We start from the raw sequence: 53,768 nt of genomic DNA, 5'->3' as shown, positions 1-53,768 counted from the left end.
GTGAAGCGCAACATGCAGAGCTGGCCCGGCGTGATGACGCCGACCGAGGGCTTCGCCGCGATCGCCGCCGGCGCGACCGGGCTGAAGCTGTTCCCGGCGAGCCTGATCGGCCCGGACGGGCTGAAGGCGATGCGCGCGGTCTACCCGGCCGAGGTGCCGATCTACGCCGTCGGCGGCGCCGGCGCCTCGAACTTCGACCAGTGGCTCAAGGCCGGTGCCGACGGCTTCGGCCTCGGCACCGCGCTCTACACGCCGGGCCTTCCGGTCGAGGACGTCGCCGCCCGCGCCCACGAGATCGTCGCCGCCTATGACGGGGCCACGGCATGACCGAGTTCTCCGCCTTCGAGGTCTATGACGACACGATCTGCACCCTCGGCGAAGGCGCGCTGTGGCACCCCGAGCGCGGGGAGCTTCTGTGGTTCGACATCCTCGGCCGCCGGCTGCACGCGCCCGAGGGGCGGCAATGGGTCTTCGAGGACATGCCGTCCTGCTGCGGCTGGATCGACCGCGACACCCTCCTCGTCGCCACCAACACCGCGCTGGTGAAGTTCTCGCTCGAGACCGGCAAGGGCGAGAAGGTCGTCGATTTCGACGCCGACAACCCGGTGACGCGGTCGAATGACGGCCGCGCCGATCCGCATGGCGGCTTCTACGTCTCGACCATGGGCATCGACGCCGAGGTGAACGCCGGCGGTCTGTGGCGCTACTACCGGGGCGAGCTGCGGCAGGTCCGCTCGGGCATGACCATCCCCAACGCGATCTGCTTCCCGCCCGAGGGCGGCTGGCTGCACTACACCGACACGCCCACGGGCATGATCATGCGCCAGCGCATGGACGACGACGGCTGGCCGGTGGGCGAGGCCGAGGTCTTCGTCGACCTCAAGCGCCACGGCCACAACCCCGACGGCGCGGTGATCGACAGCGAAGGCACGCTGTGGAGCGCGCAATGGGGCTCGAACAGGCTCGCGGGCTACGACCGCGAGGGCCGCGAGATCGGCCACCACCCCTGCCCCGGCGCGCCGCAGGTCACCTGCCCGGCCTTCGGCGGCGACGACATGAAGACGCTCTACCTCACCTCGGCCATCGCCGGCCTGTCGGAGGCCGAGATCGCCGACGCGCCGGATTCGGGCCGCACCTTCGTGACCCGGGCCATGGCGCCGGGGCAGAAGGAACACCGGGTGATCCTGTGACGCCATTCGGCACGACGGCCGAGGGCCGCGCCGTGCACCGCCTGACGCTGGCGGCGGGCGACCTGTCGGTCGACCTGCTGACCCGCGGCTCGATCCTGCGCGCGGTGCGGCTGGAAGGCGTCGCGCGCAACCTGACGCTCGGCTCGGACGAGCTTGCCGATTACGACGGCGCGATGCGCTATTTCGGCGCGATCGTCGGGCCGGTCGCCAACCGGCTGGCCGGGGCGCGGGCCACGATCGACGGCGCGGAATACCGCTTTCCGGCCAATGACGGGAAGGCGCTGCTGCATTCGGGAAAGCACGGCACACAGTTCCGGCTCTGGGAGGTGACGGAGCGGTCGGGAGACGCCGCCACGCTCGTCCTCGACCTACCCGAGGGCGCGGACGGCTTTCCCGGCAACCGCCGGATCACCGCGCGCTGGCGCGTCACCGCCCCGGCGACGCTGCGGCTGGAGCTCGAGGCCGTGACCGACGAGCCGACGCTGATGAACCCGGTCAACCACAGCTACTGGAACCTCGCCGGCACGCCGGACCTGTCGGGCCACCGGCTCAGGGTCCGGGCCGGGCACTGGCTGCCGACCGACGATGAGACCCTGCCCACCGGCGAGATCGCGCCCACCACAGGCGGCGCCATGGATTTCCGCGCGCCGCGCGACCTCGTGCCGGGCGAGCCGCCGCTCGACCACAATTTCTGCCTGTCGCGCGACGACGAGGCACTGCGCGAGGTGGCCGAGCTGTCAGGCGGCGGCGTGAGGATGCGGATGGCCACCACCGCGGCGGGCCTGCAGGTCTATGACGGGCGCGACAGCGACGCGGCCGGGCTCGCGCCCTATGCGGGCCTCGCGCTCGAGGCGCAGCGCTGGCCCGACGCGGCGCGCCACCCTGCCTTTCCCTCGATCCTGCTCGGGCCGGGCGAGACCTTTCGCCAGACCACCGAGTGGCGCTTCGCCGCCGACTGACCGCCGCCCCGGCAGGCCGACCGCGCGGGCCCGGGCCGGCCCGGACGCGGCCGATTGACAAACCCGATAGTTTTGGTCAACTTCAAGGCCGACCGCATGCCAGCCCCTGCGGGGCCAGCCGCGCCACGGCGATTTCGAGGTTTTCGCATGACGATGATGACGCCCCACCCGCTGCCCCGCCCCGCCCGCGCCGAGGAGGCGGAGCTTCCGGTCCATGACGCCCGCAGCCTGACCGAGGGCGGGCGGGCCCATATCCTGCTCGACGGGCAGAGCTACCTGCTGCGGATCACCCGGGCCGGCAAGCTGATCCTGACCAAGTGAGGCCGGATCCGGCGCCGCGCCTGCCTCCCCGGCCGCGCCGCGACCGGGCGGCGCGGGGCCTGCCAAGCCCTGCCGGGGTGCAACCTAGCCTTCGGACAAGTGCCGTCGCGGAGGTCTAGGCAGAAAGCCGTTATCTGTTAGACAGTCGGTCATCCTATCCACGGCCGGAGCCGACCGATGACCACAGCCGAGCTGACTGACCAGCCGAACGCCCTGTCGAACCACCCCCGCAACCCGGGCATCCCGCTCGATCCGGCGATGTTCGAAGGCCGTGCGGTGAACCGGTCCGCCGCAGAGCGGCGGGCAGCGACGCTGACCACGCGGCGCTCGGTCAAGAAGACCCACCAGGCCGCCTGGCTCGTGAACGCGATCCGCTGCATCGACCTCACGACGCTGGCGGGCGACGACACCGAAGGCCGGGTGCAGCGGCTCTGCGCCAAGGCGCGCCAGCCGCTGGCGCCGCGCATCCTCGACGGGCTCGGCATCGCCGAGATGGGCCTGACCACCGGCGCGGTCTGCGTCTACCCGACCATGGTGCCGCATGCCGTCAAGGCGCTGCGCGGCACGAACATTCCCGTCGCCTCGGTCGCCACCGGCTTTCCGGCCGGGCTGATGCCGCTGAACCTGCGGCTCGAGGAGATCCGCTGGACCGTCGACCAGGGCGCCGACGAGATCGACATCGTCATCACTCGCGAGCATGTGCTGAAGCGCGACTGGGCCGCGCTCTACGACGAGGTCGCGGCGATGCGCGAGGCCTGCGGGCAGGCGCATCTCAAGGCGATCCTCGCCACCGGCGACATCGCGACGCTGCGCAACGTCTATGCCGCCTCGATGGTGGCGATGCAGGCGGGCGCCGACTTCATCAAGACCTCGACCGGCAAGGAGGGCGTCAACGCCACCCTGCCCGTCTCGCTGACCATGGTGCGGGCGCTGCGCGACTACGGCGACGCCACCGGCCACCGGGTCGGCTTCAAGCCCGCCGGCGGCATGAAATCCGCCAAGGACGCGCTGGCCTGGCAGTACCTGATGAAGGAAGAGCTCGGGAACGACTGGCTCCAGCCCGACCTGTTCCGCCTTGGTGCGTCGTCGATGCTGGGCGACATCGAGCGCCAGCTCGAACACCACGTCACCGGGCGCTACGCCGCCGCCCACCGTCATTCGCTGGCCTGAGGGAGAGCGCGTCATGAACACGATCACGGACATTCTCGCCACCATGGATTACGGCAAGGCCCCCGAGGACAGCGCCATCGTGCGCGACTGGCTGAAGAAGAACGAGGCCGGGTTCGGCCACTTCATCAACGGCCGGTTCACCGCGCCGGGCGAGACCTTCGAGGTGCTGTCGCCCGCCTCGAACGAGGTGCTGGGCCGGGTCACGCAAGGCTCCGCCGACGACGTCGACGCGGCCGTGAAGGCCGCGCGCAAGGCGCAGCCCGGCTGGGCGGCGCTGTCGGGCCACGAGCGGGCCAAGTATCTCTACGCCATCGCCCGCCACGTGCAGCAGCATTCGCGCTTCCTCGCCGTGCTCGAGAGCCTCGACAACGGCAAGCCGATCCGCGAGAGCCGCGATGCCGACGTGCCGCTGGTGGCGCGCCACTTCTACCACCATGCCGGCTGGGCCGAGCTGCTCGAGGACGAGCTGCCGGGCACCGCGCCGCATGGCGTCTGCGGCCAGATCATCCCGTGGAACTTCCCGCTGCTGATGCTGGCGTGGAAGGTCGCCCCGGCGCTCGCCGCCGGCAACACCGTGGTGCTGAAGCCCGCCGAGTACACGCCCCTCACCGCGCTGGCCTTCGCCGAAATCGCGGCCGAGGTCGGGCTGCCGAAGGGCGTGCTCAACATCGTCACCGGCGACGGCCGCACCGGCGCGTCCATCGTGGCGCATGAGGGCCTCGACAAGATCGCATTCACCGGCTCGACCGAGGTGGGCCGCCGCATCCGCCGCGAGACCGCCGGCACGGGCAAGTCGCTGACGCTGGAGCTGGGCGGCAAGTCGCCCTTCGTGGTCTTCGCCGACGCCGATCTCGACGCCGCGATCGAGGGCGTGGTCGACGCGATCTGGTTCAACGCGGGCCAGGTCTGCTGCGCCGGCGCGCGCGTGCTGGTGGCCGAGAGCGTCGCCAAACGCTTCGAGGAGCTTCTGGAGAAGCGGATGCGCCAGCTGCGCGTCGGCGACCCGCTCGACAAGAACACCGACATGGGCGCGATCGTCCACCCGGTGCAGCTCGACCGTATCCGCGGCCTCGTCGCGCAGGGCGTCAAGGAAGGCGCGGAACTGGTACAGGGCGACGCGCCCGAGGGCTGCTTCTTCCCGCCGACCATCGCGATGAAGGTCGAGCCCGCCTCGACGCTGGCGACCGAGGAGATCTTCGGGCCCGTCGCGACCGTCACCACCTTCCGCACCCCAGAGGACGCGGTGGCGCTGGCCAACAACACCCGCTACGGCCTCGCCGCCTCGATCTGGTCGGAGAACGTCAACCTCTGCCTCGACATCGCGGCGCAGTTGAAGGCGGGCGTGGTCTGGATCAACTGCACCAACGTCTTCGACGCGGGCGCGGGCTTCGGAGGCTACCGCGAGAGCGGCTTCGGCCGCGAGGGCGGGCGCGAGGGCATGATGGCCTACCTGACCCACCCCAAGCCCAAGGCGAAGCGCCCCGAGGCGGCACCCGAGGCCCCCGTGGGCCAGCCCGGCGCGGCGGCCAACGGCACCGGCATCGACCGCACCGCCAAGTTCTACATCGGCGGCAAGCAGGCCCGGCCCGATTCGGGCTACGCCTACCCCGTGCAGGGTGGCTCCGGCCCGGTGGGCCTCGCGGGCTTGGGCAACCGCAAGGACATCCGCAACGCGGTCGAGGCGGCGCACAAGGCCAAGGGCTGGGGCAAGGCCACGGGCCACAACCGCGCGCAGGTGCTCTACTACGTGGCCGAGAACCTCTCGGCCCGCGCGACTGAGTTCGAGGCGCGGCTGGTGTCGTTCGGTGCCTCCAAGTCCGCGGCCAGGACCGAGGTCGAGACCGCGATCCGCCGCACCTTCTGGTACGCGGCGCAGGCCGACAAGTTCGACGGCGCGGTGCACCAGACCAAGAGCGCGCATGTCACGCTCGCCATGCACGAGCCGCTGGGCGTGATGGGCATCGCCTGCCCGACCGCGCAGCCGCTGCTGGGCTTCGTCAGCCTCGTGCTGCCGGCGATCGCCATGGGCAACGCGGTGGTCGCGCTGCCGTCGCAGACGCATCCGCTGGCCGCGACCGACCTCTACCAGGTGTTCGACACCTCCGACCTGCCGGGCGGCGTCGTCAACATCGTGGCGGGCGAGCGCGACGCGCTCGCCAAGACGCTGGCCGAGCATGACGACGTGGCGGGCATCTGGTACTTCGGCACCGAAGAGGGCGGCCGGATGATCGAGGAGGCCTCGGCCGGCAACCTCAAGCAGTCCTGGGTCGAGGACGGTGCCGCGCGCGACTGGACCGGCCGCGATGGCCAGGGCCGCGGCTTCCTGCACCGCGCCACGCAGATCAAGAACATCTGGGTGCCCTACGGCGAGTGATCCTTCGGGGGCTCCGGCTTCGCATCCTCACCACGCCCGGCCTCCGGCCGGGCGTCTTCGTCTTCGCCCATGCGCCCGAGCAGCCGCCCGCCCACCAGCTTCGCGCCCTGCCACAGCCCGCGCCCCGAGCGGCTGATCTGGGTGTCGCCCGAGCGGGCGTGCCTCGCCGCCGCGATGCGCAGCCGGTTGCGCTGCGCCAGAAGTCCCTCGCTCACCGCGCCCGACAGCGCGCTGCGCACCGCGTCGAGGTTCCAGTCCGGCTCGAGCGCGCTGACCGGGCGCGGCCGGATGCCGTCCATGTCGTTCGCGATCGCGTCCATCGCGTCGCGGATGCGGTCGCTGACCTCCTGCGGCAGCTCGTGCTCGGGATAGGGCCAGTCCGGGCCGAAGCGGTCCACCGCCGTCGCCACGAGGATCATCGGCGGCCGCCGCCGGTCGTGATGCTCGGCGAACCATGTGCAGAAGGCCTCGTGCAGCTGCGCATCCGCCGCCCGGCCGGGCCGGTTGGCGCGGATCGTCCAGAGCAGGATGTCGCTCTGCGCCATCTCCTCGAGCAGCGCCTTCTGCCGCGACGGGCTGCCGTCTAGGCCTTGCGTGTCGAGCAGCACGCAATCGGTGCCGTCGATCGCCGCCTCGTAGGCGATGGTGCCGTCGGTGGTGGCGCGCATGTCGGTCTCGGTCCGGTCCTCGCCCAGAAGCGCGTTGATCAGGGTGGACTTGCCGGCGCTCACCTGTCCCAGCACCAGCACGCGCAGCGGCGCGTCGGGCTGCGCCAGCCGCGCCTTGTCGGCGCGGGTCTCGTCGAGCTGGAACTGCAGGAGCTCCGCGTCCGAGAAGCGCAGCCGCCCGGAGTAGAGCTCGACCGCGGCATGGGCCACCTCCTCCAGCAGCACCGCCTGCAGCACGCCCATCATCTGGTTGCCGAGATAGGAGGAGTTGCCGCCCGCCATCAGCCACTCGACCTCGCGCAGCACGCCCTTGGCCGGGTTCAGCGCGAAGCGCAGCACCCGGTGCCCGGCATAGGCCGCCTCCATCGCAAGCTGGGCCCGGCCGCGATGCTTCCAGACCCAGTGGATCGTGGCGAGCGAGATCCGGTCCGAGAAGGGCACGTGGCGGCGCAGGTGATCGCGGTAGCGCGACGCGGCGCGCTCGGTCAGCAGAAGCGCCTCGGGCAGCGTGAAGTCGAGCGCCTTGCGGTCGGCCTGCCCCATGCCCTTGGCGATGTCGTCGATCACCGAGAGCGCGAGGTCGGGCAGCTCGGCCCAGGCGATCGGCTCGGCGGTCTCGCGTTCGATCCGGCGGCGGGCGGCGTTGTAGGCCTTGCGCTCGGTCTCCGACCAGACCGGGTCGGCCTCGACCTTCATCTCGCCCATCAGCGCCGACTTGGCGTCGCCCGGCACCGGGCGGCGGCGGCGCGCGAACCAGCGCAGCCCGTAGGCGAGGCCGGCGATCGCCACCGAGACGCCGAGATAGGGCAGGAGCCAGTCATGCTCGGTGAGCCAGAGGAAGCCCAGGAGGAAGGGCGCGACGAAGGGCAGCGCCAGGGAGGCGGCGATGATCAGCCGGTCCCAGCGCAAAAGCGCCCGGCGCAGCCGGTGCAGCGGCCGCGGCCTCATCCCCGCTTCGCCCCGCGCAGCGCCTCGCGGTAGAGCGCGCGCAGCTCGGCCTCCGACGCCGGGTCGCCCGTCGCCTCGCGCCAGAGCCAGTAATGCGCGGCCCGGCCCAGCGCGTAGGTCGCCGCGAAGCTGGCGCTGCCGGCGATCGCCGCGCCCAGCGTCTGCCCCGCCACCGGCACCAGCTTGGCCGCCTGCCGCGCGACGTAGCCCGCGCCGAAGCGCAGCGCGGCGCCTAGGCCCAGCGCGGCGGCGAACTCGGCCATGCGCGCCCGGTCCCACTCCACGCCGCGCCGCTGCGCGAGGCCCCGCAGCATCGCCGCCTGCAGCCCCGGCACACCCACCGCGCCGATCACCGGCGCGGCGTCGGCGGCGGCGGCCGCGCCCGCGTAGCGCAGCACGAGGGGGCGCGCGGCGCGGAACGCCTCGGCCTCGCCCGGCCCCTCGCGCAGCAGCAGCGCCACGTCGGGCATCGCCTCGCCCAGAAGGTCGAGCAGCGCGTCGGTCCCGCTCTCGCGGCCCGGCGCGAGCGACAGCTCGACCCAGGGCAGCGGCCCGCGCGCCGCCGCCTCCAGCGCCGACTGGGTGGCGGCGCGGGCGCGGAACCGCGCCTGCGGGTCGGGCACCTCGGCGGCGGCGGTGTGCAGCAGGATGACCTTCAGCCCCGGCCTGCGCCGGCGCAGATCGCGGATCGCGGCAACGAGGTCGGCCTGCGCCGGGTCGTCGAGCCGCGCCATGGCGAGCACCGCGTGGCTGCGCGCCTCGCAGGCGGCGAGATCCTCGGCCGCCTCGTAGCCCGCCTCGCCCAGCCCGCGGGTGTCGAGGAATCGCAGCAGCGGCGCCTCGCGTGGGAAGTCGAAGGCGCGGGCCGAGCGGGTGCAGGGCGCGAAGCCCGAGCCGATCTCGATCTCGTCGAGCCCGGTCAGCGCCCGCACCAGCGAGGACTTGCCGGCCCCGGTCTTGCCCAGCAGCCACAGCACCGGCAGGCGCGGTGTCGCGGCCTCGGCGTCGTCTGGGGCTGCAGTGTCGTCAGGCTCGGTCACGTCCGGTCCGGTCAGGCTGTCTCGCGCCAGCAGATCACGCGTTTCTCGTCTCGCACAACGCCCGGCGCGCATGACGGTTCGTCAACCGGGCTTTCGTGACATTTCCCGCTTGACGCCCGCCCGCGGCTGGACTACCTCCGGCCTCGCTTCAGGCGGAGTAGCTCAGTTGGTTAGAGCAGCGGAATCATAATCCGCGTGTCGGGGGTTCAAGTCCCTCCTCCGCTACCAAGCCCCCCGAACAGCCTAGAGCAAAACAGCCGCCCTGCGCGAGCGGGCGACGGATCTCGTGCGATTTTGCCGGTCCGGTGCCGCCCTGTTCCCTGACGGATCGTTCTGCAGATACGCCCACGTCGATGGAGCGGGGAGGCGGTCTCCTCGTCCCTGCGCCGCCCCGGCTCGCGGCTCCCCGCCCCTCCGAGAAAGGGCGGGGTCCGGGCCTTACTGCGCGACGCCGTAGATCCCTGCGATGTCGTCGAGCATCAGGTTGGCCGCGATCACGCCGCCGGCGGTGTTCCACACCGCGTCGTCCACGGCGTGCACGTCGCCCGCCTTCACCGCCTCAAGCGACCGCCACAGCGGGTCGGTCAGCACCTCCTGCGCAAGCTCCTCGCCCTCGCCGTCGCCCGGCTCGTAGGTGAAGTGGAAGATGCGGTCGCCGTCCATCTGCGGAATGCTCTCCTTGCCGACCCGCAGCGCGAAGTCCTCGACCGCCTGATTCTCGGGCCGCGCGAAGCCGAGCTGCTCGAGCAGAACGCCCGAGAAGCTGTCGAGCTGGTAGATCCGGATCTGGCCGGCGAGGAAACGGATCACCGAGACCTCCTCCTCGGTCGCGTCGCCCAGATCTTCGGAGAGGTCGGTCACGCGCTGGTCGAACGCGGCCATCACCGCGTCGCCCTCCTCGCCGAGGCCCAGCGCGTCGGAGTAGAGGTCGAAGTTCACTTTCCAGTCGCCGCGCAGCTCCTGGCTCATCACGGTGGGCGCGATGGCGGAGAGCTGGTCGTAGATCTTCTCCTGGCGCTGCTGGTTGCCGATGATCAGGTCCGGCTCCAGCGCCGCGATCAGCTCGAGATTGACGCCGCTCTCGGTGCCGACCACCTCGACGCCCTGCATGCGGTCGGCGATGTGGTCGTACCACGGATCGCCGGTCCAGGACTGCACCGCGCCCACCGGCGCGACACCCAGCGCCAGCAGCGCCTCGGTGCCCTCGTTGGTGAGGATCACCACGCGCTCCGGCGCGTCGGGCACCTCGGTGGTGCCCATGGCATGGGTGATCTCGCGGGCCTGCGCCGCGCCCGCGAGGGCCAGGCCGGCAAGCGCGGTGGTGAGGGTAAGGCGAAGCATCGCTGTTCTCCTGAAATGGGGTCCGGGGCTGTGCTCGCAAATCCGACTGTTTCTATCAAGATGGTATTTGACTATTTTTGACAGGTTTGCGAATGAGCGCCGGATGACCCGCCCTGCCCTTCTCCTCCTAGCCCTCTTGCCGCTGCTCGCCCTGGCGTCGCTGCAGCTTGGCCTGACCATCTATGGCCCCGGCGAGGTCTGGGCCGCGCTGCGCGGCGCGGAGGGGCAGGACGCGCTGATCATCCGCACGCTACGACTGCCGCGCACCGTGCTGGCCCTGCTGGTCGGCGCCGCGCTCGGCCTGTGCGGGCTCCTGATGCAGAGCGCCACGCGCAACCCGATCGCCGAGCCGGGGCTTCTGGGCGTCAACGCCGGCGCGGCGCTCGCCGTGGTGCTGGGGGTGAGCCTGCTGGGCCTCGACGGCATCGCCGCGATGACGCTGATGGCGGCGGCGGGGGCCGTGGCGGCGACGGTCCTGGTCTTCGGCCTCGCGCTGGCGGGCGGGCCGAACCTGCCGCCGGCGCATCTGCTGCTGGCCGGGGTGACGCTCTCGGCGCTGCTGTGGTCGGGCACGCAGGTGGTGATCCTGCTCGACGAGGCGGCGATGGAGGAGCTTCTGTTCTGGCTCTCGGGCGCCTTCGCCGACCGGCCGCTCGCGGCGCTGCCATGGGCGCTGCCGCCGATGGCGGCGATCGCCGTCCTCGCCCTGCTGGCGACCCGCCGGCTCGACGTGCTGCGCACGGATGACGGCACCGCCGAGGCGCTCGGCGTGCCGGTCCGGGCCTCGCGGCTCGCGGCCCTCGTCGCGGCGGCGCTGCTGGCGGGCTGCGCCGTGGCGCTGGCCGGGCCGATCGCCTTTCTCGGCCTCGTCGCGCCGCACCTCGCGCAGCTGGCCGGCGCGCGCGACCACCGCGCGCTGGTGCCGCTCACGATGCTTTGCGGCGCGGTGCTGGCGCTGGTGGCCGACATCGCCGCCCGCCACCTGATCGCGCCGAGCGAGGCGCCGATCTCCGCCGTCACCGCGCTCGCGGGCGCACCAGTGCTGCTGGCGCTGCTGCGCCGCCGCCGTCTGGGGACGGCATGAGCCGGGCGGCGCCGATGGCGCTGCTGGTCGCCGCCCTCATTGCGCTGGCGATCGCGGCGGTGGGCCTGGGCAGCACGCCGATCCCGCCCGAGCGGGTGATCGCGGCGCTGTTGGGCTGGGGCGAACGGACCGACCAGATCGTGGTGTGGAACCTGCGGCTGCCGCGCGTCGCGCTCGCCGCCTGCGCCGGCGCGGCGCTGGCGCTGTCGGGTGCGCTGCTGCAGCGCACCACGCGCAACCCGCTCGCCTCGCCCTCGATCCTCGGCATCACCGACGGCGCGGCGCTGGGCGTTCTGGTGTTCCTCTTCGCCTTCAGCGACGAGGCCAATTTGCTGCAGGTGCCGGTGGTCTGGCAGCCGCTCTTCGCCGCCGGCGGCGCGGCGCTCTTCGCGCTGGCGGTGACTCTGCTGGCCGGGCGCGACCGGGGCGACCCGATGCGGCTCATCCTCTACGGCGTGACGCTGGCGGCGCTGGCGCATGCGGCGGTGGTGCTGATGATGATCGTCGGCCCGGTCTACCGCTCGGGGCAAGCGCTGGTTTGGCTCGCCGGCGCGGTGCACCAGGCGGAGTGGCGCGACGCGGCCATCGTCGCCGCCGCGCTCATGGCCGCGCTGCCGCTGCTGGTCCGCCTCGCCGGCCCGCTCGACCAGCTGCGGCTCGACGGTGCCAGCGCCTTCGCCACCGGCCTGCCGGTCGAGGCGGTGCGCGCGACCGCGCTCGTGCTGTCGGTCGCGCTGGCGGCGGCGGCGGTCAGCGTGGCGGGCGGGATCGGCTTCGTGGGCCTCGTCGCCCCGCACGCGGCGCGGCTCCTCTTCGGCAGCGCGGCGGCGCGCGAACTGCCGGCCGCCGCCCTCCTCGGCGCCGGCATGGTGCTTGGCGCCGACCTGCTGGTGCGCGCAGCCTTCCAGCCGATCGAGGTGCCCGCCGGCGCCGTCACCGCGCTGATCGGCGCGCCCTATTTCCTGTTCCTGCTGACCCGGATGGGACGTCTCAATGCCTGACACCGCCCTGTCGCTTCGCGATGCCGCCATCGGCTACGACCGCAAGCTGGTCTTCGAGGACCTGTCGCTGTCGGTCCCGGAGGGCCGTGTCACCGCCTTCTGCGGCCCCAATGGCTGCGGCAAGTCCACTGCGCTCAAGGCGATGCGGCGGCTCCTGCCGCTGCAGGCCGGCGCGGTCGAGCTGCGCGGCCGGCCGATCGCCGGCTGGAGCCCGCGCGACCTTGCGCGCGAGCTGGCGATGCTGTCGCAAAGCCCCGAGGCGCCGGTCGAGATCACGGTCGAGGAGCTGGCCTTCATGGGGCGCTACGCGCATCGCCGGGCGCTGTCGGGCCGCAAGCGCAGCGACCGGGCCGCCGTCACCGCCGCGCTCACCGCCGTCGACATGGCCGACCTCGCGCATCGCCCGATCGGCGCGCTGTCGGGCGGGCAGCTGCAGCGCGCCTGGCTCGCCATGGTGATCGCGCAGGAGGCGCCGGTGATCCTGCTCGACGAGCCGACCAACCATCTCGACGTGGCGCATGCGCTCGAGACGCTGGCGCTGGTCCGGCATCTGAGCCACGAGATGGGCAAGACCGTGGTGGTGGTGCTGCACGACCTGAACCTCGCGGCGCGCTTCGCCGACGCCATCACCTTCTTCCGCGCCGGCCGCATCGCCGCCGAGGGGCCGGTCGCCGAGGTGTTCCGCCCCGAGATCATCGGCGAGGTGTTCGGCATCGCCTGCGAGGTCCGCCCCGACGGCCCGGATGGCCGGCCCTTCGTGCTGCCGCTGCACCGCGCCACCGCCGGGGCGCACTGATCCCGCCCCGACCGGCCTGATAGGCAAAGGCTGCGCGCGGCCCGGAGGCTATTCGCGCGCCTTTTCCAGCAGGGCGACCATCTCGCGGAACTTGGCGCGCTGCTCGTCGGGGTCGCCCGACAGGATCGCGCCTTCCATGCAGGTGTTGGCGTGATCCTCGATCAGCAGGCGTTCCACCGCCTTCAGCGCCGAGCGCACCGCCGCCGTCTGCATCAGCACGTCGACGCAATAGCGGTCCTGCTCGACCATCCGGGCGATTCCGCGGATCTGGCCCTCGAGCCGGGCAAGCCGCTTCTGGACCGCGTCTTTGTTCTTCTTCTCTGGCATGGCCTCCGCCTCCGACCGGCCGAACATAACCGGCACCGGCGGCCGCGGCCAGAGCGCAGCGGGGCCGCGACGGGCGGCGATCCGCCGCGCCCGGCCGCTGGCGTCCGGGCCGCGCAGGAGCTCAGCCTCCGGTCCCGGCTTCCGGCCTCAGCCCGGCTTGCCCTTCGCCACCGGCTCGACCGCGCGGCGATAGAGGTGCCAGGTGGCGTGGCCGAGGATCGGCAGCGCGAAGATCAGCCCGACGAACAGCGTCACCACGCCGATCCCGAGCCCGACCACCACCGCAAGGCCCCACAGCGCCACCGGGCCGGGGTTCTTGCGCGCCAGAGCGATCGAGGCGCGCACCGCGCGGCGCACGCCGACATGACGGTCTAGCAGCAGCGGGAAGGAGATGATGGTGCAGACCAGCACCAGCGCGGCGAAGACGAAGCCGACCGCCGTGCCGATGATCGCCATGGCCCAGCCGGCCCCGGTGCCGAGAACCTCGCCCAGGAACGACAGGAGCGACAGCGGCGGCTCGGGCCCGAGCGTCGCGGCATAGATCGTCCAGGCCGCCATCATCCAGACCGTGAACACCGCCAGAAGCCCGAGGCCCAAGAGGAACAGCGCCATCGCCGATGGCGATTCGAGCACCTTGAAGGCCGCGCCCCAGCCCGGATGCCCGCCGGCCTCGCGCCGCCGGCTCATCTCGTAGAGGCCCAGCGCCGCGAGCGGGCCGATCAGGGCGAAGCCGCCGATCAGCGGCACCAGGAGCGGCAGCAGGTTCTGGTCGAAGGCGAAGCGCATCAGCAGCAGGCCGGCCAGCGGATAGACCACGCACAGGAAGATGACATCCGACCGGAACGCCTTGAAATCCTCGTAGCCGGCGCGCAGCGCGGCCTTGAGATCGGCGGTGTCGATCTTGCGCAGCACGATCGGCGCGGTGTCGCGCCCGGTCACCTCATGCGCGCCCTCGGAGATGTAGTGTCCCCCCGCCCCGAGCCGCTGCGCGGTCCAGCTGAGCGGGTTGCCGATCGTCCGGTCCGGTTTCTGTACTGAATCAGCCATGCAGGTGCCCTCCCCTGGTTGGGGGCGGCTCGACCGCGCCGCGGCGCGCCGCCCGGCTGGGCCGAGCATAGCACGCAACCGCGCCGCGGGGCGACGGAGTGCGGCCGTTCACCCTTTCGTGTGCCAAGGCCCGGATGCGGCGTCACACCCATGTGAGAGGTCGTGACGCGGCGCGGCCCCGCTTCGGCCGTAGGCTGTTGTCATCCGACATGGAGGAGACGAGTGATGCGCAACCAAGTGATGACGGGCCTCGTGGCGCTGGGCTGCCTGGCCGGCCCCGTGCTGGCCCAGGACATGCCGATGTTCGGCGGCGAGGAGGACCAGGCCTATGCCGGCCAGATCTGGACGGCGATGGAGGAGATGCATCTCGCCGGAGAGGGGATGATCATGTCCTTCCCCTATCCGGGCACGGATCCGCACGGGATGATGCTCGAGACCTTCTACACCATGGCGACGATCGACGGGCACAGCGGCGCGCTGGTGGTCAAGCGCAACTACGGCCCCGAGGGCGTCTCGGTGGACGAGGTGCTGGGCGCCCCGGCCGAGCATCTCGGCGCGCTGACCATCATGTTCCAGCGCGAGGCCGGCTATGACGACGAGACCGGCAACTGGTTCTACGCCAAGTACCTGCCCGACGGCGCGCTCGACCAGAACCCCGACGGGGTCGCCCTGGCCGGGCTGGTCGGCAAGAACGCCGACGCCGGCTGCATCGCCTGTCACCAGAACGCGGGCGGCGACGACTACCTGTTCACCACCGATGCCGAGATGGGCATGGGCATGGCCATGGAGTGACGGCGCCGCGGGCCGGGGCGGCGGGCGGCCTCAGCCGCGCGCCCGGCTCCAATCCGCGAAGAAGCCGTCCCCGGCGCGGCCAAGCAGCCGCCGCGCCATGTCGCGGCCCATCTCGGCCCCGTCGGCCAGAGGTGCGCTCGCCGCGTCGGCGTGATGCTCCGAGCCGTCGGGGCGCAGGATCTCGCCGCGCAGCCGCAGCGTGCCGCCCTCGATCTCGGCCAGGCCGGCGATCGGCGTCTCGCAGGAGCCGTCGAGCGCGGCGAGAAAGGCCCGCTCGGCGGCGAGGCGCTGCGCGGTGGGGCCGTGATGGATCGGCTCGAGCAGCGCCGCGGCGCGGCTGTCGGCGGCGCGACGCTCGATCCCGATCGCGCCCTGCGCCAGCGCCGGCAGCATCTCGTCGACCGCGATCGGCCGGGCCGGCACGTCGTCCATCCGCAGCCGGTTCAGACCGGCCATGGCGAGGAAGGTCGCCTCGGCCACGCCGTCCCCGAGCTTGCCGAGACGGGTCTGCACGTTGCCGCGGAACTCCACCACCTTCAGGTCGGGCCGCCGCGTCAGGATCTGCGCCCGGCGCCTGAGACTCGAGGTGCCGACCGTCGCGCCCTGCGGCAGGTCGGCAATCGCGCCGTGCTTCAGGCTGACGAAGGCGTCGCGCGGGTCCTCGCGCTCGAGATAGCCGTCGAGCACAAGCCCGCCGGGCTGTTCGACCGGCATGTCCTTCATCGAGTGCACCGCGATGTCGATGCTCTCGTCCAGGAGCTGCTCCTCGATCTCCTTGGTGAACAGCCCCTTGCCGCCGATCTCGCTCAGCGGCCGGTCGATCACCCGGTCGCCGGTGGTGCGGATGACGACGATCTGGAAGGCCTCGAAGGGCAGGTCCCAGGCGCGGGCCAGCCGGTCGCGGGTCTCGTTGGCCTGCGCCAGGGCCAGCGGCGAGCCGCGGGTGCCGATGCGCAGGGGACGGTCGGGGGTGGGAAGATCGCGGGTCATGTCCGATCTCTACGCCGGCCCGGCCGGGGCGGCAACCGCGACGCCGGGCCGCGCCGCCCGCGCTTGACATCCGCCCCGCGCGGCGGGACGAGGATGCATGACCGATGCCCCCACCCCCCCGTCGAAGCTTCTGCTGCGCGCCCTTGCCGGCGAGACCCTGCCGGTGCCGCCGGTCTGGATGATGCGCCAGGCCGGGCGCTACCTGCCCGAATACCGCGCCACCCGCGCGCAGGCGGGCGACTTCCTGTCGCTGTGCTACAACCCGGAGCTCGCGGCCGAGGTGACGCTGCAGCCGATCCGCCGCTTCGGCTTCGACGCCGCGATCCTGTTCGCCGACATTCTGCTGGTGCCGCAGGCGCTGGGGCTCGACCTGTGGTTCGTCACCGGCGAGGGGCCGCGGCTGTCGCCGATCATGGAGAAGGGCGGCGTCGCGGCGCTGAAGCCGGCCGAGGCGATCCACGAGCATCTCGCCCCGGTCTACGAGACGGTCAGGATCCTGTCGCGCGAGCTGCCGCGCGAGACGGCGCTGATCGGCTTCGCCGGCGCGCCCTGGACCGTGGCCACCTACATGATCGCCGGGCGCGGCACGCCCGACCAGGGCCCGGCACACGCGCTCAAGGCCGAGAACCGGGCCGAGTTCGACGCGCTGATCGACCGCATCACCGAGGCGACGATCGAGTATCTCTCGGCGCAGGTCGCGGCCGGGGCCGAGACGGTGAAGATCTTCGACAGCTGGGCCGGCTCGCTCGAGGGCGACGATCTCGACCGCTACTCGATCGCGCCGATGGCGCGGATCACCGCGGCGCTGAAGGCGCGCCATCCCGGCCTGCCGGTGATCGCCTTCCCGCGCGGCGCGGGCGAACGCTTCGCCGACGCGGCGCGCGCGATCGGCGCTGACTGCATCGCCATCGACGACGCGGTCAGCCCCGAATGGGCGGCCCGACACGTGCAGCCGCTGGCCTGCGTGCAGGGCAACCTCGCCAGCCGCCACATGGTGACCGGCGGCGCCGAGATGGTGGCCGAGATCCGCCGCATCCGCGAGGCGCTGTCGCAGGGCCCGCATGTCTTCAACCTCGGTCACGGCATCACGCCCGACGCCGACCCCGACAACGTGGCGCTGATGATCGAGACGCTGCGCGAGCGCCGCTAACCCATCCCGGAGGGGCGCTGCACCGAGCCCCAGCGGCGGCGGTCGTGCAGCCAGCTCTGCACCGCCCAGCCCGACCAGGCGAAGACGTAGAACAGGCCCGCCGCCAGCACCACCAGCCCCGGCAGCGGGCCGATCGCGGCGCGGTCGACGAACTGCTCGAAGTTCTGGACCGGGTTGGGGTGGACGATCAGCTTGCCGATATAGGCGACGGTCTGGATCAACAGGATCCACAGGTAGTTGCGCCGGATCCGGCGGCCCACCGCGACCCAGAACGACACGTGGTAGCGCGGCACCCAGTAATCCTCGGCCAGCGTCTTCTGCCAGCCCTCGCCCAGCCGCAGGTCGCCATCCTGCAGCATCGGCGCGTAGAAATGCGTCTCGAGCCAGCGGCAGCGGGCGCGCCAGACGTTGAAGTAGCGGTAGCGCCGCGCCTCCAGCATCAGGAAGAACAGGATCAGGATGCCCACCAGCACCAGTGGCAGCGGCGAGGCCTCGCGCGAGGCGAAGGCGATCGACAGCGCGATGCCCAGCGTCACCACCGACCAGTTGGTGGTGGTGTCGAGACGGGTGCGCCAGATCGTCGAGCGGTAGTTCTCGCCGCGCCACAGATGCGCCAGCGCGCCGATCTCGGCCGAGTTCAGCTCGCGCTGGGCCTTGGGTTCAGGCTCCGTCTGGTACATCTCAAGCCTCCCGCGTCTCCCCGTCCCAAGCATGGCACGGCCGGCGAGACGCGGTCAAAGCCGTTGAAACGTCAGGCCCATTTCGCCAGCGGCGGCAGGCTCATCAGCACCGCGTCGGGATCGTGGCCGGTGGCCAGCCCGAACTTGGTGCCGCGGTCGTAGACGAGGTTGTATTCCGCGTAGAGCCCGCGATGCAGAAGCTGCGCCTCGCGGTCGGCTTCGCCCCAGGGCGTGGCGCGGCGCTTCTCGGCCAGCGGCAGCCAGGCCGGCAGGAAGGCCCGGCCGATATCCTGCGTCAGCGCGAAATCCGCCGCCCAGTCGCCGGTGCACAGATCGTCCATGAAGATGCCGCCGACGCCGCGCGCCCGGTTGCGGTGCGGGATGAAGAAATACTCGTCGGCCCAGTCCTTGAGCCGCGGGTAGTGTCCTTCGCCATGCGGGTCGAGATGCGCCTTGAGAACGGCATGGAACTGCGCGGTGTCCTCGGCGTATTCGATGCAGGGATTGAGGTCGGCGCCGCCGCCGAACCACCAGGCGTTCGGGGTCCAGAACATCCGGGTGTTCATGTGCACGGCCGGCACATGCGGGTTCTGCATATGCGCGACGAGGCTGATGCCCGAGGCCCAGAAGCGCGGGTCCGCCTCGATGCCCGGCACGCCGCGCGCCGCCATCGCCGCCTGCGCCTTGGCGCCGAGCGTGCCGTAGACGGTCGAGACGTTGACGCCGACCTTCTCGAACACCCGGCCGCCGCGCATCACGCTCATCAGGCCACCGCCGGCATCCTCGCCCTCGTCGCCGGTGCGCGTGGTCGGCGTGACCTCGAAGCGGCCGGCGGCCCGGTCGGAGAGCGGGCCGTCCGACTGCGCGTCCTCGAGCCCCTCGAACGCGGCGACGATCTCGTCGCGCAGCGTGCGGAACCACGCCGCCGCCTGCTGTTTCTCGTCCTGCATCGCCGTCGCGGTCATGCGTGCCCCCATGCTATTGCATATCAACCCGTTCTAGCATTGCGTGCACGGGTCCGCCATGCGACCGGCGGGCTCGATTCAGCCGGAGTTACCCCGAATGCGCCCGTTTCTGTTGCTCGCCCTGCCCCTCGCCCTTGCCGCCTGCGCCACCCCGCGCGAGGCCTGCGTCTCCTCGGCGCTGCGCGAAGGCCGGGTGCTGAACGCGCTGATCGCCGAGACGCGCGGCAATCTCGCGCGCGGCTACGGGCTCGAGCAGCGCGAGGTGCTGCGCACCGAGCGCGAGTTCTGCGAATACCGCCGGGAGGACGGCACCACCGGCCGGCGCTTCTGCGACGTGGTGAACACCGAGACGGTGACCGAGCCGGTCACGCTCGACCTCGCGCAGGAGCAGGTGAAGCTCAACCAGCTGCTCGACCGCCGCGACCGCCAGCAGCAGGCCGAGCGCGCCGCCGTCGCGCAGTGCCAGGCGCGCTATCCCGAGTGACCGGGCCGGAGTGACCGGGCCCCGGGTGACCGGGGCGCGCCGCCTCAGTGGGCGGCGACGTGGCTGGGGTCGATCAGGCTGCGGCCGCCATCGACGGTGATCACCTGGCCCGTGACGAAGGCCGAGGCGTCGGAGGCGAGATACTGCACCGCGTCCGACACCTCGCTGGCCGAGGCGATGCGACCGAGCGGCGTGCAGTGCAGGATCGCCTCGCGCATCTCGTCGTGATCCGAGAGCGACTGCTTGAGCGAGGCGCTCATCACCGAGCCGAAGGCCACGGCGTTGACCCGGATGCGCTTGGGCGCCAGCGCCACCGCCATCGAGCGGGTCATCTGGTCGAGCGCGGCGCAGCTGACCGAGTAGGCCAAGAGCTCGGGATGGGTCAGCCGCGCGGCGATCGAGCTGAGATTGATGATCGAGCCGATCGAGCCCTCGGCCTCGGGATCGGCCTGCTTGATCATCCGCTTGGCCGCGGCCTGGCTGAGCCGCAACGCCGACATCAGGTTCTGGTCGAGCAGCCGCGACACCGAATCATCCTCGATGTCGAACGGGTCCGAGGGCGCCACCTGACGCGCCGCGTTGACCACGATGTCGATCCGGTCGAAGGCGTCGATGGTGAAGGACAGAAGGTTGGTGATGGTCAGCCGCTCGCGCAGGTCGCCTGCGAAGTGGCGCACCGGCCCGTCGGCCTCGCGCAGCACCGAGGTCTCGCGCTCGAGCGCGGCCTCGTCGCGATCGACGAAGACCACGTTGGCCCCGGCCTCGACCATGGCGCGGGCGATGGCGAGGCCGACGCCATGCGCCGCCCCGGTCACGATCGCGGTCTTGCCGGCGATGGAAAAGCTCATGGGGTGCTCCTGTGGGGGAACCTGTCAGCGGGATTTCTGCGGCCGGACCGCGTGGAACAGCTTGAACGCGGAATCGCCGCCGATCTCCTCGACGGTCCGGAAAGCCTCGCGCAAAGCCGCCTCGTAGGGCAAGTGCCGGTTGGCCACCAGCCACAGCTGCCCGGCGGGCTGCAGCATCCGCGCCGCGGAGGCGATGAAGGCGCGGCCCAGCGCCGGGTCAGCGGCGCGGCCGGTGTGGAAGGGCGGGTTGCACAGGATGCCGTCGTAAAGCGCCGCCGGCTTGAACCGGGTGACGTCTTCCCAATGAAAGGCGGCGCGCGCGTCGGTGACGTTGGCCCGCGCGCAGTCGAGCGCCAGCTTCTCGGCCTCGATCAGGTCGATGCTCTTGACGCCCTCGCGCGCCAGCGCGTGGCGCGCGAGATAGCCCCAGCCGGCGCCGAGATCGGCCAACCGCCCCGGCAGCTTCGCGGGCAGCGCCTGCACCAGCAGCTGCGAGCCGCGATCCGGGCCGTCGGCCGAGAAGGCGCCCCATTGCGTGACGAAGCCCTCGCCGATCTCGGCCGGGGCGGGCGCGGCCCAGTCCGCCAGGTCGACTTCGGCCGCGTCGAACCAGAACAGCCGGCCATGCGCGCGCGTCACCGAGGCCAGGTCGCCGAGGCGGCGGCGCAGGTCGCGAAACAGACCGTCCACGCCATCGGTCTTCTGCCCGTCGACGATCACCAGCGGCGCGAGGCGCGCGGCCTGCGCCACCAGCGCGCGCGCCAGCGGCTTGGAGCGCGGCACGAAGACGATCGCGGCGGCCGCGGGGGCCACGCTCTCGTCGCTCTCCACCTGCCAGCCGGCGGCGGTCAGGCGGTCGATGTCGGGACGAAAGCCGTGCAGGATCCGCGTCCGGTCCCGGGGCAGCGCCGAGAGGTCGGTCTCGCCGGAGGGGCGCAGCGCCAGGATCTCGCCCTCGGGCAGCGCGAGCGCGCCGCTGTCGATGGCGGTGGTCAGACGAGCTTCGGCCATGGGGTCCTCACGATGGCGACGGCAAGACGAGGGCCGCCCCTATTCCCTTTCCATGGTGCATTGCAACGGGTGCTGGTGGCGCTGCGCGAAATCCATCACCTGCGCCACCTTGGTCTCGGCCACCTCGTAGGAAAACACCCCCACCACGGCGAGGCCCTTCTTGTGCACGGTCAGCATCAGCTCGAAGGCCTGGGCGTGGTTCAGGTTGAAGAACCGCTCGAGCACGTGCACGACGAACTCCATCGGCGTGTAGTCGTCGTTGAGGATCAGCACCTTGTAGAGCGGCGGGCGCTTGGTCTTCGGGCGGGTCTCGGTCTTGACCCCGGTGAGGTCGTCCGGGCCGGCATCGTCGCCCGCCATGCCGGTCTCGTCCCGCCGCGTCGTCATCCGCAATTCCGCCATGTCTCCCACGGGTCCCCGCGTTTCGTTGCCATCCGCGCTCTGGCCTCGTTATATAAGCGCCCTGTCCCCGCTGAAAAGACCGATCGAGGAGACCTTCATGCCGCAGCTCCGGACCGTCGCCTTCGATGCCGACGACACGTTGTGGCACAATGAGCGGTTCTTCCGCTCCACCCAGGACCGTTTCGTCGAGCTGCTGGCCGATCACGCGGGCCCCGAGCGGCTGCGCGAGCGGCTGCTCGACGCCGAGCGGCGCAACCTCGGGCGCTACGGATTCGGCATCAAGGCCTTCACCCTGTCGATGATCGAGACCGCGATCGAGGTCAGCGAGGAACGCGTGCCGGCCAGCGCGATCGGCGAGATCGTGGCGATGGGCCGCGAGATGCTGGCGCATCCGATCGAGCTTCTGCCCGGCGTCGAGAAGGCGGTCTCGGCGCTGACCGGCGAGGCGCGGCTGGTGCTGATCACCAAGGGCGACCTTCTCGACCAGGAGCGCAAGCTGGCGCAGTCGGGGCTGGGCGATCATTTCGACGCGGTCGAGATCGTCAGCGACAAGACCGCCCCGGTCTATTCGGCGATCTTCGCGCGCCACGGATTCGCGCCCGAGCGCACCCTGATGATCGGCAATTCGCTGAAGTCCGACGTGATCCCGGTGATCGAGGCCGGTGGCTGGGGCGTGCATCTTCCGCACGAAACCACCTGGGCGCTGGAGGAGGCAGAGGCGCCGCGCGGGCACCCGCGGTTCCGCCGGCTCTCGGCCATGGCCGATCTGCCCGCGCTGGTTGAAGAGCTGATCCCGGCCTGAGCGCCTTGGCGCTTGCGATGCGGCCTTTTCGCCACAAGCCGCGCGGCGGGGCGGATCGGCCATCCCCTTGAGCAGGCTTCGCCTTGCCCTGTCTGTGCGAGTCGAGGCGCGCCTTGCCGCGCCGCGCCTCAGCTTCGTTTCCAAACCGGTTGGAAATTCGGCTATTTTCGTGACGTGACGTCCATGCTACCGTGATGCGAACAATAAAGTTGCCGGCAACGCATCGGTGACTCGAGGCAGAAAAAGGGCAATGCAGTGAGCAGTCGTCTGTCGCAGACGGCCCGATGCGGGCTGTTTCTGATCACCACTCTCATCGCGTCCATCACCCTCGCGACCGGCGCCCACTCAGCGCCATACGCCGCGATGGTCGTGGACGCAAAGACCGGGGCCGTCATCCACGAGGAGAACGCCGACACCCGGCTTCACCCCGCATCTCTGACCAAGATGATGACGCTCTACATCGCCTTCCAGGCGATCCAGCGCGGCGAGATCGGGCTGGACACCGAGGTGACCATCCCGCGCGAGGCGGCGGCCGAGCCGCCCTCCAAGCTAGGGCTGCGCACCGGCCAGAAGATCCGCTTCCGCTACCTGCTGCGCGCCGCGGCCGTGAAATCGGCCAACGACGCCGCCACCGCGATCGGCGTCGCGCTGTCGGGCAGCCAGGAAGGCTTCGCCAAGCGCATGAACGCGACGGCGCAGGCGATGGGCATGCGCAACACCAGCTTCGTCAACATGCACGGCCTGACCGAGCAGGGCCACATGTCGACCGCCCGCGACATGACGGTGCTGGGCCGGCACATGATCTACGACTTTCCGCAATATTATAACCTGTTCTCGCGCCGCACCGCCGATGCCGGCATCCGGCAGGTCAACAACACCAACCGCCGCTTCCTCGACGCCTATGACGGCGCCGACGGCATCAAGACCGGCTTCACCAACGCCGCCGGCTACAACCTCGTGGCCTCGGCCCGGCGGGGCGACCGGCGGATCATCGCCACCGTGTTCGGCGGCACCTCGACCGCCAACCGCAACGCGCAGATCATGAAGCTGCTCGACAAGGGCTTCGCCACCCCGGCCGGCAGCGTCGGCGCGGCGAGCCCGGCGCTGGTCGCGGCCGCGCCCGTGCCGAAGCCGACCAGCGGCGCCCACACGATCCGCGTCAGCGGCGTGGTCGGCCGCAGCCTGCGCCCGCAGATCCGGCCCGGCACCGCCGCCGTGCAGGTCGCCACCGCGAGCGGCATCGAGGATGCGCTGGCCGCGGCACTTTTGGTATCTGCCGCGCCCAGCGGGACGGCGCCCGCCTCTGCTGAGGCGGCGCCGGCGCAGGGCGCGGTGACGGTGGCGGCGGCGCAGCCCGCGGCCGAGCCCGAGCCCGCGGCGCCGGTCACCGACCTGTCGGAGATGGCGCCCGAAACGGCGAAGCTCTTTGCCGAGGCCGGGCTGGCTGAGGCCCCCGAGACCACGCCCGAACCGCGCCCCACCGAGATCATCATGACCGCGGCGGCCATCGCGCCGGTCGACAGCTCGAAGATGCAGTCGCCGCCCGAGGTGGTCACCCGCGTCTCGACCTCCGGCGGCCGGCTTTGGGGCATCAATGTCGGGCGCTACAACAGCCGCGGCCAGGCCGAGCGGGTGCTGATCCAGACCGCGCTGAACGAGCCGGGCGCGCTCGATGGCGGGCTGCGCCGCGTGGTGCAGCGTTCGGGCGGCTTCGACGCCAACTTCATGGGTCTGACCAACGAGGCCGCCGACCTCGCCTGCCGCCGGCTGCAGGCGCGCGGCAGCATGTGTTTCATGATCGGGCCGTCCTGAGCCTTCTCCCAGCACGGGACGACCCTTTCGGCGCCGCATCCTCCTCCTCCCGGGATGCGGCGCCGTCTTGTTTCGGGGACCCGGTTCGGCCTTGATGGCAGCCGGACCAAACAGGGAGATCCCATGCCCCGCCTCGCCGTTACCCCGCCCGCGCCCGCGCGCTTTGCCACCACCGACCCGGAGCTCGAGGTCGCGCTGCACCGGATCTTCTGCGTCGGGCGCAACTACGCCGCCCATGCGCGCGAGATGGGCAATGACGAGCGCGAGCCGCCCTTCTTCTTCACCAAGCCCGCCAGCGCCGCCGTGGCCACCGGCGCGGCCCTCCCCTACCCGCCCGCGACGACCGACCTGCACCACGAGGCCGAGCTCTGCGCGCTGATCGGCACCGGCGGGCGCGACATCGAAGCCGCCGATGCGCTCGACCACGTCTGGGGCTACTGCGCCGGCAACGACCTGACGCGGCGCGACATGCAGGCCGAGGCCAAGGCGATGCGGCGGCCCTGGGACATGGCCAAGGGCTTCGACGCCTCGGCGGTGCTCGGCCCCTTCGCGCCCGCCAGCCAGATCGGACACCCCGCAAAGGGCCGGATCGCCTGCCTCGTCGACGGCGAGACCCGGCAGGAGGCGGACCTGTCGCAGATGACATGGAGCGTGGCCGAGATCGTCGCCCATCTCTCGCGCCTCGTGACCCTGCAGCCGGGCGACCTGATCATGACCGGCACGCCCGAGGGCGTCGGCCCGGTCGCGCCGGGGCAGGACTGCACGGTCGAGATCGCGGGTCTCGGCGCGGCGCGGTTCCGCTTCGACTGAGCCCGCTCTCCGGATGCGCTTGGCCCGCCCCCATACGGGGGCGCGGCCGGTCTCAGAACGCGGCGGCCATGAGCTGGCGGGTGTAGTCGGTCTCCGGCGCGTCGAAGATCGCGCCGGCGCTGCCCGCCTCGACCACGTCGCCGTTCTTCATCACCATCACCTTGTGGCTGAGTGCGCGCACCACCTTCAGGTCGTGGCTGATGAAGACGTAGGCGAGGCGGTACTTGCGCTGCAGTTCGCGCAACAGCTCGACGATCTGCACCTGCACCGTCATGTCGAGCGCCGAGGTCGGCTCGTCGAGCACGATCAGACGCGGCCGCAGGATCAGCGCCCGGGCGATGGCGATGCGCTGGCGCTGGCCGCCCGAGAACTCGTGCGGGTAGCGGTCCATGGCCGAGGGCTCGAGCCCGACCTCGGCCATGATCTCGGCCACCATCTCGCGCTTGTCGCGGCCGGTCTCGACGCCGTGGACGCCCAGACCCTCGGAGATGATCTGCGCCACCGTCATGCGCGGGCTGAGCGAGCCGAACGGGTCCTGAAACACGATCTGGATCTCGGAGCGTAAGGGTCGCATCCGGCGCTGGGTCAGGTGCTGGATCTCCTGCCCGTCGAACAGGATGCGCCCCTCCGAGCCGATCAGCCTGACCATGGCCAGCGCCAGCGTGGTCTTGCCCGAGCCGCTTTCGCCGACGATGCCGACGGTCTCGCCCGCGCGCACGCTCAGCGTCGCGTCGTTCACCGCCTTGACGTGGCCCACCGTGCGCTTGAGCAGGCCGCGCTGGATCGGGAACCAGATCTTCAGGTGCTCGGTCTCGGCCACCACCTGCGCGTCGTTCGGCACCGGGTCCGGGTGGCCGCCGGATTCGGCCTCGAGCAGCATCCGCGTGTAGGGGTGCTGCGGGTCGCGGAAGATCGATTCGGTCGCGCCCTGCTCGACGATCTCGCCGTCCTTCATCACGCAGACCCGGTCGGCGATGCGGCGCACGATGCCGAGGTCGTGGGTGATGAACAGCATCGACATGCCGGTGTCGCGCTTGAGTTCGGCCAGCAGCTCGAGGATCTGCGCCTGGATCGTCACGTCGAGCGCGGTGGTCGGCTCGTCGGCGATCAGCAGGTCGGGGTTGTTCGACAGCGCCATGGCGATCATCACCCGCTGCCGCTGCCCGCCCGAAAGCTGGTGCGGATAGGCGTCGAGCCGGCTCTCGGGGTCGCGGATGCCGACGCGGGTGAGCAGCTCGATGATGCGCACGCGCACCGCCTCGCCGCGCAGGCCCTGGTGCAGCTCGATCGACTCGCGCAGCTGCCGCTCCAGCGTGTGCAGCGGGTTGAGCGAGGTCATCGGCTCCTGGAAGATGAAGGAGATGTCGTTGCCGCGCACCCGGCGCAGGTCGCCCTCCGGCGCGCCGACCATCTCGCGGCCCTCGTAGCTGACCGAGCCCGAGACGGCGGCGTTCTCGCCCAGAAGCTGCACGGTCGAAAGCGCGGTGACCGACTTGCCCGAGCCGCTCTCGCCCACCAGCGCCACGGTCTCGCCGCGGCCCACGGTGAAGGAGACGCCGCGCACCGCCGGCACCAGCCCGCCATCCTGCCGGAAATCGACCTTCAGGTCGCGCACGTCGAGGATCGTGTCGGCGCTCATTGGAAGGTCTTTCTCGGGTCGAAGGCGTCGCGCACCCCTTCGAAGATGAACACCAGAAGCGACAGCATGATCGCAAAGGTGAAGAAGGCGGTGAAGCCGAGCCACGGCGCCTGCAGGTTCTGCTTGGCCTGCAGCGTCAGTTCCCCCAGCGACGGCGCCGAGGACGGCAGGCCGAAGCCCAGGAAGTCGAGCGAGGCCAGCGTGCCGATCGCGCCGGTGACGAGGAAGGGCAGCATGGTGACGGTGGCGACCATGGCGTTGGGCAGCATGTGGCGGAACATGATGGTGGTGTCGGTGACGCCGAGCGCGCGGGCGGCGCGGATGTATTCGAAGTTGCGGGCGCGCAGGAACTCGGCCCGGACCACGCCCACCAGCGCCGGCCAGCCGAACAGCACTGTCAATCCTACAAGCAGCCAGAAACTTCGCCCCAGTATCGCGAAGACGATGATGATCACGTAGAGCGAGGGCGTGCCGGTCCAGATCTCGATGATCCGCTGGAAGATCAGGTCGGTCCAGCCGCCGAAATAGCCCTGCACCGCGCCCGCCACGATACCGATCAGCGAGGAGGCCAGCGTGACGATGATCGCGAAGAAGATCGACAGGCGGAAGCCGTAGATCACGCGCGCCACCACGTCGCGCTTGGTGTCGTCGGTGCCGAGCCAGTTGGTCTCGCTGGGCGGCGCCGGCGCGACGCCCGGAACGTCGACGATGGTGTCGTAGGCATAGGGGATCGGCGGCCAGATCACCCAGCCGGGCGCGAAATCGGCCGGGTCGCTCTCTTCGAGCGCAGGCAGCTCGCCCCCCGCCTCCACCGCCGCGATCAGCGCCTCGGGCTGCACGAAGCAGTCGCCGAGGCCCCCGGTGACGATCAGGCACTCGACCTCCGGGTCGGAATAGGCGGCCTCGGTCGGGAAGTCGCCGCCGAAATCCTGCTCGGAATAGAAGCTGACGATCGGGCTGCGCCACTCGCCGCGGTAGCTCACCAGAAGCGGCCGGTCATTGGCGAGAAGCTCGGCGAACAGGCTCAGCCCGAACAGGATCGAGAAGATCACCAGCGACCATAGCGCCCGGCGGTTGCGCTTGAAGTTGCGCCAGCGGCGCGCGTTGAGCGGCGACAGCGCCATTCAGCCCCTCCGTTCGAAGTCGATGCGCGGGTCGATCAGCACGTAGGTGAGATCGGTCACGATGCCGACGATCAGGCCCAGAAGCGAGAAGGCGAAGAGCGTGCCGAACACCACCGGGTAGTCGCGCGCCACCGCCGCCTCGAAGCCCAGCCGCCCCAGACCGTCGAGCGAGAACAGCGTCTCGATGATCAGGCTGCCGCCGAAGAACACGCCGATGAACAGCGCCGGAAAGCCCGAGATCACGATCAGCATGGCGTTGCGGAAGACGTGGCCGTAGAGGACCTGCCGTTCGCCCAGCCCCTTGGCGCGGGCGGTCATCACGTACTGCTTCTTGATCTCGTCGAGGAAGGAGTTCTTGGTCAGCAGCGTCAGCGTCGCGAAGGCCGAGATGGTCGAGGCCAGCACCGGCAGCGCGATGTGCCAGAAATAGTCGAGCACCTTGCCGATCAGCGACAGGCTCTCCCAGTTGTCGGAGGTCAGGCCCCTGAGCGGGAAGATCCGGAAATATGAGCCGCCGGCGAAGAGCACGATCAGGAGGATCGCGAAGAGGAAGCCCGGGATGGCGTAGCCCACGATGATCGCGCCCGAGGTCCAGGTGTCGAAGGAGGAGCCGTCGCGCACCGCCTTGCGGATCCCGAGCGGGATCGAGATCAGGTAGGCCAGCAGCGTCGACCACAGGCCCAGCGTGATCGAGACCGGCATCTTTTCCAGCACGAGGTCGATCACCGAGATCGAGCGGAAGTAGCTCTCGCCGAAATCGAAGCGGATGTAGTTCCACATCATGTTGAGGAAGCGCTCGAGCGGCGGCTTGTCGAAGCCGAACTCGCGCTCGAGCTCGGCGATGAACTCCGGCGGCAGGCCGCGGGCGCCGACATACTCGCTGTCGGAGCCGCCCGAGATCTCGCCGCCGCCGCCGGCGATGCTCTCGAACACGTCGCCGCCGCCCTCGATCTGGGCGATGATCTGCTCGATCGGCCCGCCCGGCACGAACTGCACCAGCGCGAAGTTGATGATCATGATCCCGAGCAGCGTCGGGATCACGAGCAGCAGTCGTCTGAGGATGTAGGCTCCCATGCGGTCGCGCGATCCTCAGCGCAGCGCGCCGGCGGCGCGGAGCCCGTCCGCGGCCTCGGCGTCGTACCACCAGAAATCCAGCTCGCCCAGGGCGAAGGGCGGCATCGGGTCGGGATGACGATACATGTCGTAATAGGCCACCGTGTGCACGTCCTTGTACCATTGCGGCACCCAGATGATCTCGGCCCTGAGCACCCGGTCGAGCGCATGCACCGAGGTGGTCAGCTCGTCCAGCGTCTCGGCGTCGATCACCGTCTTGACCAGCCGGTCCACCGCCGGGTTGCGCAGCCGCATCAGGTTGCGCGAGCTGTCGTCGGCGGTCTTGGAGGCGTACCACTGCTCGAGCCCCACGCCGGGCTCGAAACCCATGCCGAAGGTGTGGTTCACGAGGTCGAAATCGCCCGAGCGGCGGCGCTCGACATATTGCGCGCTGTCGACCCGCTCCAGCTTGGCCTGCACGCCGAGCCGCGACAGGTTCTCGATGATCGGGTTCACGATGCGGTCGAATTGCGGGCTGAACTGCAGGAAGACGAGGTCGAGCACCTCGCCGTCCTTGGTCCGCACGCCGCCGTCACCGATGGTCCAGCCGGCCTCCTCCAGAAGCCGCCCGGCGCGGCGATAGGTGGCGCGGTCGGGGGTGTTGGCCGCGGCCGAGAGCACCGGCGCGCCGCGCACCTCCTCGGTGAGGATGCTCTCGTCGAGCAGGCCTTCCTCGACCAGCGGCCCGAGGATCGCCAGCTCGCCCTCGGACGGCGTGCCGGTGGCCTCGAGGTCGGAGTTCTCCCAGAAGCTCTCGACCCGCTCGTAAAGCCCGTAGAACAGCGACTCGTTCGACCATTCGAAGTTGAACATCATGCCGATCGCCTCGCGGACGCGCGGGTCCTGCCAGGTCGGGTCGTCGAGGTTGAACACGAAGGCCTGCGCGCCGGCGATGGTGCCGTCGGGGATCTCCTCGGTCTTGACCCAGCCCTTCTGCACCGCCGGGAAGTCGTAGCCGGTGGCCCAGTCCTTCGACGAGTTCTCGACCCGGAAGGTGTACTCGCCCGACTTGAACCCCTCGAAGGCGGCGGCGCTGTCGGCGAAATACTCGACCCGGATGGTGTCGAAGTTGTTGCGCCCGACATTGAGCGGCACGTCCGCGCCCCAGAAATTCTCGTTGCGGCCGTAGACGATGCGCCGGTTGATGTCGAATTCCTTCAGCTCGTAGGGGCCGGTGCCCATGAAGGGTTCCTGCGTGCTCTCGTCGATCCGCGCGCCGGTCTCTTCGAACCACGCCTTAGAAAAGGCGGGGGTGTTGCCGGCGAAGCCGATCACGTCGCGGCGCGGCGCCTCCTCGGTGAAGGTGAACTTGATGCGGTGCGTGTCGAGCACCTCGACCGTCTCGAGGAAGCCCTCGACCACGGCGCGGTACTCGGCGATGCCCTGCTCGAGGAAGAGCTGGTTGGTGAACTTGATGTCCTCGGCGGTCATCGGCGTGCCGTCGGCGAAGGTCACGTCGTCGCGCAGGTTGAAGATCACCCAGTCGCGGCTCGCCGGGTACTCGATGGTGGTGCAGAGGTAGCAGTAGAGCCCGTAGGGATCGTCGGCGGTACCGGTCATCAGCCGCTCGTGCGGCAGCGAGTTCAGCGCCGCGGCCACGCCTTGCCGCGAGTAGGAGTTGAAGCTGTCGAAGGTGCCCTGCGACCACTGGCTGATCTCGCCGCCCTTGGGCGCGTCGGGGTTGACGTAGTCGAGATGTTCGAAGTCGGGGCCGTATTTCAGATCGCCGAAATTGGTGTAGCCGTGGCTGACGATCACCTCCGCGTCGCCCGCCGCCTCCTGCGCCGCGAGCGGCGCGGCGACGAGGAGCGCGCCCAGCGCCAGCGCCGATCCGGTCAACCAGAGACTGGGCCCGCGCAGCGGGGCGTCGATCGTGGCGGCGGCGGCAGGGTGGCGTCTGGCGGACATCTTGCGCTCCTTGGGGCGAACGGGCCTGACGGCGAGGCTAGCGGCCCAACGGCCTGACGTTCAAGGCGAGAATGCGTGAGCGCTGCGCGGGTTCCGGCCACCCCGACATGCGAAGGGCCGCCCTCGGCGGGCGGCCCTTTTGCGAAATCCGGCGCAGAACCGGCGGATCAGCCGCCGATGGTCTGCAGGTAGGCGATCAGGTTGGCGCGGTCCTCGACGTCCCGCAGGCCGTTATAGGTCATCTTGGTGCCCGGGGCCCAGTCGCGCGGCGCCTCGAGGAAGCCGTTCAGGTTCTCGGGGGTCCAGACCTCGGCCACGGCCTTGAGCGCGCCCGAGTAGCTGTAGCCCGCCTCGGCGCCGATCTCGCGGCCGACCACGCCGTAGAGGGAGGGGCCGGTGCCGTTCACGCCCTCTTCCAGCGCGTGGCAGGAGCGGCAGTTGCGCCAGACGCCCTCGCCCGCGGCCGGGTCGGCGGCGGCGAAGACCTCCTCGAACGGTACGGCCTCTTCGGCGGGCTCGTCACCGCCGGCATCCTCGACCGGGATCGAATAGGCCTGCTCGACCTCGCCATGATGACCGCCGTGGCCTCCGCCATAGATGATGTCGGCGGCCCAGCCACCCAGCAGGAAGACCAGCAGCGTGCCGCAGAGGCCGCCAACGACCTTGGTCAGGGTCATCGTGTCGAACATGTCGCGTTCCATTCCGTTCGGCGTTTCGCGGGTATGTATCCGCTTCCCGCTCGGGGACGCAAGGTGTAGAGCCGCGACGAAATGCCCTTTGAGGGACGCCTGTTGAGGGAGGGCACCGCATGGCCGGACGCATCGCATTCCAAGGGGAGCTCGGCGCCTACGGGCACCAGGCCTGCGCCGAGGCGCGACCGAAGATGGAGCCCCTGCCCTGCACCACCTTCGAGGACGCGATTGAGGCGGTGCGCCGCGGCGACGCCGAACTGGGCATGATCGCGGTCGAGAACTCGACCTATGGCCGGGTGGCCGACGTGCACCACCTGCTGCCCGAAAGCGGTCTGCACATCGTCGACGAGGCCTTCGTGCGGGTGCATATCAACCTGCTCGGGGTCAAGGGCGCGCGGCTGGCGGAGGTCGAGACCGCGATGAGCCACACCGTGCTGCTCGGCCAGTGCCGCGACTTCCTGCGCGAGCACGGCATCGGCACGGTGACCGGCGCCGACACCGCCGGCTCGGCCAAGATCGTGGCCGAGCGGGGCGACCCGGCGCAGGCGGCGCTGGCTTCCGAGATCGCGGCCGAGATCTACGGGCTCGACGTGCTGGCGCGGCACATCGAGGACCATGACCGCAACACCACGCGCTTTCTGGTCATGGCGCGCGAGCCCGACCTCAAGCGGCGCGGCAAGGGCGGCATGATGACCAGCTTCGTGTTTCGCGTGCGAAACATCCCGGCCGCGCTCTACAAGGCGATGGGCGGCTTCGCGACCAACGGCGTCAACATGACCAAGCTCGAGAGCTACATGGTCGGCGGCAGCTTCCATGCCACGCAGTTCTACGCCGAGATCGAGGGCCACCCCGACGACCGCAACGTCCAGCTCGCCTTCGACGAGCTCGACTACTTCACCGACCACATCAAGCTGATGGGCGTGTTCCCGGCGGCGCCGCGGCGGCACGAGCCGGCGCGGCGCGACTGAGCCGGCCCACCGAGCCGGCCTCAGGCGGTGGCGCGGCTGCGCGCCCAGCGCGCCTCGATCTCGCGGGCGTAGCCCTCGAGCTTCGCGGCCATGCGGCTCTCGAGGCTGCCGCGCATCAGCGCCAGCGGCTGCAGCGCCATCTTGCCGGTCATGCCCTGCGCGCCGAGCCGGACCGACAGGCCCAGCGCGGCGCCCTCGGCCGCGGCGGAGACCTCGACCCGGACCAGCACCTCGACCCCGGAGACGCGGCCCAGCACCTCGTAGCCCTCGGGCGCGTCGTAGCGCTGCAGGTCGGCCTCGATCCGGCGCGTGCGGCCCATGATCGGCACCTCCGCGCCCCAGCCCCGCGCGGTGCCCGCGCCGCGGGTGTCGACCGCGATGCCGCGCCGCAGGGCGAGGCGTTCGAAGGCGTCGAAGTCGCTGGCCTGCGCGAAGACGAAGTCGCGCGGCGCCGCGACCGGTTGGCGGGTGGTCAGTTCCATGTCGCTGCTCGCTCTGCCTCGGTGGGGCCGCCCGCGCGGCCCGTTGCCCAATGTGTCGCGTCAATCCAGCCGGTCGGCAAGCCAGTTCCACATCAGGGTGGCCGCGATGGCGCCGCGGTGTGGCGCGCGGATCTCGTCGTCGAGGCCGGCGAAGACGCGGGCCAGCCGCTCGCGCGAGACCCAGTGCGCGGCCTCGATCTCCACCGGATCGAGCACGAAGCCCGGCCGCGCGCCGCCCTCGACCTCGGCCCGGCAGCCCAGCATCAGCGAGTTCGGGAAGGGCCAGGGCTGGCTGGCGAGGTAGCGCACCGGGCCGCAGCGCACCCCGGTCTCCTCGCGCACCTCGCGCCGCACCGCCGCCTCGACCGTCTCGCCGGGCTCGACGAAGCCCGCCAGCAGCGAGAACATCCGCTCGGGCCAGAGCGGCGAACGGCCGAGCAGCAGCTGGTCGCCCTGCGTGACCAGCATGATCACCACCGGGTCGGTGCGCGGGAAATGATGCGCGCCGCAGGCCGGGCAGTCGCGCCGCCAGCCGGCCTGCGCGATCTCGCTCGCCGCGCCGCAGCGGGCGCAGAAGCGGTGACTCTCGTGCCAGTTCAGAAGCGCCCGCGCGGTGGCGGCGACCTCGGCCTCGAACGGGTCGAGCGCGGCCATCCGCCGGCGCAGCTCGACGAAGCGCGCGGCACCGCCGATCGCAGGATGCGCCACCTCCTCGGCCAGCGCCTCGCCGCCGCTGCCGGCAAGCCCCTCGGCCCAGTCCGGCAGCGCCACCGCCCAGAGCCCCGCCCCGGAGGCATCCCGGCCGAGGAACAGCCGCGCCCCGCCGGCCTTGGCCAGCGCCGGATGCGCCGGCGGCAGCAGCCACAGCCCGGTGGGGCCGCAGAGCGGCCGGCCGCGCCAGACCGGCAGGATCCGCGCCTCGGGCCGCGCCAGCAACGCGTCCAGCGCCGCGCGGTCCTCGCGCAGTTCCGCCGAGCGCTCCAGCCCGCCGCCTCCGAAGGTCACCTGATCCGCCAGCCGCATTCCACCTCCCCTTCGCCGCGATGACGTTGCGGCGCGGGCAGCAGAATGCGGCGCGAAAAAGGAATGTAAAGCTTGGCGATACCGAAAGACTCTACTTAAGGTTGTATTGACCGATGCTAAGGACGGGGGAGCGGGCGATGGACGGAACCGGGATCTCGGCGGGCGACGTGCCGGCGCGCCTGCGGCTGCGGCTGCTCTGCACCACGGACCTGCACGGCCAGATCCTGCCATGGGACGAGATCGCGGACCGGCCCCTGCCCGGACGCGGGCTGGCGCGGCTGGCGCCGCTGGTGCGGGCGCACCGGGCGGGCGGCGCCAACGTCCTGCTGTTCGACAATGGCGACTTCCTGCACGGCACCGTGGCCGCGGAGCGGGCGAGCCGGGCGCTGGCGGCCGGTGCGCCGGGGCCGCACCCGGTGGTGGCGGCGATGAACGCGATGGGCTTCGATGCCGGCACGCTCGGCAACCACGAGTTCGATCACGGCGCCGCGGCGCTCGAGACGGCGCTGTCGGGTCTCGTCCATCCCGTCACCTGCGCCAATCTCGACGACCCCGCCGGCCCCGCCCTGCCGCGCGAGCTGATGCTGGAGCGCCATCTGCGCGACGATCGCGGCGCGATGCACGTCTTGCGAATCGGCGTGATCGGCCTGCTGCCGCCGCGCGGGGCGCAGGGCGGGGCCGGTCGCGGCATCGCCGGCCCGCAGGCCCCGGCCGCGCGCGCGGCGCTGGGGCGGCTGCGGGAAAACGGTGCCGATCTCGTCGTCATGCTGTGCCATGGCGGGCTCGACAGCGCCCGCAGCCTCGCGGCGCTGGCCGGGATCGACGCCCTGTTTCTCGGCCACACCCATGCGCTGCACCCGACCGCCGGCGCCCCCGCCCTGCCGGGGCCGCCCACCGCCATGCCCGGCGCGCTCGGAAGCCATCTGGGCGTGATCGACCTGCAGCTGGCGCAAGACGACCGCGCGGGGTGGCGGGTCGTGGCCGGGCAAGCCCGGCTGCAGGCGCCGGACACCGCGGAGCAGGGTTGCGACTGGGCGGTGACGCGCGCCGCCCTGCCCGCCCATGCCCGCACCCGGCGCGCGCTGGCCCGGCCGGTGAGCCGCGCCCCGGCCCCGATCGGCGGCGCCTTCCCGCTGGTGGCGCCGGCGCCGGCGCTGCAGCTGATGGCCGATGCCATGCGCGCGGCGGCGCGGGCGCTCTTGGGCGGCCACCCCGCAGCCGGCCTGCCGCTCCTGTCGGCGGTGCACCCGTTCCGCCCGGAGCCGAGCGCCGGCTTCGCCGACCTGCCCGGCGGCACCCTGACGTCGCGGCATCTCTTCGCGCTCTGCCCGCATCCCGACCGGCTGCGGCTGGTCGAGTTGCCGGGGGCGGTCCTCCACGACTGGCTTGAGGACTCCGCCCGCGTGTTCCGCCGCCTGCTGCCCGGCCGCCAGGACCAGCCGCTGCTCGACGGCGGTCGGCCGCCGCATCGCTTCGAGCTGCTCGACGGGCTCGAATGGCGCATCGACGCCAGCCGCGCCGCCGGGGCGGGCCGCGTGACGGGGCTGCGCCATGCCGGCCGGCCGGTGCGCCCCGAGGACCGCTTCGTGATCGCGGTCGCCAGCCACCGGCTGGAGATGGACGACCCGCTGGCCGAGCGGCTGCGCGCCGGGCGGCTCAGGCTGCCGGTGGCCGAGCCCGAGCTGCGGGCGGTGCTGCGCGCGCATCTGCGGGCCAGGCCGGCCGCCCCGCCGCCGCGCCGCGGCTGGCGCTTCGCCGCGCTGCCCGGCACGGCGGGCTGGTTCGACGCCGCGCAGCCGGAGCCGCCCTGGCTGCCCGGCCTGCGCCTGGTCGGGCCGGCTCCCGGCGGCGCGTGGCGATTCGAGCTGAGCCTCGACCCGCGCGGCGCGGTGCGGCCCATCGACTCCGGCGGGTCGCGGCGCTATGGCGGCCCCGCCAGGACAGGGACCGTGAGATGCCTCAACGCTTCGAAGCCGTGATCTTCGACCTCGACGGAACGTTGGTCGACACCGAGACGCTGTGCAACGAGGAGGCGGTGCCGGCGCTGCGCGCGCAGGGCATCGAGATCGAGCCCGCCTTCTTCGAGAGCCTCGCCGGCGTCCATGACGACCGCCGCATGGAGCGGGTGCGCGAGGCCACCGGCCGGCCGCTCGACGCGGCGCGGTTCTACGCCGACTGGGACGCGCGGGTCGAGGCCCGCCTCGCGGCCGAGGGGCTGCCGCTCAAGGCCGGGGCGGAGGCGCTGATCGCGCGCATCGCCGCGCTGGGCCTGCCGATGGCGATCGCCACGTCGAGCCGCCGCGCGCCGGGGCTGAGCAAGATCCGCCGTGCCGGGCTCGAGCGGCACATGAAGGCGATCGTCACCGTCGACGACGTCGACGCGCCCAAGCCCGCCCCCGACGCCTATCTCGAGGCGGCGCGCCGGCTCGGCGCGATGCCGGGGCGCTGCATCGTCTTCGAGGACAGCGAGACCGGGGCCGAGGCCGGCATGGCGGCCGGCATGACGGTGGTGCAGGTGCCCGACCTGAACGCCACCGAGGGCCGCCACGCCACGCATGTGGCCGAAAGCCTGCTCGATGGCGCGCGCGCCGCGGGCCTGTGGCCCCTGCCCGCCTGATCCCGGCGCCCCCGGGCGCGCAATCGCGGCCGAGGCGGCCTTGCGTGCCCCGCGCCCTTTCCCTATATGGGCGGCGAGAGGTTGGCGCGGGCAGGCGCCTCGCCAACCCGGTCAGGTCCGGAAGGAAGCAGCCGTAACGAGCCCCGTCTGGGTCGTCGTCCAGCCTCTCACCCATTCGCACACGCACCCGTACACGGAGGACATCATGGAGATTGTGATCGCCCTCCGGGCCGGGGCCGCCTGAAGCGCCGCCCCCAGCCCGACGCGAACCCGCCCGCGACAGCGGGCCTTCCGATATTCGTGACGGGACCATTGCATTGAATACCCCCACTCTTTCCGACCTCGGCTGGTCGGACCATTTCGCGCGTCAGCTCGAGGACGGCGACACCCCCGCCCGCGTGGCCGAGGTGCATCGCAGCCTGCTGGTGGCGCTCACCCCCGACGGGCCGGTGCGGCTTGCCGCGCCGTCGGGCGCCGGCAGCTTCGCGGTCGGCGACTGGGTCGGCATGCGCGACGGCGCGGCGCGCGTGCGCCTCGCGCCCAAGGGCGAGATCGCCCGCAAGGCCGCCGGCCGCACCGTGGCGCGCCAGCTCGTCGCCGCCAATGTCGACACGCTCGGCATCGTCACCAGCTGCAACGCCGATTTCAACGCCGCCCGGCTCGAGCGCTACGTGGCGCTGGCCGCGGCCTCGGACTGCCTGCCGCTGGTGATCCTGACCAAGGCCGACCTCGCCGAGGATCCGCGCGCCTATCTGCGCCAGGCCGAGCGGCTCTCGCCGCTGGTCACGGCGCTGGCGCTCGATGCGCGCGACGCCGATGAGGCCGCGCGGCTCGTGCCATGGTGCGGGCCGGGCCAGACGCTGGCGCTGGTCGGATCATCGGGCGTCGGCAAGACGACGCTGCAGAACGCGCTCACCGGCGGGGCCGAGGCCACCGCCGGCATCCGCGAGGACGACGCCAAGGGCCGGCACACCACCACCTACCGGGCGCTCAGGCGCTGCGCGGCGGGGGGCTGGCTGATCGACACGCCGGGCATGCGCGAGCTGCAGCTCGCCGACAGTTCCGAGGGCATCGACGAGGTGTTCGAGGACATCACCGACCTCGCCGCCGCCTGCCGCTTCTCGGACTGCGCGCACGAGACCGAGCCGGGCTGCGCGGTGCGCGCCGCGCTCGAGGCGGGCGAGCTCGAGCCCGAGCGGCTGGCGCGCTGGCGCAAGCTCGAGGCCGAGGACCGGCACAACAGCGAGACGCTGGCGCAGGCGCGCGCCCGCCATCGCGGCTTCGCCAAGAAGATCAGGGCGATCCAGCGCGACAGCCGACGCCGCAAGGGCGATTGACCCCCGCCCCCGCCGCCGGGCTAGGATGGCCCGGCGGCGGGAAGGGACGAGATGCAGGACGGAGATCGCGAGACCGACCCGAAGACCGACTGGGCCGAGCGCCGCACCGACTGGGCCGAGGACCGCACGCTGCTGGCCAACGAGCGGACCTTCGCGGGCTGGATGCGCACCGGCATGGCCGCGCTCGCCGTGGCGCTGGGCCTCAAGGCGGTGTTCGGCCCGTTCGAGCCCACCTGGATCGCCAAGGCGGCGGCCACGATCTTCATCGTCACCGCGCTTCTGATCTTCGCGGCCTCGGCGCGCGAGGCGCGCCGCGCGCAGTCGCGGATCACCAGCCACGCGGCGGAGGCGCAGAGCACGCGTCGGATGCTCGTCTTCGCGGTGCTGCTTTCGGTGGGCGCGCTGGCCACGGGGGCGATCCTGTGGCTGCTCTAGGCGGCGTCCCGGTGGACCTCGCGCCCCCCGCCGCATAGGTTGGCGAGGTTCCGAATCCCAGCCGCACGAGCCCGATGTCCGACGCCCCCGCCCCCGCCTACCAGGTGCTCGCCCGGAAGTACCGGCCCGAGACCTTCGCCGATCTCGTGGGCCAGGACGCGATGGTGCGGACCCTGAAGAACGCCTTCGCCGCCAACCGCATCGCGCAGGCCTTCATCATGACCGGCATCCGCGGCACCGGTAAGACCACCACGGCGCGGATCATCGCCAAGGGCATGAACTGCATCGGCCCCGACGGCACCGGCGGCCCCACCACCGAGCCCTGCGGCCAATGCGAGCACTGCACGGCGATCATGGAGGGCCGGCATGTCGACGTGATGGAGATGGACGCGGCGTCGAACACCGGCGTCGCCAACATCCGCGAGATCATCGACAGCGTGCACTACCGGGCGGCCAGCGCGCGCTACAAGGTCTACATCATCGACGAGGTCCACATGCTGTCGACGGGAGCGTTCAACGCGCTCCTGAAGACGCTGGAGGAGCCGCCCGAGCACGTGAAGTTCATCTTCGCGACCACCGAGATCCGCAAGGTGCCGGTGACGGTGCTGTCGCGCTGCCAGCGCTTCGACCTGCGCCGGATCGAGCCCGAGGTGATGATCGGCATGCTGCGCCGCATCGCCACCGCCGAGGCCGCGCAGATCGCCGACGACGCGCTGGCGCTGATCACGCGCGCGGCCGAGGGCTCGGCCCGCGACGCGACCTCGCTTCTCGACCAGGCGATCAGCCACGGCGCTGGCGAGACCACCGCCGACCAGGTGCGCGCGATGCTCGGCCTCGCCGATCGCGGCCGGGTGCTCGACCTGTTCGACATGATCCTGCGCGGCGACGCGGCCTCGGCGCTGACCGAGCTTTCGGCGCAATACGCCGAGGGCGCCGACCCGATGGCGGTGCTGCGCGATTTGGCCGAGATCGCGCATTGGGTCTCCGTTATCAAGGTGACGCCGGAGGCCGCCGACGACCCCACCGTCGGCCCCGACGAGCGGGCGCGCGGCGCGCAGATGGCCGAGACGCTGCCGATGCGGGTGCTGACCCGGCTGTGGCAGATGCTCCTGAAGGCGCTGGAGGAGGTGGCCCACGCCCCGAACGCGATGATGGCCGCCGAGATGGCGGTGATCCGGCTGACCCACGTGGCCGACCTGCCCTCGCCCGAGGAGCTGGTGCGCAAGCTGCAGGACGCCCCCGTCCCGCCCCCGCCGCCCGGCGGCGGCAATGGCGGCGGCGCCCGGCCCGCGCCCGCGGGCGGCGCGTCGGGCAGCCATGCCCCCGCCCGCGGACCGGCGCAGAACCAGCCGGCCCCGACCCATCCCGGCCCCTCCGGCCCTTCGGCGCGCGGCGGCGCGCAGCCCGCGGTGGCCGAGGCCGCCGAGCACGCTCTGGCGCGCTATGGCCGCTTCGAGGACGTGGTCGAGCTCATTCGCACCCATCGCGACGTGCAGATGCTGATCGAGGTCGAGACGACGCTGCGGCTCGTGCGCTACAGTCCCGGCCGGATCGAGTTCGAGCCGACCGAGGACGCGCGCGGCGACCTCGCGCAGCGGCTCGGCCAGAAGCTGCAGGCCTGGACCGGCGTGCGCTGGGCGATGAGCGTGGTGCGCGAGGGCGGCCAGCCGACCATCGCCGAGACCCGCGACGCCGCGGCGCTGGCGCTGCGCCACGAGGCCGAGGCGCACCCGCTGGTGCGCGCGGTCTTCGCCGCCTTCCCCAAGGCCAAGATCACCGAGATCCGCACCGAGGCCGAGCGCGCCCAGCACGCCGCCGAAGAGGCGCTGGCCGAGGTCGAGGACGAGTGGGACCCGTTCGAGGAGGAGTGAGCTCATTTGCGCCGCCGCCCTTGTGAGGCGGCCCCCGCGACCGTATCTCAGGGCCAACGCATTCGAGGAGACCAGCGATGTTCAAGGGGCTTGGCGGCCTGGGCGACATGTCCAAGATGATGAAGGCCGCGCAGGAGATGCAGGGCAAGATGGAGAAGATCCAGAAGGATCTCGAGACCCTGACCGTGACCGGCGAGAGCGGCGCGGGGCTGGTCAAGGCCACCGCCACCGCCAAGGGCGAGCTGACCGGGCTCGACATCGACCCGTCGATCTTCGTGGCCTCCGAGAAGGAGGTGGTCGAGGACCTGATCCTCGCCGCGATCAAGGACGCGCAGTCGCGCGCGACTGAGCGCGCGCAGCAGGAGATGAAGAAGATCCAGGAAGAGCTCGGCCTGCCCGCGGGCATGAACCTGCCGTTCTGAGGCCCGCCCTGCTCCTTCACTCTTCAAATACTCGATCCGGCCCTGTCGGCCCGCGCGGAGCCCGGCCATGAGCGAGGACCGCGAGGCGATCGACCGGCTGATCGAGCTGATGGCGCGGCTGCCCGGGCTCGGGCCGCGCTCGGCGCGGCGCGCGGTGCTGCATCTCGTCAAGAAGCGCGGCACGCTGCTGGCGCCGCTGGCCGAGGCGATGACCGAAGTCGGCGCCACCGCGCGCGAATGCCTGAACTGCGGCAATGTCGGCACCGGCGACATCTGCGCCATCTGCGACGACGAGCGCCGCGCGACGGGGCAGATCTGCGTGGTCGAGGACGTGGCCGATCTATGGGCGATGGAGCGTTCGGGCGTGTTCAAGGGCCGCTACCACGTGCTGGGTGGCACGCTTTCGGCGCTCGACGCGGTGGGCCCTGAGGAGCTGCGCATCCCGCGCCTCCTCGACCGGGTGAAATCCGAGGCGGTCTCCGAGGTGATCCTCGCGCTCGGCGCGACGATCGACGGCCAGACCACCGCGCATTACATCGCCGACCAGCTGCCCGGCGTCTCGGTGACCTCGCTGGCGCAGGGCGTGCCGGTGGGCGGCGAGCTCGACTATCTCGACGACGGCACGATCAGCGCCGCGCTGCGCGCGCGCCGCACGCTCTAGAAGCTTGATCCGAAAGCCTTCGCGGCGCAGCATGGCCGCATCTGCGGAGGGTGCGGCATGCGTGGCGATCACGGCACGATCTGGTGGCTGGAGCTGGTGACGGAGGACGTGAAGGCGGCCTGCGCCTTCTACGAGGCGACCTGCGGCTGGAGCTTCGTCGAGACCGAGGTGCCCTCGGGCCATTACTGGGTCGCGCATGAGAACGGCCGACCGGTCGCCGGCATCATGGCCGAGGCCGACCTTCCGACCGAGAAGCACCGCCTGCATGGCTGGGTCGCCTATCTGGCGGTCGAGGATGTCGAGGCCTCCGCGCAGGCGATCGAGCGGCTCGGCGGCCGCATCCTGCGCCCGCCCTTCGACGCGGCCGGGATCGGCCGGATCTGCCTGGCCCGCGACCCGGGCGGCGCGCCTCTGGGCTTCGTGCAGCCGCTGCGCTGAGCCTTGCACCGCGCGGCCCGCAGGCCCATATGGGGCCCTGCAAGCGAGGACGACCTCCCCCTCTTCAGGGATCAGCAAGCGGGACGGCCCGATACAGACCACCCGTATCGAGGAGGCCGCCATGCGCAGCAAAGCCGACAGAATCCGCCAGGCCCTGAGTTTCGAGATCATCGGGCTCGCCATCGTCACGCCCGCGGGCGCGTGGCTGTTCGGCATGCCGGTGTTCGACATCGGCCTCGTCAGCCTGATCGCCGCCACCGTGGCGACCGGCTGGAACTACGTCTTCAACCTCGGCTTCGATCACGCGCTGAAATGGGCGCGCGGCAGCACGGCCAAGTCGCTGCCGCTGCGAGTGCTGCACGCGATCAGCTTCGAGGCGGGGCTTCTGGTACTGCTGCTGCCGGTCTTCGCGTGGTGGCTGGGGGTGGGCCTCGCGCAGGCCTTCACGATGGAGCTGAGCTTCGCGCTGTTCTACGTGCTCTACGCCTTCGCCTTCACCTGGTGCTACGACCGGGTGTTTCCGGACCCCGACGCGGCCGAAGCCGCGCGGGTGCCGGCCTGAGATCCGGCGGGGGCGGCACGCCGCCCCCGCCGGAGACCGTCTCAGCGGTCGTCGTCCTCGTCGTCGTCCGAGCCGCCGGGCAGGTTGAAGAAGCTGTCGGCGTCCGGCAGGTTCTCTTCCTCGCGCTCGTCATCCTTGCGGCTCTCGTCCTCGTCGCCCTTGTCCGAGAGCGTGAAGGTCTCGAGCCCGGAGATCGAGGAGGGCACCTTCGGCTCGGCCGGCATGCCGAGGCTCTGCTCGGTCGAGACCAGCTTGCGACGCTCGTCATCGGTCATGGCCGAGCCGTCGCGCAGGCGCTTGGCGTTGGCCTGCTGCACGGCGGCGTCGAGCTCGGACTGGCGGCACAGGCCCAGCGCGACCGGGTCGATCGGCTGAATGTTGGAGATGTTCCAGTGGGTGCGCTCGCGGATCGCCTGGATCGTCGGCTTGGTGGTGCCCACCAGCTTGGAGATCTGGCCGTCGCTGAGCTCGGGGTGGAACTTCACCAGCCACAGGATCGAGGCCGGGCGGTCCTGGCGCTTCGACAGCGGGGTGTAGCGCGGGCCGCGACGCTTTTCCTCGCCCACGGCCGAGGGGTTGAACTTGAGCTTCAGCTTGTGGAGCGGGTTCTTCTCGGCCTTGTCGATCTCGTCCTGGGTGAGCTGGTTGTTGGCGACCGGGTCGAAGCCCTTCACCCCCGCGGCGACGTCGCCATCGGCGATGCCCTGCACCTCGAGCTCGTGCAGCCCGCAGAAATCGCCGATCTGCTTGAAGCTGATCGTCGTGTTGTCCACCAGCCAGACGGCGGTGGCCTTCGCCATGAGCGGTTTGTCAGCCATGTGAACACCCTTTCGAAAGCACGTCTTCCCCCGGCCCCGGCCTTGGGGCGGACCGCTGGGCGCGGTCCCGGTTTCCGTTTTCGGGGAACTCATCGCGCTATATAGGGACCCGAGGCCATCGAGGAAAGCCATAAATGACCAAGAGGACAGCGCTGGCGGCGATCCTCGCCGCCTGGGGCGGGATCGCCGCGGCCGAGACCGCCGGGGCGTTCGACTACTACGTGCTGTCGCTGAGCTGGTCGCCCGGCTGGTGCGAACGCGTGGGCGAGGCGCGGGAGTCCGAGCAGTGCGACCCGGCGCGCGACCTCGGCTGGGTGCTGCACGGGCTCTGGCCGCAATACGAGGCGGGCTGGCCCGACTACTGCGACAGCCCCGCCCGGCCGCCCTCGCGGGCCGAGACGGCGGCGATGGCCGACATCATGGGCACGGGCGGCTCGGCCTGGCACCAGTGGAAGAAGCACGGCACCTGTTCGGGCCTGTCGTCCGAGGCCTTTTTCGACCTTTCGCGCGAGGCCTACGGGGCGGTGACCCGCCCCGAGGAGTTCCGCCGCCTCGAGCGCGAGATCACCCTGCCGGCCGCGGTGGTCGAGGAGGCCTTCCTGCGCGACAACCCCGAGCTTTCGGCCGACGGGCTGACCGTCACCTGCCGGGACGGGATGGTGCAGGAGGTGCGGATCTGCCTGACCCGCGACCTCGCGCCGCGCGACTGCGGCGCGGACGTGATCCGCGACTGCAGCCTCGGCGACGCGCGGATGCCGCCGATCCGCTAGGGCGCGCCGAGCATGTCGAAGAAGGCGACGGTGGCGGCGACCATCTCGTCGATCATCTCCGGCCCCTCGAAGGCGTTAAAGCTGTGGTCCATCTCCCTGAGCCACAGCTCCTCGCGCCCCTCATGCGCGGCCAGCAGCGCCTCGGCCTGCGCCGGGTCGACCGTGGCGTCCTCGGTGCCCTGCGCCACGAAGAGCGGGCCGTCATAGGCGGCGATCTCCGCGACCGGGTCGGCGGCGATCACACCCTCGAAGAAGGGCCGCCCGAGCGTGACCTCGGCGCCCCAGGGCAGCGTCACCGTGCTCGGCTCGGCCGAGAGCACGCCGCGTTCCAGCGCCTGCGTCCCGAAGAGCCGCCCGTAGGTCGCCTGCGGATCGGCCACCGCCGCCCAGAGCGCCGTGGCCTCGACCGGCGCGCCGCGCCCGGCGAGCGTGGCCGCGACCAGCCCGCCCTGGCTCCAGCCGATCAGGAAGGGCGGCGCGTCGAGCACCCGCGCCTCCCCGGCCAGCCAGTCCAGCGCCGCCCGCGCATCCGCGACCTGGCTCTCGAAGGTGGTCTCGGCGAAATCGAAGCCGCCGGTGCTCTCGCCCGAGCCGCGGAAGTCGATCCTGAGGCTGGCATAGCCCGCCTCGGCCAGGAGCCGCGCGGTGCGGCGGAACACCCCCTCGCCGCTTTCGGCGATCGGCAGCTCGTCGCGGTCGGCGGTGAAGCCGTGCAGCAGCAGCACCACCGGCGCGGGCCCGTCCGGCGGCAGCGCGAGCGTGCCGAAGACCTCGGTCCCCTCGACCTCGATGCTCACCCGGTCCGACAGCCCCGCCCGCCCGTCCGACAGCGGCAGCGGGCGCGGCCAGGGCGCGACGACCATCAGATCCGAGATGTCCTCTTCGGATGCGACGACGGCCCCGCCCTCCCCGGCGGGGCCGTCCTCCTCCGTCGCCCCCGGCGCCTCGGCCGGGGCCGCCCCCTCCTGCGCGTGGCCGGGCGCGGCGGCCAGCAGCAGAAGGCTCAGCAGGGCGGAAAGCGGGATCGGCACGGGGCGGTCCTCCTCACGGCGCGCCCGGCCATGGAAGCGGCCGGCGCGCGGCGCTGTCAAGCGCGCCCCCCGCGCCGCCCCCGCGCTCAGCCGATCGCCGCCGCGCGCACGTCGTCGTCGATATGCGGCACGTATTGCGCGAAGTTGTCGGCGAACATCTGAACCAGCTTGGCGGCCTGCGCGTCGTAGGCCGCGGGGTCGGCCCAGGTGCCGCGCGGATCGAGCAGCGCGTCGTCGACGCCATCGGCCGAGACCGGCACGTCGAAGCCGAAATTCGCGTCCTTGCGGAAGCTGCCCTCGGCGAGGCTGCCGTCGAGCGCGGCGGCCAGGAGCGCGCGGGTCGCGGCGATCGGCATCCGGCGGCCGGTGCCGTAGGCGCCGCCGGTCCAGCCGGTGTTGACCAGCCAGCAGGTCGCGCCGTGGCTGCCGATCTTCTCCTGCAGCAGCTTGCCGTAGACCTCGGGGCGGCGCGGCATGAAGGGCGCGCCGAAGCAGGTCGAGAAGGTCGGCTCGGGCTCGGTCACGCCCTTCTCGGTGCCCGCGACCTTCGAGGTGAAGCCCGACAGGAAGTGGTACATCGCCTGCGCCGGCGTCAGCCGCGCGATCGGCGGCAGCACCCCGAAGGCGTCGCAGGTCAGCATGACGATGTTCTTCGGATGCCCACCCAGCGCGCTTTCCGAGGCGTTGGAGATGTAGTGCAGCGGGTAGGCGCAGCGCATGTTGGCGGTGAGCGAGCTGTCCTCGAAGTCGAGCGCCTTGGTGTCGGCGTCCCAGACCATGTTCTCGATCACCGTGCCGAATTTCTGCGTGGTGGCGTAGATCTCGGGCTCGGCCTCGGCCGAGAGCGAGATCGTCTTGGCGTAGCAGCCGCCCTCGAAGTTGAAGGTGCCGCGCTCCGACCAGCCATGCTCGTCATCGCCGATCAGCACGCGCGAGGGGTCGGCCGAGAGCGTGGTCTTGCCGGTGCCCGACAGGCCGAAGAAGACGGCGGTGTCGACCGGGTTGCCCGGCGCGTGGTTGGCCGAGCAGTGCATCGGCATGATGCCCTTCTCGGGCAGCAGGTAGTTCAGCAGGGTGAAGACCGACTTCTTGTTCTCGCCGGCATATTCGGTGCCGCCGATCAGGATGGTCTTCTCGTCGAGATTGAGCGCGATCACCGTGCCCGAGCGGCAGCCGTGGCGCTCGGGGTCGGCGGTGAAGCTCGGGCAGTTGATGACGGTGTATTCCGGCGCGAAGCCGTCGAGCGCGTCGCGCTCGGGGCGGCGCAGCAGGTGACGGATGAACAGCCCGTGCCAGGCCAGCTCGGTCACCATGCGCACGTCGATGCGGTGCGCCGGGTCGGCGCCGCCATGCAGGTCCTGCACGTACATGCGCCGGCCCTGCAGATGCGCCAGCATGTCGGCCTTCAGCGTGGCGAAGGCGGCGGGCGTCATCGGGGCGTTGTTCTCCCACCAGATCGTGCCCTCGGTGGTGGGCGTGCGGACCACGAACTTGTCCTTGGGGCTGCGGCCGGTGTGCTGGCCGGTGGTCACGAGAAGCGTGCCGCCCTGCCCCAGGTCGCCCTCGCCGTTGCGGATCGCGGCCTGCACCAGATCCGGCTCGGTCAGGTTGTAATAGACCTCCCCCAGCCCCGTGATTCCTTGGGTTTCCAGCGTCATGGCGGGATTCACGCGACCGTGGTCCATTGTCTCGGCTCCTCTCACCGGAGCCGACTTCCGGCCCCGTGAAACCGGCGTAACATGATGATTTCATTGGGCGCCATACAGTTAGCGCAACCATTCCCGCTGTTAGCGCAACCGCCCCGCCCGGCGCCGCCCGAATGGGCGGACGGGCGCCGTACAGGCCTTGTGCTGGCCCTATGCAAGCCCCGTGCGGTGAGGCATTTTAGTCATTCGTCATCAGATTCCGGCTCAATTACGGCAGGTTTGGGGCTGTGATTCGCGCTGCGGCCTTGATCTGTGTGGGTAAAGCCATGAGAGACTGTCTCTCGGCCCCATCGAAAACCCGAGCTGGAAAGGATCGCCGATGTCGAAGATCGCTTTGGTGGATGACGACAGGAACATCCTGACGTCCGTCTCCATGACGCTCGAGGCCGAGGGCTTCGAAGTCGAGACCTACAATGACGGGCAGCAGGCGCTCGACGCCTTCAACAAGAAGCTGCCCGACATGGCGGTGCTCGACATCAAGATGCCGCGCATGGACGGCATGGACCTGCTGCAGCGGCTGCGCCAGAAGACGCAGATGCCGGTGATCTTCCTGACCTCGAAGGACGACGAGATCGACGAGGTGCTGGGCCTCAGGATGGGCGCCGACGACTACGTCAAGAAGCCCTTCTCGCAGCGGCTGCTGGTCGAGCGGATCCGGGCGCTGCTGCGCCGTCAGGACGCGATCTCGGGCGAGACCACCGAGACCACCGAGGAGACCAAGGTCATGGAGCGGGGCCACCTGACCATGGACCCGCTGCGCCACGCGGTGACCTGGAAGGGCCGCGACGTCTCGCTCACCGTGACCGAGTTCCTGCTGCTGCAGGCGCTGGCGCAGCGGCCGGGCTTCGTGAAGAGCCGCGACCAGCTGATGGACGTGGCCTATGACGACCAGGTCTATGTCGACGACCGCACCATCGACAGCCACATCAAGCGGCTGCGCAAGAAGATGCGCAACGCCGATCCCGACTTCTCGGCGATCGAGACGCTCTACGGCATCGGCTACCGCTACAACGAGGAATAGGGCCACCACGAGGATCCGCCGAAGATGACCGCCGCCCCCAAGATCGACGTGCGCGACCTCGGCTCGGTGCGCCGGGCGGCCGAGTCCGATGCCGCCGGGCGCGAACACGTGGTGCTGGGCGAGGACTGGGTCTCGCCCAACGAGGACGCGCCGCCGCGCGAGCGCCGGCGGCTGGTGCAGCTCAACCGCTCGCCGCTCGCGCGCAAGATCATCACCTTCAACCTGATCGCGCTGCTGCTGCTGGTCGCGGGGATGCTCTACCTCACCCCCTCGCGCGACCACCTCGCCTTCCAGCGGGCCAGCGGGCTCATCAGCCAGGCCGAGCTGATCGCCGACCTGTTCGAGGCGCAGCTTCCGGCCGGCGCGCCGGTGAACCTGATGTCGGGCGACGGCATCGACGTCGCCGGCAGCCTCGACGGGCTGGACCTGCGCGGCACGATCGAGCTGCGGGTCTTCGACCCGACCGGCAACCTAGTGGGCGAGCGCTTCGCCGAGGGCGCGGGCGGGCCGGTGCGCGGGCTCGAGATCGGCGACGGCGGCACGGTGATCACCGACATGCTGAACGGCGCCTGGGAAAGCATCGCCGGCCTGTTTTCGGGCGGCGGCGCGGTGCGCGGCGCGCAGGACAGCGCCGCCGCCGCGCGGGCGCTGGTCGACACGGCGCTGGGCGACGGCCCGACCGCCGAGACGCTGGTCGACGGCAAGGGCCGCACCATCTTCGCCGTCGCCACCCCGATCGAGCAGGGCAGCCGGCCCGTCGGCGTGGTCACCGTGACCAGCGCCGCCGGCGAGATCGACGCGCTGGTGCGGCGCGAGCGCGAGCGGGTGCTGCAGATGTTCGTGGTCGGCATGCTGGTCTCGATCGGCCTGAGCCTGGTGCTCGCCTCGACCATCGCCAACCCGCTCTCCGAGCTGGCCGCCGCGGCCGAGACCGGGCGCGACCGCAACGCCCGCAAGCTCGCCCCCACGCGGGTCCGCATCCCCGACCTGACCGCCCGGCCCGACGAGATCGGCCGGCTCTCGGCCGCGCTGAGGGGCATGGTGGCGGCGCTCTACGACCGGATCGAGGGCAACGAGCAGTTCGCCGCCGACGTCGCGCACGAGATCAAGAACCCGCTGGCCAGCCTGCGCTCGGCGGTGGGCAGCCTGCGCGTGGTCAAGCGCGAGGATCACAGGGAGAAGCTGCTCGACGTGATCGAACACGACGTGCGCCGGCTCGACCGGCTGGTCTCCGACATCTCCAACGCCTCGCGGCTCGACGCCGAGCTGGTCAAGGAGGAGGAGGAGGAGTTCGACCTGCTGAAGATGCTGGCGAACCTCAACGACTTCCTCGGCCGCGAGGCGGCGCTGAAGGGCATCGACTTCATCGCCGACCTGCCCTCGCGCCCGATCATGATCCAGGGCCTCGAGGGCCGGCTGGCGCAGGTCTTCGTCAACCTGATCACCAACGCCACCTCGTTCTGCGAGGATGGCGACGCGATCCGGGTCTGGGCCCGCCAGCGCGAGCACCGGGTGCTGGTGGTGGTCGAGGACACCGGCCCCGGCATCCCCGAGGAAGCCCTGACCAAGATCTTCCAGCGCTTCTACTCGGAGCGCCCCGAGGGCCAGTTCGGCAACAATTCCGGCCTCGGCCTCGCCATCTCAAAGCAGATCGTCGAGGCGCATGGCGGCGTGATCTGGGCCGAGAACATCCGCCCGACCGAAGCCGACCCCACCTCGGAGCCGCTGGGCGCGCGCTTCGTGGTCGGCCTGCCGGTCTGACGGGTGGAGCGGGCGCCGCTCCTGCTGCATGCAAGCTGCGTCGCATGGCAGGGTCGCGCGGTGCTGGTCACCGGCCCCTCGGGCAGCGGCAAGTCGGCGCTGGCGCTCGCGCTGATCGGGCTGGGCTGCCAGCTCGTCGCCGACGACCGCACCCGGCTCGCGCTGGCCGGCGGCGCGCTCTGGGCCTCCTGCCCGCCCGCGATCCGCGGCCTGATCGAGGCGCGGGGCGCCGGGCTGCTCTTCGCCCCGCCGCTGCCGGCGGCGCGCCTCGTGCTCGCCGCGGCGCTCGACCGCCCCGAGACGGAACGTCTTCCGCCCGAACGTTGCGTCACCTATATGGGCAGGTCGCTCCCCTTGCTTCACAACATCGGGACGGACCGTTTCGCCCAGGCGATCCTGCAGTATCTCAAGGCAGGACGAAGAGAGCCATGAGACCAGACCCCGCCATGCCCCACCCTTCACCGGCCGCCGAGGACACACGGCGCCAGGATCTCGTGCTGGTGACCGGCCCCTCCGGCGCCGGCCACACCACCGCGATCAACGCGCTCGAGGACCTGGGCCACGAGGTGATCGACAACCTGCCGCTGTCGCTGCTGCCGCGGCTGCTCGACGGGCCGCCGCTGCCCCGGCCGCTGGCGCTGGGGCTCGACGTGCGCAACCGCGACTTCTCGACCGACGCGCTGCTCGAGACGATCGAGCGCCTGTCGCAGCGGCCGGGAATGACGCTGCAGGTGCTCTACCTCGACTGCGAGGAAAGCGTGCTGGTGCACCGCTACTCCGCGACGCGCCGGCCGCACCCGCTGGCCCCGGCCGACAGCCCGCTGACCGGCATCACCCGCGAGCGCGACCTGCTGGGACCGGTGCGCGAGCGCGCCGACATCCTGATCGACAGCACCCATCTCACCCCGCACGAGCTGCGGGCCGAGATCGAGCGCTGGTTCGCCCCGCCCGGCGGCCGCACCCTGTCGGTGACGCTGCAGAGCTTTTCCTACAAGCGCGGCCTGCCACGCGGGCTCGATCTCGTCTTCGACTGCCGCTTCCTGCGCAACCCGCACTGGGAGCCCGAGCTGCGCCCGCTCGACGGGCGCGACGCGGCGGTGGCCCGGCACGTCACCGAGGACCCGCGCTTCGAGGGCTTCTTCGCGCGGCTGTGCGACCTGCTGCGCCCCCTGCTCCCGGCCTTTCACGAGGAGGGCAAGACCCATCTCTCGATCGGTTTCGGCTGCACCGGCGGGCAACACCGCTCGGTGGCGGCGGTCGAACGGCTGGCCGAAACCCTTGCGCAGGAGGGATGGCAGGTGTCTAAACGACATAGGGAGTTGGAACGCCGCGCCGGATCGGGAGGCTCGCCGGCCGTACGGGGACAAGTCGCGTGATCGGAATCGTCATCGTGGCCCATGGAGGCCTCGCGCGCGAATATCTCGCCGCCGTCGAGCACGTGGTCGGCCAGCAGAGCGGGATGGTGGCGATCACCATCCTGCCCGACGACGACCGCGGCGCCAAACAGCAGGAGATCTGCCGCGCCGCCGACGCGGTCGATGCCGGCGCCGGCGTGGTGATCGTCACCGACATGTTCGGCGGCTCGCCCTCGAACCTGTCGCTCAGGGCCTGCGCGGTCTCGGACCGGCGCATCCTCTACGGCGCCAACCTGCCCATGCTCATCAAGCTCGCCAAGTCGCGCGGCAAGACGGTGCCAGAGGCGGTGCGCGCCGCGCTGACGGCGGGACGCAAATACATCGACAGCCTGATCGTCGATGCCGGCGTGCAGACGGAGACCCGGACCGGAACATGACGACCAGAAGACGCCTGCAGATCATCAACACCAAGGGGCTGCACGCCCGCGCCTCCGCCAAGCTGGCCGAGACCGTCGAATCCTTCGACGCCGAGGCCACCGTCAGCCGCGACGGGCTCTCGACCACCGGCGACAGCATCATGGGTCTTCTGATGCTGGCCGCCTCGCGCGGCACCTGGATCGATGTCGAGACCAAGGGCGCCGAGGCCGAGCGGCTGGCCGACGCGATCGAATCGCTGATCGCGGACTGCTTCGGGGAGGGCGGCTGAGCCCCCTCCCCCGCCGCCGTCAGCGCGTCGGCACCGGCGTCTCGCCGCGGTAGTCATAGAAGCCCCGGCCGGTCTTGCGCCCGAGCCAGCCCGCCTCGACATACTTGGTCAGCAGCGGACAGGGCCGGTACTTGGTGTCCGCCAGCCCGTCATGCAGCACGTTCATGATCGCGAGGCAGGTGTCGAGCCCGATGAAATCGGCCAGCTCGAGCGGCCCCATCGGATGATTCGCGCCCAGCTTCAGCGAGGTGTCGATCGCCCGCACCGAGCCCACGCCTTCGTAGAGCGTGTAGATCGCCTCGTTGATCATCGGCATCAGGATGCGGTTGACGATGAAGGCCGGGAAATCCTCGGCCGTGGCCGCGGTCTTGCCCAGCTTCTCGACCACGGCGAGGCAGGCGTCGAAGCTCGGCTGGTCGGTGGCGATGCCGCGGATCAGCTCGACGAGCTGCATCACCGGCACCGGGTTCATGAAGTGGAAGCCCATGAACTTCTCGGGCCGGTCGGTGCGCGAGGCCAGCCGGGTGATCGAGATCGAGGAGGTGTTCGAGGTCAGGATGGTGTGCTCCGCGAGATGCGGCACCAGCTCCTCGAAGATCGCCGTCTTCACCGCCTCGCGCTCGGTCGCGGCCTCGATGATCAGGTCGCAGGGGCCCAGATCGGTGAGCGTCTCGGTGGTCGAGATCCGCGCCAGCGCCGCCTCCTTGTCCTCGGCGCTGATCGCGCCCTTGGACTGCTGCCGATCGAGATTGCGCTCGATCAGGGTGCGGGCCTTCTCCAGCGCCTCGGCGCTGACATCGGTCAGCGTCACCTCGTACCCCGCGAGCGCGAAGACATGCGCGATGCCGTTGCCCATCTGCCCCGCGCCGACCACGCCGACCGTCCTGATCTCCATGCCGTACCCTCTCCCTGTTGGCGCGGCCACCATAAGGCCGCCCCGGGGCGGGCCACAAGCCGAAGCCCTTAGCCGGATCGCAACCTCTGCATGGCCAGATGGGCGCGGGAAAACGGGTGGGTGATGCCATGCGGCATGAACGGATCGGCGCGCCGGCGCCGGCAGCCTTGCGCTGCCGATACGGAACCTCGCGGCTCGAGATGCGCGGCCCCGCGCGCCGGCTGGACGGCCGCTACATCGCCTTCGCCGGCGGGGCGGAGACCTTCGGCCCGGGCGCCGACCAGCCCTTCCCGGCACTGGTCGAACGGCGGCTGCAGACGGCCTGCGTCAATTTCGGCGCGTCGGGCGCCGGGGTCGAGGCCCTGCTGAAGGACCCCGAGATCGTGCCGATCTGCGCCGGCGCGCAGGCGACCGTGCTGCAGGTCACCGAGGCCGCCATGCTCTCGAACCGCTTCTACACCGTCCATCCGCGCCGCAACGACCGCTTCCTGCGGGCCTCCTCGGTGCTGCGGGCGCTCTATCCGGAGGTCGACTTCTCCGAATACTGCTTCGTCGGCCACCTGCTCGGCGCGCTGCACGAGACCGACGCCCACCGGTTCGAGGCGGTGCGCGACGAGCTGCGCTGCGCCTGGCATTGGCGGATGCGGCGGCTGCTGGAGGCCATCTCCGGGCCTGTGCTGCTGCTGTGGCTGCGCACGGAGGCGCCCGCGCCGGGGCGCTGGCCCGCGCATGTCACGCCGGCAATGGTCAAGGCGCTGGCGCCGCTGGTGCAGGAGGTGGTCGAGTTGCCACTGGGCGCGTCTGCCGCGCCGGCCCCGGTCCCGGCGCACCTGCCGGCGGCCGAGGACCATCGCGCCGCGGCCGAGGCCCTGACGCCGCGCCTGAGCCGGTTGTTGCAGCCGGCCGGCTGAGCCGGGCCGCCCGGAACCGGCCTCGCGCCCGGTCCGAGCCGCGCTTCTTGCGTATTTCCGGAGAAAAGTAGGCCCGCCACGAGAAAGGCCCGGCGCGGGGGCATCCCGCGCCGGGCCTCGTGTCAGGCGCGCGTCGCGCGGCTCAGAGCTTCTCGGTCAGCTCGGGCAGCGCGGTGAAGAGGTCGGCCACGAGGCCGTAATCGGCGACCTGGAAGATCGGCGCCTCCTCGTCCTTGTTGATCGCCACGATCACCTTCGAATCCTTCATCCCCGCGAGGTGCTGGATCGCGCCGGAGATGCCCACCGCCACGTAGAGCGAGGGCGCCACCACCTTGCCGGTCTGCCCGACCTGCCAGTCGTTCGGCGCGAAGCCCGAATCGACCGCCGCGCGGGAGGCACCGACCGCCGCGCCGAGCTTGTCGGCCAGCTTCTCGATCAGCGCGAAGTTCTCCTCGGAGCCGACGCCGCGGCCGCCCGAGACGACGATGCC

The 53,768-nt window shown here is 71.3% G+C and carries 56 protein-coding genes, 1 tRNA gene and 1 other RNA gene (1 of these 58 running past the window's edge); 35 read left to right on the top strand and 23 right to left on the bottom strand.

Annotated features, from left to right (window positions below; genetic code table 11):
* From BLT43_RS14225 to BLT43_RS14200, 6 genes are all read left to right on the top strand, one after another.
* Nucleotides 1–327 carry the 3' portion of a 2-dehydro-3-deoxy-6-phosphogalactonate aldolase gene (locus BLT43_RS14225; protein ID WP_090113891.1) on the top strand. It extends 279 nt beyond the left edge of the window, so only the last 327 of its 606 coding nucleotides appear in the window; the start codon falls outside the window, past its left edge; its stop codon occupies nucleotides 325–327.
* Nucleotides 324–1,190 (top strand): SMP-30/gluconolactonase/LRE family protein, encoded by an 867-nt coding sequence (locus BLT43_RS14220; RefSeq protein ID WP_090113889.1) that lies wholly within the window; start codon nucleotides 324–326, stop codon nucleotides 1,188–1,190. The genes BLT43_RS14225 and BLT43_RS14220 overlap by 4 nt, the downstream gene beginning before the upstream one ends.
* Nucleotides 1,187–2,149: an aldose epimerase family protein gene (locus BLT43_RS14215; protein WP_090113887.1), complete on the top strand. Its 963-nt coding sequence runs from the start codon at nucleotides 1,187–1,189 to the stop codon at nucleotides 2,147–2,149. The genes BLT43_RS14220 and BLT43_RS14215 overlap by 4 nt, the downstream gene beginning before the upstream one ends.
* A gap of 156 nt (nucleotides 2,150–2,305) precedes the next feature.
* Nucleotides 2,306–2,470, top strand: a complete 165-nt coding sequence (gene hemP / locus BLT43_RS14210) for a hemin uptake protein HemP (protein WP_242652309.1) — start codon at nucleotides 2,306–2,308, stop codon at nucleotides 2,468–2,470.
* Nucleotides 2,471–2,647: 177 nt separating this feature from the next.
* On the top strand, nucleotides 2,648–3,640 hold the full coding sequence (gene deoC, locus BLT43_RS14205; protein ID WP_090113884.1) for a deoxyribose-phosphate aldolase: 993 nt from the start codon (nucleotides 2,648–2,650) through the stop codon (nucleotides 3,638–3,640).
* Between the two features lie 13 nt (nucleotides 3,641–3,653).
* Nucleotides 3,654–6,014, top strand: coding sequence for an aldehyde dehydrogenase family protein (locus BLT43_RS14200; RefSeq protein WP_090113882.1), 2,361 nt, complete (start codon nucleotides 3,654–3,656; stop codon nucleotides 6,012–6,014).
* Here the strand turns inward: BLT43_RS14200 and BLT43_RS19460 are convergent.
* A complete protein-coding gene (locus tag BLT43_RS19460; protein ID WP_090113880.1) occupies nucleotides 6,002–7,630 on the bottom strand; it encodes a GTPase family protein in 1,629 nt (542 codons plus the stop codon). The genes BLT43_RS14200 and BLT43_RS19460 overlap by 13 nt on opposite strands.
* Entirely contained in the window at nucleotides 7,627–8,670 is a 1,044-nt protein-coding gene (locus BLT43_RS14190; protein ID WP_165612624.1) for a YcjF family protein, read from the bottom strand. Before BLT43_RS14190 ends, BLT43_RS19460 begins: the two co-directional genes overlap by 4 nt.
* Before the next feature lie 151 nt (nucleotides 8,671–8,821).
* Between BLT43_RS14190 and BLT43_RS14185 the strand changes: the two genes are divergently transcribed.
* Nucleotides 8,822–8,898: transfer RNA gene (locus BLT43_RS14185), tRNA-Met, on the top strand.
* A gap of 210 nt (nucleotides 8,899–9,108) precedes the next feature.
* On the opposite strand, the gene BLT43_RS14180 is transcribed toward BLT43_RS14185, so the two are convergent.
* The gene (locus tag BLT43_RS14180) at nucleotides 9,109–10,011 is read right to left on the bottom strand and encodes an ABC transporter substrate-binding protein (RefSeq protein WP_090113875.1); all 903 of its coding nucleotides are present in this window, start codon (nucleotides 10,009–10,011) and stop codon (nucleotides 9,109–9,111) included.
* Nucleotides 10,012–10,114: 103 nt separating this feature from the next.
* Between BLT43_RS14180 and BLT43_RS14175 the strand changes: the two genes are divergently transcribed.
* From BLT43_RS14175 to BLT43_RS14165, 3 genes are read left to right on the top strand one after another with little or no spacing between them, the layout of a single operon-like run.
* Nucleotides 10,115–11,095 carry a FecCD family ABC transporter permease gene (locus tag BLT43_RS14175; protein ID WP_090113873.1) on the top strand — a complete coding sequence of 327 codons (981 nt, stop codon included), beginning with the start codon at nucleotides 10,115–10,117 and terminating at the stop codon, nucleotides 11,093–11,095.
* Nucleotides 11,092–12,096: a FecCD family ABC transporter permease gene (locus tag BLT43_RS14170; protein ID WP_090113871.1), complete on the top strand. Its 1,005-nt coding sequence runs from the start codon at nucleotides 11,092–11,094 to the stop codon at nucleotides 12,094–12,096. Before BLT43_RS14175 ends, BLT43_RS14170 begins: the two co-directional genes overlap by 4 nt.
* Complete coding sequence (locus BLT43_RS14165) at nucleotides 12,089–12,892, top strand: ABC transporter ATP-binding protein (RefSeq protein WP_090113869.1); 804 nt, start codon at nucleotides 12,089–12,091, stop codon at nucleotides 12,890–12,892. Before BLT43_RS14170 ends, BLT43_RS14165 begins: the two co-directional genes overlap by 8 nt.
* 48 nt (nucleotides 12,893–12,940) lie before the next feature.
* Here the strand turns inward: BLT43_RS14165 and BLT43_RS14160 are convergent, their stop codons facing one another.
* Nucleotides 12,941–13,219 (bottom strand): metal-sensitive transcriptional regulator, encoded by a 279-nt coding sequence (locus tag BLT43_RS14160; RefSeq protein ID WP_090114128.1) that lies wholly within the window; start codon nucleotides 13,217–13,219, stop codon nucleotides 12,941–12,943.
* Between the two features lie 147 nt (nucleotides 13,220–13,366).
* Complete coding sequence (locus BLT43_RS14155; protein ID WP_090113867.1) at nucleotides 13,367–14,266, bottom strand: DUF2189 domain-containing protein; 900 nt, start codon at nucleotides 14,264–14,266, stop codon at nucleotides 13,367–13,369.
* A gap of 225 nt (nucleotides 14,267–14,491) precedes the next feature.
* Between BLT43_RS14155 and BLT43_RS14150 the strand changes: the two genes are divergently transcribed.
* Nucleotides 14,492–15,058 (top strand): cytochrome P460 family protein, encoded by a 567-nt coding sequence (locus BLT43_RS14150; RefSeq protein WP_242652303.1) that lies wholly within the window; start codon nucleotides 14,492–14,494, stop codon nucleotides 15,056–15,058.
* Nucleotides 15,059–15,088: 30 nt separating this feature from the next.
* Here BLT43_RS14150 and hemC read toward each other — a convergent pair whose 3' ends face one another.
* The gene (gene hemC / locus BLT43_RS14145; protein ID WP_090113866.1) at nucleotides 15,089–16,048 is read right to left on the bottom strand and encodes a hydroxymethylbilane synthase; all 960 of its coding nucleotides are present in this window, start codon (nucleotides 16,046–16,048) and stop codon (nucleotides 15,089–15,091) included.
* A 97-nt stretch (nucleotides 16,049–16,145) separates the two neighbouring features.
* On the opposite strand from hemC, the gene hemE reads away from it, so the two are divergent.
* Nucleotides 16,146–17,198 carry a uroporphyrinogen decarboxylase gene (gene hemE / locus BLT43_RS14140; protein WP_090113864.1) on the top strand — a complete coding sequence of 351 codons (1,053 nt, stop codon included), beginning with the start codon at nucleotides 16,146–16,148 and terminating at the stop codon, nucleotides 17,196–17,198.
* On the opposite strand, the gene BLT43_RS14135 is transcribed toward hemE, so the two are convergent.
* Both BLT43_RS14135 and hemF read right to left on the bottom strand, forming a co-directional pair.
* The gene (locus BLT43_RS14135; RefSeq protein ID WP_090113862.1) at nucleotides 17,195–17,878 is read right to left on the bottom strand and encodes a DUF2270 domain-containing protein; all 684 of its coding nucleotides are present in this window, start codon (nucleotides 17,876–17,878) and stop codon (nucleotides 17,195–17,197) included. The genes hemE and BLT43_RS14135 overlap by 4 nt on opposite strands.
* A 71-nt stretch (nucleotides 17,879–17,949) precedes the next feature.
* Complete coding sequence (hemF, locus tag BLT43_RS14130) at nucleotides 17,950–18,843, bottom strand: oxygen-dependent coproporphyrinogen oxidase (protein WP_090113860.1); 894 nt, start codon at nucleotides 18,841–18,843, stop codon at nucleotides 17,950–17,952.
* Between the two features lie 97 nt (nucleotides 18,844–18,940).
* On the opposite strand from hemF, the gene BLT43_RS14125 reads away from it, so the two are divergent.
* Nucleotides 18,941–19,327 (top strand): hypothetical protein, encoded by a 387-nt coding sequence (locus BLT43_RS14125; RefSeq protein WP_090113859.1) that lies wholly within the window; start codon nucleotides 18,941–18,943, stop codon nucleotides 19,325–19,327.
* Between the two features lie 44 nt (nucleotides 19,328–19,371).
* On the opposite strand, the gene BLT43_RS14120 is transcribed toward BLT43_RS14125, so the two are convergent.
* The 3 genes from BLT43_RS14120 to clpS are packed head-to-tail and all read right to left on the bottom strand — an operon-like array spanning nucleotide 19,372 to nucleotide 21,546.
* Entirely contained in the window at nucleotides 19,372–20,175 is an 804-nt protein-coding gene (locus tag BLT43_RS14120; protein ID WP_090113857.1) for an SDR family NAD(P)-dependent oxidoreductase, read from the bottom strand.
* Between the two features lie 24 nt (nucleotides 20,176–20,199).
* The gene (locus tag BLT43_RS14115) at nucleotides 20,200–21,186 is read right to left on the bottom strand and encodes a class I SAM-dependent methyltransferase (protein ID WP_090113855.1); all 987 of its coding nucleotides are present in this window, start codon (nucleotides 21,184–21,186) and stop codon (nucleotides 20,200–20,202) included.
* Nucleotides 21,187–21,225: 39 nt separating this feature from the next.
* Nucleotides 21,226–21,546, bottom strand: a complete 321-nt coding sequence (gene clpS, locus BLT43_RS14110; RefSeq protein WP_090114126.1) for an ATP-dependent Clp protease adapter ClpS — start codon at nucleotides 21,544–21,546, stop codon at nucleotides 21,226–21,228.
* 139 nt (nucleotides 21,547–21,685) lie between these two features.
* Here clpS and BLT43_RS14105 point away from each other — a divergent pair, with 139 nt between their 5' ends.
* The 3 genes from BLT43_RS14105 (at nucleotide 21,686) to BLT43_RS14095 (ending at nucleotide 25,012) form a co-directional block, all read left to right on the top strand.
* Entirely contained in the window at nucleotides 21,686–22,390 is a 705-nt protein-coding gene (locus BLT43_RS14105) for an HAD family hydrolase (RefSeq protein WP_090113853.1), read from the top strand.
* Between the two features lie 363 nt (nucleotides 22,391–22,753).
* Entirely contained in the window at nucleotides 22,754–24,202 is a 1,449-nt protein-coding gene (locus BLT43_RS14100) for a D-alanyl-D-alanine carboxypeptidase family protein (RefSeq protein WP_165612623.1), read from the top strand.
* A 123-nt stretch (nucleotides 24,203–24,325) separates the two neighbouring features.
* On the top strand, nucleotides 24,326–25,012 hold the full coding sequence (locus tag BLT43_RS14095) for a fumarylacetoacetate hydrolase family protein (RefSeq protein WP_090113850.1): 687 nt from the start codon (nucleotides 24,326–24,328) through the stop codon (nucleotides 25,010–25,012).
* A gap of 52 nt (nucleotides 25,013–25,064) precedes the next feature.
* On the opposite strand, the gene BLT43_RS14090 is transcribed toward BLT43_RS14095, so the two are convergent.
* From BLT43_RS14090 to BLT43_RS14070, 5 genes are all read right to left on the bottom strand, one after another.
* Nucleotides 25,065–26,651, bottom strand: a complete 1,587-nt coding sequence (locus tag BLT43_RS14090; RefSeq protein WP_090113848.1) for an ABC transporter ATP-binding protein — start codon at nucleotides 26,649–26,651, stop codon at nucleotides 25,065–25,067.
* Nucleotides 26,648–27,775 (bottom strand): ABC transporter permease, encoded by a 1,128-nt coding sequence (locus BLT43_RS14085; protein WP_090113846.1) that lies wholly within the window; start codon nucleotides 27,773–27,775, stop codon nucleotides 26,648–26,650. The genes BLT43_RS14090 and BLT43_RS14085 overlap by 4 nt, the downstream gene beginning before the upstream one ends.
* Nucleotides 27,776–28,849, bottom strand: a complete 1,074-nt coding sequence (locus BLT43_RS14080; RefSeq protein WP_090113844.1) for a microcin C ABC transporter permease YejB — start codon at nucleotides 28,847–28,849, stop codon at nucleotides 27,776–27,778.
* Between the two features lie 15 nt (nucleotides 28,850–28,864).
* Nucleotides 28,865–30,796, bottom strand: coding sequence for an extracellular solute-binding protein (locus BLT43_RS14075; protein ID WP_090113842.1), 1,932 nt, complete (start codon nucleotides 30,794–30,796; stop codon nucleotides 28,865–28,867).
* Between the two features lie 167 nt (nucleotides 30,797–30,963).
* The gene (locus BLT43_RS14070) at nucleotides 30,964–31,485 is read right to left on the bottom strand and encodes a c-type cytochrome (RefSeq protein ID WP_090114124.1); all 522 of its coding nucleotides are present in this window, start codon (nucleotides 31,483–31,485) and stop codon (nucleotides 30,964–30,966) included.
* Between the two features lie 119 nt (nucleotides 31,486–31,604).
* On the opposite strand from BLT43_RS14070, the gene BLT43_RS14065 reads away from it, so the two are divergent.
* Nucleotides 31,605–32,456 (top strand): prephenate dehydratase, encoded by an 852-nt coding sequence (locus tag BLT43_RS14065; RefSeq protein ID WP_090113840.1) that lies wholly within the window; start codon nucleotides 31,605–31,607, stop codon nucleotides 32,454–32,456.
* Nucleotides 32,457–32,476: 20 nt separating this feature from the next.
* On the opposite strand, the gene BLT43_RS14060 is transcribed toward BLT43_RS14065, so the two are convergent.
* Together BLT43_RS14060 and nudC are read right to left on the bottom strand one after the other, a co-directional pair.
* On the bottom strand, nucleotides 32,477–32,938 hold the full coding sequence (locus tag BLT43_RS14060) for an SRPBCC family protein (protein ID WP_090113837.1): 462 nt from the start codon (nucleotides 32,936–32,938) through the stop codon (nucleotides 32,477–32,479).
* 60 nt (nucleotides 32,939–32,998) lie between these two features.
* The gene (nudC, locus tag BLT43_RS14055; protein ID WP_090113836.1) at nucleotides 32,999–33,961 is read right to left on the bottom strand and encodes an NAD(+) diphosphatase; all 963 of its coding nucleotides are present in this window, start codon (nucleotides 33,959–33,961) and stop codon (nucleotides 32,999–33,001) included.
* A 137-nt stretch (nucleotides 33,962–34,098) separates the two neighbouring features.
* Between nudC and BLT43_RS14050 the strand changes: the two genes are divergently transcribed.
* The 10 genes from BLT43_RS14050 (at nucleotide 34,099) to BLT43_RS14005 (ending at nucleotide 42,304) form a co-directional block, all read left to right on the top strand.
* Entirely contained in the window at nucleotides 34,099–35,940 is a 1,842-nt protein-coding gene (locus BLT43_RS14050) for a 5'-nucleotidase C-terminal domain-containing protein (protein WP_165612622.1), read from the top strand.
* Nucleotides 35,916–36,578, top strand: a complete 663-nt coding sequence (locus BLT43_RS19170) for an HAD family hydrolase (RefSeq protein ID WP_090113831.1) — start codon at nucleotides 35,916–35,918, stop codon at nucleotides 36,576–36,578. Before BLT43_RS14050 ends, BLT43_RS19170 begins: the two co-directional genes overlap by 25 nt.
* 74 nt (nucleotides 36,579–36,652) lie before the next feature.
* An RNA gene (ffs, locus tag BLT43_RS14040) (signal recognition particle sRNA small type) lies at nucleotides 36,653–36,751 on the top strand.
* 144 nt (nucleotides 36,752–36,895) lie between these two features.
* Nucleotides 36,896–37,915, top strand: coding sequence for a ribosome small subunit-dependent GTPase A (gene rsgA, locus BLT43_RS14035; RefSeq protein ID WP_090113829.1), 1,020 nt, complete (start codon nucleotides 36,896–36,898; stop codon nucleotides 37,913–37,915).
* A 51-nt stretch (nucleotides 37,916–37,966) separates the two neighbouring features.
* Nucleotides 37,967–38,350 (top strand): DUF202 domain-containing protein, encoded by a 384-nt coding sequence (locus BLT43_RS14030; protein WP_090113827.1) that lies wholly within the window; start codon nucleotides 37,967–37,969, stop codon nucleotides 38,348–38,350.
* Nucleotides 38,351–38,424: 74 nt separating this feature from the next.
* Nucleotides 38,425–40,221: a DNA polymerase III subunit gamma/tau gene (locus BLT43_RS14025; protein ID WP_090113825.1), complete on the top strand. Its 1,797-nt coding sequence runs from the start codon at nucleotides 38,425–38,427 to the stop codon at nucleotides 40,219–40,221.
* A 77-nt stretch (nucleotides 40,222–40,298) separates the two neighbouring features.
* Nucleotides 40,299–40,643 (top strand): YbaB/EbfC family nucleoid-associated protein, encoded by a 345-nt coding sequence (locus BLT43_RS14020; protein WP_090113823.1) that lies wholly within the window; start codon nucleotides 40,299–40,301, stop codon nucleotides 40,641–40,643.
* A 67-nt stretch (nucleotides 40,644–40,710) separates the two neighbouring features.
* Entirely contained in the window at nucleotides 40,711–41,304 is a 594-nt protein-coding gene (recR, locus tag BLT43_RS14015; RefSeq protein ID WP_090113821.1) for a recombination mediator RecR, read from the top strand.
* A 57-nt stretch (nucleotides 41,305–41,361) separates the two neighbouring features.
* A complete protein-coding gene (locus BLT43_RS14010; RefSeq protein ID WP_090113819.1) occupies nucleotides 41,362–41,742 on the top strand; it encodes a VOC family protein in 381 nt (126 codons plus the stop codon).
* A 121-nt stretch (nucleotides 41,743–41,863) separates the two neighbouring features.
* Nucleotides 41,864–42,304: a PACE efflux transporter gene (locus BLT43_RS14005; RefSeq protein ID WP_090113818.1), complete on the top strand. Its 441-nt coding sequence runs from the start codon at nucleotides 41,864–41,866 to the stop codon at nucleotides 42,302–42,304.
* Between the two features lie 41 nt (nucleotides 42,305–42,345).
* Here the strand turns inward: BLT43_RS14005 and BLT43_RS14000 are convergent, their stop codons facing one another.
* Entirely contained in the window at nucleotides 42,346–43,122 is a 777-nt protein-coding gene (locus BLT43_RS14000) for a DUF1013 domain-containing protein (RefSeq protein ID WP_090113817.1), read from the bottom strand.
* A gap of 134 nt (nucleotides 43,123–43,256) precedes the next feature.
* On the opposite strand from BLT43_RS14000, the gene BLT43_RS13995 reads away from it, so the two are divergent.
* Complete coding sequence (locus tag BLT43_RS13995) at nucleotides 43,257–43,892, top strand: ribonuclease T2 family protein (RefSeq protein WP_090113816.1); 636 nt, start codon at nucleotides 43,257–43,259, stop codon at nucleotides 43,890–43,892.
* Here the strand turns inward: BLT43_RS13995 and BLT43_RS13990 are convergent.
* Together BLT43_RS13990 and BLT43_RS13985 are read right to left on the bottom strand one after the other, a co-directional pair.
* The gene (locus BLT43_RS13990) at nucleotides 43,889–44,923 is read right to left on the bottom strand and encodes an alpha/beta hydrolase family protein (protein WP_090113815.1); all 1,035 of its coding nucleotides are present in this window, start codon (nucleotides 44,921–44,923) and stop codon (nucleotides 43,889–43,891) included. The genes BLT43_RS13995 and BLT43_RS13990 overlap by 4 nt on opposite strands.
* A gap of 86 nt (nucleotides 44,924–45,009) precedes the next feature.
* Nucleotides 45,010–46,608, bottom strand: a complete 1,599-nt coding sequence (locus BLT43_RS13985) for a phosphoenolpyruvate carboxykinase (RefSeq protein ID WP_090113814.1) — start codon at nucleotides 46,606–46,608, stop codon at nucleotides 45,010–45,012.
* A 340-nt stretch (nucleotides 46,609–46,948) separates the two neighbouring features.
* On the opposite strand from BLT43_RS13985, the gene BLT43_RS13980 reads away from it, so the two are divergent.
* From BLT43_RS13980 to BLT43_RS13955, 6 genes are read left to right on the top strand one after another with little or no spacing between them, the layout of a single operon-like run.
* Nucleotides 46,949–47,650, top strand: a complete 702-nt coding sequence (locus tag BLT43_RS13980; protein ID WP_090113813.1) for a response regulator transcription factor — start codon at nucleotides 46,949–46,951, stop codon at nucleotides 47,648–47,650.
* A gap of 24 nt (nucleotides 47,651–47,674) precedes the next feature.
* Nucleotides 47,675–49,411 carry a sensor histidine kinase gene (locus BLT43_RS13975; RefSeq protein WP_090113812.1) on the top strand — a complete coding sequence of 579 codons (1,737 nt, stop codon included), beginning with the start codon at nucleotides 47,675–47,677 and terminating at the stop codon, nucleotides 49,409–49,411.
* A gap of 3 nt (nucleotides 49,412–49,414) precedes the next feature.
* A complete protein-coding gene (locus tag BLT43_RS13970) occupies nucleotides 49,415–49,843 on the top strand; it encodes an HPr kinase/phosphorylase (protein WP_090113811.1) in 429 nt (142 codons plus the stop codon).
* A 14-nt stretch (nucleotides 49,844–49,857) separates the two neighbouring features.
* Entirely contained in the window at nucleotides 49,858–50,787 is a 930-nt protein-coding gene (gene rapZ, locus BLT43_RS13965; protein ID WP_090113809.1) for an RNase adapter RapZ, read from the top strand.
* Nucleotides 50,784–51,203, top strand: coding sequence for a PTS sugar transporter subunit IIA (locus tag BLT43_RS13960; RefSeq protein ID WP_090113805.1), 420 nt, complete (start codon nucleotides 50,784–50,786; stop codon nucleotides 51,201–51,203). Before rapZ ends, BLT43_RS13960 begins: the two co-directional genes overlap by 4 nt.
* On the top strand, nucleotides 51,200–51,472 hold the full coding sequence (locus BLT43_RS13955; RefSeq protein WP_090113803.1) for an HPr family phosphocarrier protein: 273 nt from the start codon (nucleotides 51,200–51,202) through the stop codon (nucleotides 51,470–51,472). Before BLT43_RS13960 ends, BLT43_RS13955 begins: the two co-directional genes overlap by 4 nt.
* 19 nt (nucleotides 51,473–51,491) lie before the next feature.
* Here BLT43_RS13955 and BLT43_RS13950 read toward each other — a convergent pair whose 3' ends face one another.
* Complete coding sequence (locus BLT43_RS13950; RefSeq protein ID WP_090113802.1) at nucleotides 51,492–52,367, bottom strand: 3-hydroxybutyryl-CoA dehydrogenase; 876 nt, start codon at nucleotides 52,365–52,367, stop codon at nucleotides 51,492–51,494.
* Between the two features lie 128 nt (nucleotides 52,368–52,495).
* On the opposite strand from BLT43_RS13950, the gene BLT43_RS13945 reads away from it, so the two are divergent.
* Nucleotides 52,496–53,278, top strand: coding sequence for a DUF6473 family protein (locus BLT43_RS13945; RefSeq protein ID WP_090113801.1), 783 nt, complete (start codon nucleotides 52,496–52,498; stop codon nucleotides 53,276–53,278).
* 142 nt (nucleotides 53,279–53,420) lie between these two features.
* Here the strand turns inward: BLT43_RS13945 and BLT43_RS13940 are convergent.
* The coding region (locus BLT43_RS13940) for an electron transfer flavoprotein subunit alpha/FixB family protein (RefSeq protein ID WP_207497573.1) at nucleotides 53,421–53,768 on the bottom strand (348 nt) is incomplete at its 5' end.

This window comes from Limimaricola pyoseonensis (assembly GCF_900102015.1).
GTDB lineage: Bacteria > Pseudomonadota > Alphaproteobacteria > Rhodobacterales > Rhodobacteraceae > Limimaricola > Limimaricola pyoseonensis.
The sequence above is the reverse complement of the archived record's forward strand: the minus strand, read 5'-3'. Positions and strand labels throughout refer to the sequence as shown.

What these genes read in the sequence shown, in the direction of transcription:
- BLT43_RS14220 (WP_090113889.1), top strand. Translation starts at nt 324, where the DNA reads ATGACCGAGTTCTCCGCCTTCGAGGTCTATGACGACACGATCTGCACC.
- hemP (WP_242652309.1), top strand. Translation starts at nt 2,306, where the DNA reads ATGACGCCCCACCCGCTGCCCCGCCCCGCCCGCGCCGAGGAGGCGGAG.
- deoC (WP_090113884.1), top strand. Translation starts at nt 2,648, where the DNA reads ATGACCACAGCCGAGCTGACTGACCAGCCGAACGCCCTGTCGAACCAC.
- BLT43_RS14200 (WP_090113882.1), top strand. Translation starts at nt 3,654, where the DNA reads ATGAACACGATCACGGACATTCTCGCCACCATGGATTACGGCAAGGCC.
- BLT43_RS19460 (WP_090113880.1), bottom strand. Translation starts at nt 7,630, where the DNA reads ATGAGGCCGCGGCCGCTGCACCGGCTGCGCCGGGCGCTTTTGCGCTGG.
- BLT43_RS14180 (WP_090113875.1), bottom strand. Translation starts at nt 10,011, where the DNA reads ATGCTTCGCCTTACCCTCACCACCGCGCTTGCCGGCCTGGCCCTCGCG.
- BLT43_RS14175 (WP_090113873.1), top strand. Translation starts at nt 10,115, where the DNA reads ATGACCCGCCCTGCCCTTCTCCTCCTAGCCCTCTTGCCGCTGCTCGCC.
- BLT43_RS14170 (WP_090113871.1), top strand. Translation starts at nt 11,092, where the DNA reads ATGAGCCGGGCGGCGCCGATGGCGCTGCTGGTCGCCGCCCTCATTGCG.
- BLT43_RS14165 (WP_090113869.1), top strand. Translation starts at nt 12,089, where the DNA reads ATGCCTGACACCGCCCTGTCGCTTCGCGATGCCGCCATCGGCTACGAC.
- BLT43_RS14160 (WP_090114128.1), bottom strand. Translation starts at nt 13,219, where the DNA reads ATGCCAGAGAAGAAGAACAAAGACGCGGTCCAGAAGCGGCTTGCCCGG.
- BLT43_RS14155 (WP_090113867.1), bottom strand. Translation starts at nt 14,266, where the DNA reads ATGGCTGATTCAGTACAGAAACCGGACCGGACGATCGGCAACCCGCTC.
- BLT43_RS14150 (WP_242652303.1), top strand. Translation starts at nt 14,492, where the DNA reads ATGCGCAACCAAGTGATGACGGGCCTCGTGGCGCTGGGCTGCCTGGCC.
- hemC (WP_090113866.1), bottom strand. Translation starts at nt 16,048, where the DNA reads ATGACCCGCGATCTTCCCACCCCCGACCGTCCCCTGCGCATCGGCACC.
- hemE (WP_090113864.1), top strand. Translation starts at nt 16,146, where the DNA reads ATGACCGATGCCCCCACCCCCCCGTCGAAGCTTCTGCTGCGCGCCCTT.
- BLT43_RS14135 (WP_090113862.1), bottom strand. Translation starts at nt 17,878, where the DNA reads ATGTACCAGACGGAGCCTGAACCCAAGGCCCAGCGCGAGCTGAACTCG.
- hemF (WP_090113860.1), bottom strand. Translation starts at nt 18,843, where the DNA reads ATGACCGCGACGGCGATGCAGGACGAGAAACAGCAGGCGGCGGCGTGG.
- BLT43_RS14125 (WP_090113859.1), top strand. Translation starts at nt 18,941, where the DNA reads ATGCGCCCGTTTCTGTTGCTCGCCCTGCCCCTCGCCCTTGCCGCCTGC.
- BLT43_RS14120 (WP_090113857.1), bottom strand. Translation starts at nt 20,175, where the DNA reads ATGAGCTTTTCCATCGCCGGCAAGACCGCGATCGTGACCGGGGCGGCG.
- BLT43_RS14115 (WP_090113855.1), bottom strand. Translation starts at nt 21,186, where the DNA reads ATGGCCGAAGCTCGTCTGACCACCGCCATCGACAGCGGCGCGCTCGCG.
- clpS (WP_090114126.1), bottom strand. Translation starts at nt 21,546, where the DNA reads ATGGCGGGCGACGATGCCGGCCCGGACGACCTCACCGGGGTCAAGACC.
- BLT43_RS14105 (WP_090113853.1), top strand. Translation starts at nt 21,686, where the DNA reads ATGCCGCAGCTCCGGACCGTCGCCTTCGATGCCGACGACACGTTGTGG.
- BLT43_RS14100 (WP_165612623.1), top strand. Translation starts at nt 22,754, where the DNA reads ATGGTCGTGGACGCAAAGACCGGGGCCGTCATCCACGAGGAGAACGCC.
- BLT43_RS14095 (WP_090113850.1), top strand. Translation starts at nt 24,326, where the DNA reads ATGCCCCGCCTCGCCGTTACCCCGCCCGCGCCCGCGCGCTTTGCCACC.
- BLT43_RS14090 (WP_090113848.1), bottom strand. Translation starts at nt 26,651, where the DNA reads ATGAGCGCCGACACGATCCTCGACGTGCGCGACCTGAAGGTCGATTTC.
- BLT43_RS14085 (WP_090113846.1), bottom strand. Translation starts at nt 27,775, where the DNA reads ATGGCGCTGTCGCCGCTCAACGCGCGCCGCTGGCGCAACTTCAAGCGC.
- BLT43_RS14080 (WP_090113844.1), bottom strand. Translation starts at nt 28,849, where the DNA reads ATGGGAGCCTACATCCTCAGACGACTGCTGCTCGTGATCCCGACGCTG.
- BLT43_RS14075 (WP_090113842.1), bottom strand. Translation starts at nt 30,796, where the DNA reads ATGTCCGCCAGACGCCACCCTGCCGCCGCCGCCACGATCGACGCCCCG.
- BLT43_RS14070 (WP_090114124.1), bottom strand. Translation starts at nt 31,485, where the DNA reads ATGTTCGACACGATGACCCTGACCAAGGTCGTTGGCGGCCTCTGCGGC.
- BLT43_RS14065 (WP_090113840.1), top strand. Translation starts at nt 31,605, where the DNA reads ATGGCCGGACGCATCGCATTCCAAGGGGAGCTCGGCGCCTACGGGCAC.
- BLT43_RS14060 (WP_090113837.1), bottom strand. Translation starts at nt 32,938, where the DNA reads ATGGAACTGACCACCCGCCAACCGGTCGCGGCGCCGCGCGACTTCGTC.
- nudC (WP_090113836.1), bottom strand. Translation starts at nt 33,961, where the DNA reads ATGCGGCTGGCGGATCAGGTGACCTTCGGAGGCGGCGGGCTGGAGCGC.
- BLT43_RS14050 (WP_165612622.1), top strand. Translation starts at nt 34,099, where the DNA reads ATGGACGGAACCGGGATCTCGGCGGGCGACGTGCCGGCGCGCCTGCGG.
- BLT43_RS19170 (WP_090113831.1), top strand. Translation starts at nt 35,916, where the DNA reads ATGCCTCAACGCTTCGAAGCCGTGATCTTCGACCTCGACGGAACGTTG.
- BLT43_RS14030 (WP_090113827.1), top strand. Translation starts at nt 37,967, where the DNA reads ATGCAGGACGGAGATCGCGAGACCGACCCGAAGACCGACTGGGCCGAG.
- BLT43_RS14025 (WP_090113825.1), top strand. Translation starts at nt 38,425, where the DNA reads ATGTCCGACGCCCCCGCCCCCGCCTACCAGGTGCTCGCCCGGAAGTAC.
- BLT43_RS14020 (WP_090113823.1), top strand. Translation starts at nt 40,299, where the DNA reads ATGTTCAAGGGGCTTGGCGGCCTGGGCGACATGTCCAAGATGATGAAG.
- recR (WP_090113821.1), top strand. Translation starts at nt 40,711, where the DNA reads ATGAGCGAGGACCGCGAGGCGATCGACCGGCTGATCGAGCTGATGGCG.
- BLT43_RS14010 (WP_090113819.1), top strand. Translation starts at nt 41,362, where the DNA reads ATGCGTGGCGATCACGGCACGATCTGGTGGCTGGAGCTGGTGACGGAG.
- BLT43_RS14005 (WP_090113818.1), top strand. Translation starts at nt 41,864, where the DNA reads ATGCGCAGCAAAGCCGACAGAATCCGCCAGGCCCTGAGTTTCGAGATC.
- BLT43_RS14000 (WP_090113817.1), bottom strand. Translation starts at nt 43,122, where the DNA reads ATGGCTGACAAACCGCTCATGGCGAAGGCCACCGCCGTCTGGCTGGTG.
- BLT43_RS13995 (WP_090113816.1), top strand. Translation starts at nt 43,257, where the DNA reads ATGACCAAGAGGACAGCGCTGGCGGCGATCCTCGCCGCCTGGGGCGGG.
- BLT43_RS13985 (WP_090113814.1), bottom strand. Translation starts at nt 46,608, where the DNA reads ATGGACCACGGTCGCGTGAATCCCGCCATGACGCTGGAAACCCAAGGA.
- BLT43_RS13980 (WP_090113813.1), top strand. Translation starts at nt 46,949, where the DNA reads ATGTCGAAGATCGCTTTGGTGGATGACGACAGGAACATCCTGACGTCC.
- BLT43_RS13975 (WP_090113812.1), top strand. Translation starts at nt 47,675, where the DNA reads ATGACCGCCGCCCCCAAGATCGACGTGCGCGACCTCGGCTCGGTGCGC.
- rapZ (WP_090113809.1), top strand. Translation starts at nt 49,858, where the DNA reads ATGCCCCACCCTTCACCGGCCGCCGAGGACACACGGCGCCAGGATCTC.
- BLT43_RS13955 (WP_090113803.1), top strand. Translation starts at nt 51,200, where the DNA reads ATGACGACCAGAAGACGCCTGCAGATCATCAACACCAAGGGGCTGCAC.
- BLT43_RS13950 (WP_090113802.1), bottom strand. Translation starts at nt 52,367, where the DNA reads ATGGAGATCAGGACGGTCGGCGTGGTCGGCGCGGGGCAGATGGGCAAC.
- BLT43_RS13945 (WP_090113801.1), top strand. Translation starts at nt 52,496, where the DNA reads ATGCGGCATGAACGGATCGGCGCGCCGGCGCCGGCAGCCTTGCGCTGC.